The organism is Mesorhizobium sp. M7A.F.Ca.US.011.01.1.1, assembly GCF_003998295.1.
Classification (GTDB): Bacteria; Pseudomonadota; Alphaproteobacteria; order Rhizobiales; family Rhizobiaceae; genus Mesorhizobium.
This window is the reverse complement of the sequence record NZ_RZRT01000025.1, coordinates 1-57,671: the sequence shown is the minus strand read 5'-3', so window position 1 is coordinate 57,671 and position 57,671 is coordinate 1. Positions and strand designations below refer to the sequence as shown.

The 57,671-nt window shown below is 61.0% G+C and carries 46 protein-coding genes (1 of these 46 running past the window's edge); 30 read left to right on the top strand and 16 right to left on the bottom strand.

Annotation, left to right across the window (positions count from 1 at the left end):
- Together EOA13_RS21495 and EOA13_RS21490 are read left to right on the top strand one after the other, a co-directional pair.
- Nucleotides 1-215, top strand: partial view of a hypothetical protein gene (locus tag EOA13_RS21495; RefSeq protein WP_127295695.1) — the final stretch only. It extends 883 nt beyond the left edge of the window; 215 of the gene's 1,098 nt are visible here — the last part of the coding sequence; its start codon lies off the left edge, out of view; its stop codon occupies nucleotides 213-215.
- 171 nt (nucleotides 216-386) lie between these two features.
- Entirely contained in the window at nucleotides 387-2,189 is a 1,803-nt protein-coding gene (locus EOA13_RS21490) for a rhamnan synthesis F family protein (RefSeq protein ID WP_164780239.1), read from the top strand.
- A 32-nt stretch (nucleotides 2,190-2,221) separates the two neighbouring features.
- On the opposite strand, the gene EOA13_RS21485 is transcribed toward EOA13_RS21490, so the two are convergent.
- Nucleotides 2,222-2,923 carry an ATP-binding cassette domain-containing protein gene (locus EOA13_RS21485; protein ID WP_127295691.1) on the bottom strand — a complete coding sequence of 234 codons (702 nt, stop codon included), beginning with the start codon at nucleotides 2,921-2,923 and terminating at the stop codon, nucleotides 2,222-2,224.
- 5 nt (nucleotides 2,924-2,928) lie between these two features.
- Nucleotides 2,929-3,816 carry an ABC transporter permease gene (locus EOA13_RS21480; protein WP_245490442.1) on the bottom strand — a complete coding sequence of 296 codons (888 nt, stop codon included), beginning with the start codon at nucleotides 3,814-3,816 and terminating at the stop codon, nucleotides 2,929-2,931.
- Nucleotides 3,817-4,133: 317 nt separating this feature from the next.
- Here EOA13_RS21480 and EOA13_RS21475 point away from each other — a divergent pair, with 317 nt between their 5' ends.
- From EOA13_RS21475 to EOA13_RS21465, 3 genes are all read left to right on the top strand, one after another.
- Entirely contained in the window at nucleotides 4,134-6,122 is a 1,989-nt protein-coding gene (locus EOA13_RS21475) for a nucleoside-diphosphate sugar epimerase/dehydratase (protein ID WP_164780237.1), read from the top strand.
- Between the two features lie 28 nt (nucleotides 6,123-6,150).
- Nucleotides 6,151-7,086, top strand: a complete 936-nt coding sequence (locus EOA13_RS21470) for a glycosyltransferase family 2 protein (RefSeq protein ID WP_127295689.1) — start codon at nucleotides 6,151-6,153, stop codon at nucleotides 7,084-7,086.
- 121 nt (nucleotides 7,087-7,207) lie between these two features.
- The gene (locus EOA13_RS21465; RefSeq protein WP_127295687.1) at nucleotides 7,208-7,747 is read left to right on the top strand and encodes a sugar transferase; all 540 of its coding nucleotides are present in this window, start codon (nucleotides 7,208-7,210) and stop codon (nucleotides 7,745-7,747) included.
- Between the two features lie 15 nt (nucleotides 7,748-7,762).
- Here EOA13_RS21465 and EOA13_RS21460 read toward each other — a convergent pair whose 3' ends face one another.
- Both EOA13_RS21460 and EOA13_RS21455 read right to left on the bottom strand, forming a co-directional pair.
- The gene (locus EOA13_RS21460) at nucleotides 7,763-8,698 is read right to left on the bottom strand and encodes an NAD-dependent epimerase/dehydratase family protein (RefSeq protein ID WP_127295685.1); all 936 of its coding nucleotides are present in this window, start codon (nucleotides 8,696-8,698) and stop codon (nucleotides 7,763-7,765) included.
- Nucleotides 8,695-10,011 carry an O-antigen ligase gene (locus tag EOA13_RS21455; RefSeq protein ID WP_127295683.1) on the bottom strand — a complete coding sequence of 439 codons (1,317 nt, stop codon included), beginning with the start codon at nucleotides 10,009-10,011 and terminating at the stop codon, nucleotides 8,695-8,697. Before EOA13_RS21455 ends, EOA13_RS21460 begins: the two co-directional genes overlap by 4 nt.
- Before the next feature lie 488 nt (nucleotides 10,012-10,499).
- On the opposite strand from EOA13_RS21455, the gene cysD reads away from it, so the two are divergent.
- From cysD to cysQ, 3 genes are read left to right on the top strand one after another with little or no spacing between them, the layout of a single operon-like run.
- Nucleotides 10,500-11,405 carry a sulfate adenylyltransferase subunit CysD gene (gene cysD, locus EOA13_RS21450; protein ID WP_027035869.1) on the top strand — a complete coding sequence of 302 codons (906 nt, stop codon included), beginning with the start codon at nucleotides 10,500-10,502 and terminating at the stop codon, nucleotides 11,403-11,405.
- A gap of 2 nt (nucleotides 11,406-11,407) precedes the next feature.
- The gene (gene cysN, locus EOA13_RS21445; RefSeq protein ID WP_164780235.1) at nucleotides 11,408-13,345 is read left to right on the top strand and encodes a sulfate adenylyltransferase subunit CysN; all 1,938 of its coding nucleotides are present in this window, start codon (nucleotides 11,408-11,410) and stop codon (nucleotides 13,343-13,345) included.
- 10 nt (nucleotides 13,346-13,355) lie between these two features.
- Entirely contained in the window at nucleotides 13,356-14,144 is a 789-nt protein-coding gene (gene cysQ / locus EOA13_RS21440) for a 3'(2'),5'-bisphosphate nucleotidase CysQ (protein WP_164780246.1), read from the top strand.
- A 14-nt stretch (nucleotides 14,145-14,158) separates the two neighbouring features.
- Here cysQ and EOA13_RS21435 read toward each other — a convergent pair whose 3' ends face one another.
- From EOA13_RS21435 to EOA13_RS21420, 4 genes are all read right to left on the bottom strand, one after another.
- Nucleotides 14,159-15,301 (bottom strand): DegT/DnrJ/EryC1/StrS aminotransferase family protein, encoded by a 1,143-nt coding sequence (locus EOA13_RS21435; RefSeq protein ID WP_127295677.1) that lies wholly within the window; start codon nucleotides 15,299-15,301, stop codon nucleotides 14,159-14,161.
- 228 nt (nucleotides 15,302-15,529) lie between these two features.
- Entirely contained in the window at nucleotides 15,530-16,474 is a 945-nt protein-coding gene (locus EOA13_RS21430) for a carbohydrate kinase (protein ID WP_127295675.1), read from the bottom strand.
- The gene (locus EOA13_RS21425) at nucleotides 16,471-16,917 is read right to left on the bottom strand and encodes an RbsD/FucU domain-containing protein (RefSeq protein WP_127295673.1); all 447 of its coding nucleotides are present in this window, start codon (nucleotides 16,915-16,917) and stop codon (nucleotides 16,471-16,473) included. The genes EOA13_RS21430 and EOA13_RS21425 overlap by 4 nt, the downstream gene beginning before the upstream one ends.
- On the bottom strand, nucleotides 16,917-18,143 hold the full coding sequence (locus EOA13_RS21420) for an ROK family protein (protein WP_127295671.1): 1,227 nt from the start codon (nucleotides 18,141-18,143) through the stop codon (nucleotides 16,917-16,919). The genes EOA13_RS21425 and EOA13_RS21420 overlap by 1 nt, the downstream gene beginning before the upstream one ends.
- A gap of 227 nt (nucleotides 18,144-18,370) precedes the next feature.
- Here EOA13_RS21420 and EOA13_RS21415 point away from each other — a divergent pair, with 227 nt between their 5' ends.
- The 10 genes from EOA13_RS21415 to EOA13_RS21370 all read left to right on the top strand — a co-directional run bounded on the left by EOA13_RS21415 (nucleotide 18,371) and on the right by EOA13_RS21370 (nucleotide 34,351).
- Entirely contained in the window at nucleotides 18,371-19,387 is a 1,017-nt protein-coding gene (locus tag EOA13_RS21415) for a sugar ABC transporter substrate-binding protein (protein WP_023808511.1), read from the top strand.
- A 159-nt stretch (nucleotides 19,388-19,546) separates the two neighbouring features.
- Nucleotides 19,547-20,608, top strand: a complete 1,062-nt coding sequence (locus EOA13_RS21410; protein WP_127295669.1) for an ABC transporter permease — start codon at nucleotides 19,547-19,549, stop codon at nucleotides 20,606-20,608.
- Entirely contained in the window at nucleotides 20,584-21,393 is an 810-nt protein-coding gene (locus EOA13_RS21405) for an ATP-binding cassette domain-containing protein (protein ID WP_023808509.1), read from the top strand. The genes EOA13_RS21410 and EOA13_RS21405 overlap by 25 nt, the downstream gene beginning before the upstream one ends.
- A 142-nt stretch (nucleotides 21,394-21,535) precedes the next feature.
- A complete protein-coding gene (locus EOA13_RS21400) occupies nucleotides 21,536-23,998 on the top strand; it encodes a glycogen/starch/alpha-glucan phosphorylase (RefSeq protein WP_127295667.1) in 2,463 nt (820 codons plus the stop codon).
- Between the two features lie 107 nt (nucleotides 23,999-24,105).
- Nucleotides 24,106-26,319: a 1,4-alpha-glucan branching protein GlgB gene (gene glgB, locus EOA13_RS21395; protein WP_127295665.1), complete on the top strand. Its 2,214-nt coding sequence runs from the start codon at nucleotides 24,106-24,108 to the stop codon at nucleotides 26,317-26,319.
- 46 nt (nucleotides 26,320-26,365) lie between these two features.
- Entirely contained in the window at nucleotides 26,366-27,631 is a 1,266-nt protein-coding gene (glgC, locus tag EOA13_RS21390; protein WP_127295663.1) for a glucose-1-phosphate adenylyltransferase, read from the top strand.
- A 3-nt stretch (nucleotides 27,632-27,634) separates the two neighbouring features.
- Complete coding sequence (gene glgA / locus EOA13_RS21385) at nucleotides 27,635-29,080, top strand: glycogen synthase GlgA (RefSeq protein ID WP_127295661.1); 1,446 nt, start codon at nucleotides 27,635-27,637, stop codon at nucleotides 29,078-29,080.
- Between the two features lie 3 nt (nucleotides 29,081-29,083).
- The gene (locus EOA13_RS21380) at nucleotides 29,084-30,712 is read left to right on the top strand and encodes an alpha-D-glucose phosphate-specific phosphoglucomutase (protein WP_127295659.1); all 1,629 of its coding nucleotides are present in this window, start codon (nucleotides 29,084-29,086) and stop codon (nucleotides 30,710-30,712) included.
- An 11-nt stretch (nucleotides 30,713-30,723) separates the two neighbouring features.
- Nucleotides 30,724-32,742: a glycogen debranching protein GlgX gene (gene glgX, locus EOA13_RS21375; protein ID WP_127295657.1), complete on the top strand. Its 2,019-nt coding sequence runs from the start codon at nucleotides 30,724-30,726 to the stop codon at nucleotides 32,740-32,742.
- Nucleotides 32,729-34,351, top strand: coding sequence for an alpha-glucosidase family protein (locus tag EOA13_RS21370; RefSeq protein WP_127295655.1), 1,623 nt, complete (start codon nucleotides 32,729-32,731; stop codon nucleotides 34,349-34,351). The genes glgX and EOA13_RS21370 overlap by 14 nt, the downstream gene beginning before the upstream one ends.
- A gap of 11 nt (nucleotides 34,352-34,362) precedes the next feature.
- Here the strand turns inward: EOA13_RS21370 and EOA13_RS21365 are convergent, their stop codons facing one another.
- On the bottom strand, nucleotides 34,363-36,144 hold the full coding sequence (locus EOA13_RS21365; protein WP_127295653.1) for a TadG family pilus assembly protein: 1,782 nt from the start codon (nucleotides 36,142-36,144) through the stop codon (nucleotides 34,363-34,365).
- The gene (locus EOA13_RS21360; protein WP_164780233.1) at nucleotides 36,145-36,600 is read right to left on the bottom strand and encodes a TadE/TadG family type IV pilus assembly protein; all 456 of its coding nucleotides are present in this window, start codon (nucleotides 36,598-36,600) and stop codon (nucleotides 36,145-36,147) included.
- 367 nt (nucleotides 36,601-36,967) lie between these two features.
- On the opposite strand from EOA13_RS21360, the gene EOA13_RS21355 reads away from it, so the two are divergent.
- The 4 genes from EOA13_RS21355 to EOA13_RS21340 all read left to right on the top strand — a co-directional run bounded on the left by EOA13_RS21355 (nucleotide 36,968) and on the right by EOA13_RS21340 (nucleotide 42,401).
- Nucleotides 36,968-38,560 carry a peptide ABC transporter substrate-binding protein gene (locus EOA13_RS21355; RefSeq protein WP_127295649.1) on the top strand — a complete coding sequence of 531 codons (1,593 nt, stop codon included), beginning with the start codon at nucleotides 36,968-36,970 and terminating at the stop codon, nucleotides 38,558-38,560.
- A 164-nt stretch (nucleotides 38,561-38,724) separates the two neighbouring features.
- Nucleotides 38,725-39,648, top strand: a complete 924-nt coding sequence (locus tag EOA13_RS21350; RefSeq protein ID WP_027035849.1) for an ABC transporter permease subunit — start codon at nucleotides 38,725-38,727, stop codon at nucleotides 39,646-39,648.
- A complete protein-coding gene (locus EOA13_RS21345) occupies nucleotides 39,641-40,765 on the top strand; it encodes an ABC transporter permease subunit (RefSeq protein ID WP_127295647.1) in 1,125 nt (374 codons plus the stop codon). Before EOA13_RS21350 ends, EOA13_RS21345 begins: the two co-directional genes overlap by 8 nt.
- A 16-nt stretch (nucleotides 40,766-40,781) precedes the next feature.
- A complete protein-coding gene (locus EOA13_RS21340; protein ID WP_127295645.1) occupies nucleotides 40,782-42,401 on the top strand; it encodes an ABC transporter ATP-binding protein in 1,620 nt (539 codons plus the stop codon).
- A gap of 33 nt (nucleotides 42,402-42,434) precedes the next feature.
- On the opposite strand, the gene EOA13_RS21335 is transcribed toward EOA13_RS21340, so the two are convergent.
- The 3 genes from EOA13_RS21335 to EOA13_RS21325 all read right to left on the bottom strand — a co-directional run bounded on the left by EOA13_RS21335 (nucleotide 42,435) and on the right by EOA13_RS21325 (nucleotide 43,665).
- Nucleotides 42,435-42,779 carry a hypothetical protein gene (locus EOA13_RS21335; protein WP_127295643.1) on the bottom strand — a complete coding sequence of 115 codons (345 nt, stop codon included), beginning with the start codon at nucleotides 42,777-42,779 and terminating at the stop codon, nucleotides 42,435-42,437.
- Between the two features lie 223 nt (nucleotides 42,780-43,002).
- The gene (locus tag EOA13_RS38835; protein WP_023808494.1) at nucleotides 43,003-43,443 is read right to left on the bottom strand and encodes a hypothetical protein; all 441 of its coding nucleotides are present in this window, start codon (nucleotides 43,441-43,443) and stop codon (nucleotides 43,003-43,005) included.
- A 6-nt stretch (nucleotides 43,444-43,449) separates the two neighbouring features.
- Nucleotides 43,450-43,665 (bottom strand): hypothetical protein, encoded by a 216-nt coding sequence (locus tag EOA13_RS21325; RefSeq protein ID WP_127295641.1) that lies wholly within the window; start codon nucleotides 43,663-43,665, stop codon nucleotides 43,450-43,452.
- Nucleotides 43,666-43,843: 178 nt separating this feature from the next.
- Here EOA13_RS21325 and EOA13_RS37965 point away from each other — a divergent pair, with 178 nt between their 5' ends.
- Entirely contained in the window at nucleotides 43,844-44,305 is a 462-nt protein-coding gene (locus EOA13_RS37965) for a hypothetical protein (RefSeq protein ID WP_164780232.1), read from the top strand.
- Between the two features lie 536 nt (nucleotides 44,306-44,841).
- Here EOA13_RS37965 and EOA13_RS21315 read toward each other — a convergent pair.
- The 3 genes from EOA13_RS21315 to EOA13_RS21305 form a co-directional block, all read right to left on the bottom strand.
- A complete protein-coding gene (locus EOA13_RS21315) occupies nucleotides 44,842-46,179 on the bottom strand; it encodes a site-specific integrase (RefSeq protein WP_127295637.1) in 1,338 nt (445 codons plus the stop codon).
- A 757-nt stretch (nucleotides 46,180-46,936) separates the two neighbouring features.
- Entirely contained in the window at nucleotides 46,937-47,626 is a 690-nt protein-coding gene (locus tag EOA13_RS21310; RefSeq protein WP_127295635.1) for a hypothetical protein, read from the bottom strand.
- A 62-nt stretch (nucleotides 47,627-47,688) separates the two neighbouring features.
- Nucleotides 47,689-47,907 (bottom strand): hypothetical protein, encoded by a 219-nt coding sequence (locus EOA13_RS21305; protein ID WP_127295633.1) that lies wholly within the window; start codon nucleotides 47,905-47,907, stop codon nucleotides 47,689-47,691.
- Nucleotides 47,908-48,040: 133 nt separating this feature from the next.
- Here EOA13_RS21305 and EOA13_RS21300 point away from each other — a divergent pair, with 133 nt between their 5' ends.
- The 7 genes from EOA13_RS21300 to EOA13_RS21270 all read left to right on the top strand — a co-directional run.
- Entirely contained in the window at nucleotides 48,041-48,262 is a 222-nt protein-coding gene (locus tag EOA13_RS21300; RefSeq protein WP_127295631.1) for a DUF6471 domain-containing protein, read from the top strand.
- 246 nt (nucleotides 48,263-48,508) lie between these two features.
- On the top strand, nucleotides 48,509-49,009 hold the full coding sequence (locus EOA13_RS21295) for a helix-turn-helix domain-containing protein (protein WP_127295629.1): 501 nt from the start codon (nucleotides 48,509-48,511) through the stop codon (nucleotides 49,007-49,009).
- A gap of 432 nt (nucleotides 49,010-49,441) precedes the next feature.
- Nucleotides 49,442-49,801 (top strand): hypothetical protein, encoded by a 360-nt coding sequence (locus tag EOA13_RS21290; RefSeq protein WP_127295627.1) that lies wholly within the window; start codon nucleotides 49,442-49,444, stop codon nucleotides 49,799-49,801.
- A gap of 6 nt (nucleotides 49,802-49,807) precedes the next feature.
- Nucleotides 49,808-52,201, top strand: coding sequence for a primase-helicase family protein (locus EOA13_RS21285; protein ID WP_127295625.1), 2,394 nt, complete (start codon nucleotides 49,808-49,810; stop codon nucleotides 52,199-52,201).
- Between the two features lie 23 nt (nucleotides 52,202-52,224).
- Nucleotides 52,225-52,710, top strand: a complete 486-nt coding sequence (locus EOA13_RS21280; protein ID WP_127295623.1) for a hypothetical protein — start codon at nucleotides 52,225-52,227, stop codon at nucleotides 52,708-52,710.
- A gap of 247 nt (nucleotides 52,711-52,957) precedes the next feature.
- Nucleotides 52,958-53,602, top strand: a complete 645-nt coding sequence (locus EOA13_RS21275; protein ID WP_127295621.1) for a hypothetical protein — start codon at nucleotides 52,958-52,960, stop codon at nucleotides 53,600-53,602.
- 1,185 nt (nucleotides 53,603-54,787) lie between these two features.
- Nucleotides 54,788-57,671: hypothetical protein (locus tag EOA13_RS21270; RefSeq protein WP_245490441.1), on the top strand; the 2,884-nt coding region annotated here is incomplete at its 3' end.

Sequence of the window (57,671 nt, the reverse complement as noted above, 5' to 3'; positions counted from 1 at the left end):
ACCGACTTGGAAAATATTTGAAGACGCAGGTGCCGGAAGGCGGGATTTTCCCTAAAGATCCCCTTACGCTGCATTACTATGATCGAAGGGACGTTTGGGCCAACGCCACCGTTAGCAATCAGTTGAGGTGCCTCGCCGATCGCCTCAAGCCCTACCTGCAAAGTGCCGCCGTAGCCCCAGGGGGTTGGCTGGCGCCGCTTAAGGAAACCTCCTGACATTGCGGATCGCGGCGAACCGCCCGAAACCGGCTTGACGGACGATGACAAAATGTTGCATCGCCCCGTCTTTCCAAAAGAAAGGTCGAAGGTGAGCTTATGCGATGCTGTGCGATTTATGTCTTCCATGATGATGTCAGCGAGACTTCGGCGGCACTTGCAGGGGAAGCCTTGCGCCGCATCAAGGGCGCCGCGGACTATCTATTGGTGGTGGCGTTGGCTCCTTTCAACAGTACAGTCAGTGTCCTTCTGGCCGATCTCGCCGACGCGGTCGTGGGACCGCACGCTCGCCTGACGTTCAAGGAAGGGATTCGCCTGGGCCTGAAACACATCTATGAAACGGCGCCTGACCTGGCGGACTGCGTCTTCGTCACCGGATCGCACATGGCCGGGCCGATCGGGGCCTTCGAGCCGTACCTGGAGCGGGCGCTCGCTTCGGACGCCGATCTTGTGGCGCCCTATTTCCACGCCCCGAGAATCGATCCGAGACTCTCGACGCGGGATCTTCCGGCCAGAATTCCCTATTTCGACTTCACTTTTTTCAAGCGCAGCCTGCTTGTGCGGGAGAGTTTCCGTCGATTTTGGGACCGTGCCGAGCCCAGTTCGGACTACTGGTCGGATTTCCTCGGGATAGTGATCGCGTTCGGCCAGTTGGTCGAAAGTTGCGGCTTCAAGGTCGACTATTTACTGGACGCGGAGCAGCTCGAATCATTCGATCCCCGCATGTTCGAGGTCCACAAGATCGTCGAGCTCGGCGGTCCGGCCGTTCTAAAGGATGTGTTCCTGCTCGATCCGCTGATCCACGACTTACAAGCGATCTATGCCCGCCGGGCGCTTGATGCGCTTGCACTGCGCGACCCGGAACTATGCGACCTGCTGTGGAACGTGCTTTTGACGGAGGCGGAATTGCGTACGCTTCACACCAACCTCGAGGAGCACGCCGTTCTGGATGACCGCTACGTCGGGGCACCTAAAGACGAATGGAAATTCGGCACGGTGGCGGTGTTCATTCATGCCTTCTATATTGATGTTCTGAAAGACATCTGGGCCAGCCTCAAGCAACTCCCAGGCAAGGCGGACCTTTATATTTCAACAGCGTCCGAGGAGAACAAGGGGCACATCGAAGCCTTCATCGCGGATCAAGGCTGGCCGATAGGGGCGGTGGAGGTTCGGGTGGTCGCCGCGAATCGCGGCCGCGACATGTCCTCGCTATTCATAACGTTTCAAGACGTCGTCATTGCCGGAAATTACGAGGTGGCGCTGCGCCTCCATTCGAAACGGACGCCCCAAGTGGGCCGGCAGATCGGTAACTCCTTCCGCGACCATCTACTCGACAATTTGATCTTCAACAGCGACTACGTGCGCAATCTTTATGATGTCCTAGACCAGAATCCCAAGATCGGCCTTGTCATACCGCCTACGGTGCATATCGGTTTCGGCACGCTCGGTCATGCTTGGTACACGAACAAGGCTCCCATGCTGAAGCTAGCGGCTCAGATTGGGATCAAGGTTCCCGTCGATCGCGACACGCCCGTGGCCGCTTACGGCACAATGTTCTGGTTCCGCACCGAGGCGTTGCGGCCCCTGTTCGAGCATCCGTGGAAATGGACGGACTTCAACCCCGAACCACATCATGTCGACGGCGGCCTGGCCCACCTTCTGGAAAGACTGATGGGCTATTGCGCCCAAAGCCGCCATTTCCGCACGCTTACAATCTGCAATCGTTACGCGGCCGCGCGCAATTATGTGAAGCTTGAATACAAACTGCAGCTTCTCGCAGCGCAGCTTCCCAGCCACAACATCTCGATGCAGTATGAATATCTGTTGCAAAAGCGGTCAGAGGCCCCGATTCGCAGATGGATCTACAGGAAACTCGAACTCCTATATGCGGATCACGTTGTGCGGCGGCCGAGGCTTCTCAACCTGGTCCGGCCGTTCGCGCATTTCGTGAGGAATTTGATCGTTCTTCGCTGAGGCGCCCGGGCTTCCCGCGTTTGAGAGGCGCTTTAAGTCAGCGATTCCACCCGGCCGGCTCGAAGTATCATCTTCTTCGTGCAAACGCGCTCGATGAGCGCATCGTCGTGGCTGGCCAATACGATGATGCCGGCCTTTTCCGCCAATTCGTCCATCCGCCGTTTGGCTTTTTCCTGGAACGATGCGTCGCCGGCGCCAATCCATTCATCCATCAGCAGAATTTCTGGTTCAAGCGCAGTCGCCGCCGCAAATGCCAAGCGTGCCGCCATACCTTGGCTATACGCCTTGAATGGCAGGTCGATGAAGTCCCCCAATTCGCTGAAGTCGATTATTTCTTCCATCTTCTCTTCGATCTCGGGCGCCGTCCAGCCGCTGATTAACCCCCTCAGCACGATGTTTCTGCGCCCGGTGGCCTCGGGGCGAAACCCTATGTGGATGTTGAACAGGGCATCGACCTTGCCCGCGATTGATATCGTCCCGCCCGACGGCTGGTAGATTCCATATAGAACCTTAAGCAAGGTGGTCTTGCCTGCGCCATTCGGGCCGACAAGCCCCAATCGGTCACCAGCCTTCAGCTCGAAGCTGACATCGTCAAGCGCCTGCACGACCTGCTTGGTTCCCGACTTCGCTATGTTGCCGCCGAGAGCGCTCCGACGCCGGCCAGGCGCCGAAAGTGTCAACTTTTCGAACAGGCGATAAACGAGGCTCACGTTGTTTAGTTTGATGGAGGTCATGGAACTCAGATCAGGAAAACGATGTGCTTGCGATAACGGCCTAGCAGCATCAGGGCAAGAACCCAGACGCTGAGACAGATGTAACCTGTCACCACCAACGCATGCGTCGGAAATATGCCTGCCGTGATCGGCTCACGCACACCCTCCAGGAAATAGGTGAACGGGTTCCAATGATAGGCATATTTTTGAACGCCTTCTTGCCCGCCATATACCCAGAAGACCGGCGTGAGGAACATGCCCACCCGCATCAGGTTCCCGACGATGAACTCACTGTCGGGAAAGAAAGCGCCCAGAAACGCAAAAACCGTTACGAATGCAGGCGTTGCCAAGGTGATGAGCAGCAGACCCAGCAGCGATAACAGCCAATTCGCGTTGATCCCGTAACCGCCCAGCAGCAGAACAAGAACGCAACCCGCCAACGAATAAGCAGCCCTGATGATGCATTGCATCGTCAATCGCATCACATAGACGAACAACGGCAGCGTCGTGCCTTGAATGAAGCTCGCTTCTCGCTGGAAGAGTGACACGCTCGTGGTGATGGTTTCGGTGAGATAGAACCAGACCAGCATGCCGATGGCTACATAGGCTATATAGCTTGGATTGCTGGCGTCGGTGGTCACGAAAACAAAGGCAAAAGTGCCGACGAAAGCGAAATAATTGACCAGCATCCAAAGCGGGCCGAGCGTCGTGCGTCTGTGCTGGTCGCCGATGTCCTCATGGGCAAGCGCAATCCAAACCCGGTGTAATCTCATGGCCTTTGAGATGTCGTCAAAAGCGCCGTTTAGTGCCGCAATCATAACTGGGAGTATCGCAATCCGTTGTTCTGGCGCATTATTCTTCGCTGGCCATAGCGAACCACCAAGCCCGTCTCTAATAGCCATTTCGATGGGCATATGGCAACGCATTGCGTCGTAACGCGGCGGGGAACAGAGTCAACTGCGGCAAAACTGAACGCATGCTGATGCTGTATGGCCTATCTATTAGCGTTTGATAATGTTGACTTTGCGGCAATCGCCCGAGCATGATCCATGTTCTCCACTGACGCCTCTTGTCCGAAAAAAACTCTGGCTATGCCCTCGCCCCCGCAGTATGCGATACAGCACGGCGGGGGCCGGGGATGGCACTTGAGTAAGGTGATCGGTCGCGAAGTATCTTCGTGTCGCACCTCGCTGGTGTTGATGCCCCTGAGCCTGGAGTCTAGTGCCGTCCAATGAATTCCCACCTCGAAGCTGTGTTCGGGCTCAGGCCACAGATGCGGCGCGCCTTCATCATGGTCCAGGACGTGGTCATGGTCCTGGTCGCCGTGGCACTCAGCCTCGTGCTTTCGCGGTCTAATCTTTCGTTCGACGCGCTCTCCAAGGAGGGTCTGGCGACATGGGCGGGCATCGTCGTCATCAGCCATTTGCTGTTCCGCTACAGTGGCCTCTACACCACCGTCTGGCGCTTCGCTTCGACGCCGGACTTTTTCAACATCCTGAAGAGCTGCGCGATCTTGACGTTCACTCTTTATGTGGCGTCGCTGCTGCTGCGGTTTTACCGGCCGGTCGCGGGGCTCAACGAGCGTCAGTTCATCGTCTTCTTCCTTGTCTCCTTCACCATCATCTCGGCACCCCGGCTGTTCTACCGCTTCCTGCGTGACGGCGCGAGCTGGGGGATTCTGAGCCGCAAGACCGACATCAGGCAGGCCAAGCGCGCCCTGTTCGTCGGCCGGCTCGGCGAGGCCGACCTGATCATTCGCTTCACACGCACGGCGCAACCGGCGGACTATTCCATCGCAGGCATCATGGCGACCGAGCGCGGCGCACCGTTGGGCACACGGATTCAAGGTGTTCCCGTGGTGGCGGCCATGCCGCGCCTGATCGATGTCCTGGAGGACTATGCGACCGGCACCAAAAGCCTGGACCTACTGATTTTCGGCAGCGGCGCCGAGCACGAAATCGAGGACTATTCGGAACTCGTGCGCATTGCCCGGCACGGCGACATAAATGTGGTGCAGTTCTCAGGCCTTTCGGAGTTGGAACAGCACGGAAAGCTGGTTCTCGACACCGTTGAGATGGAAACGATCCTGCGCCGTCCGGCGGTCGCGTCCGACATCCAGCGCATCGGCGCCTTTGTCAGCGGCAAACGCGTTCTGGTGACCGGCGGCGCCGGTTCTATCGGCCAGACGCTGGTCAAGCGGTCGCTGGAACTGGGAGCCGAGGCGGTGCTGGTCGCCGACAACTCCGAGTTCGGCATTTTCCAGTTGAGCCAGTATGTTGACGAGAAGGACCATGACCGGCTCAAGGTCCGCATCGTCGATGTCTCGGACCGGCGCCAGATAACGCGTGTCGTCACGGAATTCCGGCCGGACATCATCTTTCACGCCGCGGCGCTCAAGCATGTTCCGCTGCTCGAGGAGAACTGGGATTCAGCCATTCAAACCAACATTTTCGGAACGCTCGTCTGCGCCGAAGTTGCCGCCAAGTGCGGGGTTGCGCAATTTGTCCTGATATCGAGCGACAAGGCGGTGGATCCCTCATCAGTGCTCGGCATGACGAAGCGGGCCGCCGAACAGATCATCAGCGCCTTGCATGGCACGCCGGCAGGCGAGACAAGCGGGCGTCGCCCGGCCACCAAGTTCATTGCAGTACGGTTCGGCAATGTCTTCGGCAGCAATGGTTCGGTGGCGACCATATTCCAGGCGCAAATCGAGGCTGGGGGGCCCGTCACCATCACCGACCGGCGCATGACGCGCTATTTCATGACCGTGGCGGAAGCCGTCGATCTCGTCATCATGTCGGCGGCCGATGCCGCGTCGCGGCAGAGCGGACACGATTATGCCGTCTATATGCTCGACATGGGCAAGCCGGTGCCGATCCTTGAAGTGGCCGAAACGATGATCCGCTTGTCCGGAAAGAGCCCATACAAGGACATCGCGATCCGGTTCACCGGCATCAGGCCGGGCGAAAAACTTCACGAAACGCTGCATGGCGAAGACGAGGAACTCGTCGAACTCGGCATCTCGAAGGTTTTCGGCCTCAGCACGGACGTCGTGGAATGGTCGGATGTCCAGGTCGCGCTCTCGGCGCTGCAGCAGTCGGCGAAAAACCAGGATAAGGCTGCCGCGCTCGCCGCATTGGCAAGCCTTGACCGCGCCAAGAAGGCCCGGGAAAGCCCTCATCAGGGCGCGATCCCGAAAACGGCGGGGCAGGCGAGCTAGGTTCAGAATTCAGAAAGCGATCTTGGTCGTGAGCAAAGCAGATCTGCGCGTCGCGGTCCTGATGGGCGCGAAGGATGGCGCGGCCTTCATCGATGAACAGCTGCAGTCCCTGCTCGCGCAGTCGCACCCTCTGGTCGACCTGTGGATTTCAGACGATGGCTCCGTCGACGGCACGACCGCCATCATCGAGGCATGGAAATCCCGCTGGCGGCCCAAGGGTCGGATGACGCTCGTAGAGGGGCCGCGGCAAGGCTTCGCCGCGAATTTCCGCTCTATGATCGTCGATCGACGCATCGAGGCGGACTGCTATGCCTTCTGCGACCAGGACGATATCTGGGAGCCCGACAGGCTGGAGAGCGCTATCAGCTGGATGCGGACCCAGGATGCGAAAACCCCGCTGATGTTTTGTTCGCGAACCGCGACCATGACGGAAGCAGGAAGCCTTGTCGGCCATTCGCCGCTGTTTGCCCGGCCGCCAACCTTTCGCAACGCGCTTGTGCAAAGCATCGCCGGCGGCAACACAATCCTGCTCAACGCGGCGGCACGCGACCTGCTGGCCAGGGCCTCCACGCGGACCGGGTTCGTCAGCCATGACTGGTGGGCCTATCTCATCGTGACCGCCGCCGGCGGCATCGTCCGCTACGATCCGCGGCCGCTGGTGCGCTACCGGCAGCACGCGGCGAACCTGGTCGGCGCCAACGTGTCCTGGAAAGCAAGGTTCTCCCGGCTTGGCCGCCTGTTCAAGGGGGAATTCGCCGGCTGGACAGACCTCAACCTCGACGGTCTCGCCGTCAATCGCGACCTCCTGACCGAGGACGCGACGGCATGCCTCGACCTTTTCACCCGCGGGCGCAACGGCGGTCTTTTCCGGCGCTTGGCGGGCTTGCGCCAAAGCGGCGTCTATAGGCAGACCGTTTCCGGAAACCTGGGGCTCTATCTCGCTTTCGTGCTGGGGCGCATCTGAACATTGGCACGAGTGCGTGGCACGCTTGGTCAAAAGATCGGCTCATGCTACTTCGACCGGATTGACGCATTTGCCTGCGGCGTTGCCCCGGGACTTCGGCAGGGAGCACTATCGGCCGTTCATGAAGGCAGCCAAGCAAATCTTCGATATTGCCGGTGCGGCTCTGCTGCTGGTGGCCACATCTCCTGTCTTGGCGCTCACCGTCATTGCCGTTCGGGCATCGTCGCCGGGCCCGGCTATTTTTTCACAGGTGCGGGTCGGCCGTGACGGTCGGCTTTTTCGCTGCCACAAGTTGCGCACGATGTATGTCGGGACGCCGTCGCTGCCCTCGCATGAGGCGCCGGTGGATTCCGTGACATCGGTCGGGAAGGTCTTGCGGAAGTTCAAGCTCGACGAGCTGCCACAATTCTGGAACGTCCTGAAGGGCGAAATGAGCCTGGTCGGGCCGCGCCCCTGCCTGCCGACCCAAACGGAGTTGATCGAGTGTCGCAGGCGGCTGGGGGTTTTGGCGGCGCTGCCGGGCATAACCGGCCTGGCCCAGATCAGGGGCATCGACATGTCTAACCCGGAGCTTTTGGCCGAAACGGATGCTGCCTACCTCCGCACCGCGTCGTTCTGGCTCGATTTTCGGATCCTGTTTGGAACGCTCTACCGAAGCTGATAGGTCACCAGGGAGTCAGGATCTACCGAGCCGCGCCAGCTCGGCCAGTCGCTCGACCGTGCGAGCTTCAGGCGTCCACCCCTGCGATGCCAGCAGGGCAGGGTCGCATATCTGTGTCGCAGTCAGGCTGTCCCAGAACGCCCGCCTGCCGAGCGCGGCCACGACCGGCCGTATCAGGCCGGCCGGCACAGCCATCAGGCGCACAGGCCGCCCCAAACCTCTGCGAAAGGCGGCGATGATGGCCTCGACGGCGACCGGCGGCACATCGGCGCCGACATAGATCGGGCGAAGCGGTCCGGAATGGCTGAGCAGGTGCGACACTGCTCGCACCGCGGCCTCGGAAGACATCAGCGAGCGGATTCCGGTCAAGGCACCCGTCGGCAGCGGCAGCGGCGTATCGGCAAGGCGCATCAGCGTTGCCAGATTTCCCCTCATGCCGCTTCCATAAACCGGAGGCAGGCGCAACACGGCGGCGTCCGAGCGGCCGTGTAGCGCGTAGGCGTCCAAAACCTTGATCTCGCCTTCGCGCTTCGAGCGTCCATAGGCGCATTGTGGGGCAGGAAGCGTGTCCTCGTCGATCGTTGCGCTGACGTGCGCGCCGATCACCGCTCGGATCGAGGAGAGATGGATGAAGCGTCCGCTGGCCTGTGCCGCCGCTGCATGCGCCAGCCGCGCGCTCAATTCCACATTGACCGCCCTGTAATCGGCTTCGGTTGCATTTCCCTGATCATTGTTGAGGCCGGCGCAATGGACCACGTCAGTCATATGCCGGGTCAGTTCCAGGAAGGCGGCGGCCGGCGCGTCGAAACCGGGCATCGGCACAGCCTCGTTTTCCGAACCCAGCCTCTCGGGATGGCGGGAGGCGAGGCGAAGCTCGGCACCGGCTTCGCGAAGGTGGCGCACGACAAGACGCCCGATGAAACCTGTCGCTCCGGTGACCAGAACCTTCATGGTCTTGCCCGAAACAGCTCTTTGCTGACTACTCGCTCTTCCATCACTGGCGCAGGTGCATGCTCTTCCAACAACGGAATCTGGCGGCCGGAGGCGAGATATGTTCCGCTCACCAGGAAGACCATCAGCACCGAGTCCAGAATATCATGGCCGATCAGGATGCCTGTCATTCCGGCCGTCAGATAGGTGATCACCACGACGACAATCATGGTCGCGCCGAACCGCTCGCTCGGATCGCTGCTGTTTCGCAACACCCGGACGGCATTTCCAGCGGCAACGATAAAGATCGCCGCCAGCGTTACGGCGCCCAGAATTCCCGCTTGCACCAAGGCGGTCAGGAAGCCGTTGTGAAAATGGTTGAAGCCTGTGTCCATCGCGAACTGCTCATGAAAGCCCTGCTTGATCAGAACCTGGGTTGCACCCACACCGTGCCCGAACAGTGGCATGTCATGGAATGCTTTGAGGCCGATCTCCCAAAGCGCAACACGTATTCCCAGCGAGGTGTCGTAGTTGCCGCTGGCTCCAAGCGCACCCCAATCGGAGCGCAAAAAGTCGACCCGCCCGGATATCGCCTGGAAGCTGGAAGCGGCGATCACGACGCCGACCGCCGCCAGCAGCAGCAGCAGGCGAACGGCATTCCTGCCTCTGAGCCTGTGCCGGTTGATCAGCATGACGGCGATACCGGTGATCAGCAGTGCCAGCCAGACGATACGCGAGCCGGAATAGATGACGGCGATCGTCCCGGCCAGTGCCGCGTAGAAGAGGGGTGTCCGGGCTTGCTCAATACCGGACAAGGCGCCAGCCACACACATGACCACGGCAAGGCAGGCGACGGTTGCGAAGACGATCGGATTTCCAGCTCCCCCCTCGGCCCTGACGCCAATCCAATATTGCTGGATGACGGCCATGAGCAGCGCGACAAAGCAGGCGGCCATGCTGGAAAGCACGATGATGCGGGCAAGCGTGGTTTTCTGCGTGATGCTCCAGGTCGAATAGGACACGGGGAAAAACAGGAAGGTCACCAGCGGGATAAGATGCGGCGCATCCCGGGCGAACGAATTGTTGACGATGGAAGCCAGGAGATTGGAGGCGCAGTAGGCATAGATCGCGACCGTCATCCAGATCATGGGCCGGTCGGCGTTGAAGCGCCTTTTCCGTAAAGCAATCAGCAGGACTGACGAAAGGCCTCCGCCATTGAATACAAAGCTGACCACCGATCCCAGAACCGGTGGAAAAAAGAAGCAAAGGATGGAGAAGTAGTTGTTGATCCGCGAAGGCGTGAATTGCTGTCTCAGGGATGAAAGCCGGGTCAATTTTCGGGCTCGCTGTCTTCGGCAAGTTTCATGCGGCGGATCTGTTTAGCGAAGTTGAATACGCTCGCCTCGAAATTGCCCCATGCCTCATGATGCACTTGCCCGCTTCCCGAGGCTGGTATAGCGGCTGCCCCCCATTTTCGATAGTGTATAGGGCAAATTGCCACCGAAAATCGGCGGCAGGCGCGGGCCGACCAGAGGAAGTCCCTTGAAAGCCGCAACTGGTCCATTCAAGCAATATTTTCCCCGCGTTTTCTCGGCCGTTGAGCTTGCGGGCAGGAATTTCCGGGTTTGCCGGCATCTGTGGAAAATTCATTCTCGAACCATGTGCGGCCGGGTCAGTCTTGCATTGTTCTTCACAATGGCGATCTGCTAGAACGCCGGCACGAGAAAGATTGTCCAAAAACAAGGCTCGAACCGGGCGCGAAGAGCTCGATGATTTGAGGCAAGGTCTTCTGTTGGAAGATACGAAAGAACGTCCACGGCCCATGACAACAGCGCTTACGCATCTTCAGCGGCTTGAAGCCGAGTCCATCCATATATTCCGTGAGGTTGCGGCCGCTTTTGCCAAGCCGGTCATGCTCTATTCGGTCGGCAAGGATTCATCCGTGTTGATGCATCTGGCGATGAAGGCGTTTTATCCCGCCAAGCCGCCGTTCCCCTTTCTTCACGTCGACACGACGTGGAAGTTCCGCGAGATGATCGCCTTTCGCGATCAGATGGCGCAGAAACTCGGCTTCGATCTCCTGGTTCATGTCAACGAAGACGGCGTGCGCGACAACATCAATCCGTTCGACCATGGTTCGAACACCCACACCCATGTCATGAAGACCGTGGCGCTGCGCCAGGCGCTCGACAAATACGGTTTCGATGCGGCCTTTGGCGGCGCTCGTCGCGACGAGGAGAAATCGCGCGCCAAGGAGCGCATCTTTTCGTTCCGCAACGCCCAGCATGTGTGGGATCCGAAGAACCAGCGCCCCGAAATGTGGAAGATATTCAACACCCGCATCGCATCGGGTGAATCGATCCGCGTCTTTCCGCTGTCGAACTGGACCGAACTCGATATCTGGCAGTACATCCTGCAGGAAAGTATCCCGATCGTGCCGCTCTATTTCGCCAAGGAACGGCCGGTGGTGGAACGCGACGGCATGCTGATCCTGCGGGACGACGAGCGCATGAAACTGCGCCCCGGCGAGACAGTGGAGAACAGGCTGGTGCGGTTCCGCACGCTGGGTTGCTATCCGCTGACCGGCGCCATCGAATCGGATGCCGACACGCTGGAAGCCATCGTCGGCGAAATGCTGACGGCACGCACGTCCGAACGGCAGGGCCGCCTGATCGACCGCGATGAAGCCGGCTCGATGGAAAAGAAGAAGCGCGAGGGGTACTTTTGACCATGCGCCACATCATGGCAAAGAGCCTCGCTCCCACCGACGGCGTTCGCGACTATCTGGCTGCGCAGGAGAAGAAGTCGCTGCTGCGCTTCCTGACCTGCGGCTCGGTCGATGACGGCAAGTCGACGCTGATCGGGCGCCTGCTGTCCGACACCAAGCAGATTTTCGAGGATCAACTCGCCGCGCTCGAACGCGATTCGCGCAAGCATGGCACGACGGGCGACGACATCGATTTCGCGCTGCTGGTCGACGGTCTGGAGGCCGAGCGCGAGCAAGGCATCACCATTGACGTCGCTTACCGCTTCTTCGCCACACCGAAACGCAAATTCATCGTTGCCGACACACCTGGCCACGAGCAATACACCCGCAACATGGCCACCGGCGCTTCGACCGCCGACCTGGCGATCGTGCTGATCGATGCCCGGCAGGGGGTGCTTCGCCAGACAAGGCGGCATTCGATCATCGCCTCGCTGCTCGGCATCCGCCACGTCGTGCTGGCTGTCAACAAGATCGATCTTGTCGATTTCGATCAGGCGGTTTTCGACCGGATCGTCGAAGACTACGGGCAATTCTCGCGCGATCTCGGCTTCCAGACCATTGTGCCGATCCCAATGTCGGCCCGTTATGGCGACAATGTCAGCCGCCGGTCGGAAAGCATGGAATGGTATTCCGGCCCGACGCTGATCGAGCATCTCGAAACCGTGTCGGTCAACGAAGCGATGGTCGAACTGCCGTTCCGTTTCCCGGTCCAGTATGTCAATCGTCCCAATCTCGACTTTCGCGGCTTTGCCGGCACGGTCGGCTCCGGCTCGGTTGCGCCCGGCGACGAGGTCGTTGTCGCCAAGTCCGGCAAATCCTCGCGCGTCAAGCGGATCGTCTCGTATGGCGGCGATCTCGCCCAGGCGGCCGCCGGCCAGGCCGTCACGCTCGTCCTCGATGACGAAGTCGAAATCTCGCGCGGCAACATGCTGGTTTCGCCTGCCGCACGGCCGCAAGTCGCCGACCAGTTCGCCGCCAACATCGTCTGGTTCGACGAGCATGCGTTGCTACCAGGCCGCTCTTACATCCTGCGCACCGAGACCGACCAGACCAGCGCCACCGTCACCGACCTAAAATATCGGATCAACGTCAATGACTTTGCCCATGAAGCGGCCAAGTCGCTCGAAATGAACGAAGTCGGCATCTGCAACATCTCGACGCGGACGCCGATCGCCTTCGATCCCTTCGCCGAAAACCGCACCACCGGCGCCTTCATCCTGATCGACCGCATCTCCAACGCCACGGTCGGCGCCGGCATGATCTTGCACTCGTTGCGCCGTGCCGAAAACATTCATTGGCAGTCGCTCGATGTCGGCAAGCGCGTGCGCGCCGACATGAAGAACCAGCGGCCCGCCGTGTTCTGGTTCACTGGGCTGTCGGGATCCGGCAAGTCGACCATCGCCAACCTGTTCGAAAAGAAGCTGTTCGCCACCGGCCGTCATACCTATATCCTGGACGGCGACAACGTCCGTCACGGTCTCAATCGCGATCTTGGCTTCACCGACGCGGATCGTGTTGAGAACATCCGCCGCGTTGCCGAAGTGGCGCGTTTGATGGCCGATGCCGGGTTGATCGTCATTGTTTCGTTCATTTCGCCGTTCAGCGCCGAGCGGCGCATGGCACGTGAATTGATGGCCGACGGAGAATTCGTCGAGGTGTTCGTCGATACGCCCTTCGAGGAATGCGCCAGGCGTGATCCGAAGGGCCTCTATGCGCGCGCGCTGAATGGCGAGATCAAGAATTTCACCGGCGTCGATTCCCCTTATGAAGCGCCGGAAACCCCGGAGATCCATCTGCGGACACTCGGCAAGTCGGCCGAAGAGATGGTCGACGCCCTGGAACACTGGCTGAACGAGCGCGACATTGCCGAAGACCAATACGATAGCGGCGGCGGCATCTGACGACAGGCTGATGCTCGAAATCTTCGAGCGCCTGGCCTTGTCGGCCGGGCGCGAGGTGATGCGCGTGTTCCACGCCGGCTGTGCGGTTGACCGCAAGTCCGACGCCTCGCCGGTGACCGAGGCGGACCGCGAGAGCGAAAAGATCATTCTCGCCGGACTGCGTGCCGCATTTCCCGATATCCCTTGTGTGGCCGAGGAAGAAGCTTCCGCCGGGATCGTGCCGCCCGACCTGAACGGGGCCTTTTTTCTGATCGATCCGCTGGATGGGACCAAGGAGTTCGTTAACCGCCGCACCGATTTCACCGTCAACATCGCGCTGGTTCGCAATGGCGTGCCGGAAGTCGGCGTCGTCTTTGCGCCCTGTACGGGGCGCTTCTTTTCCGGCCTGCCGGGCAGCGCGGAATCACTCGAAATCGATGGCGGCTACCAGATCGTCGGCCGCCGGCCGATCTCGGTGAGAACGGCCGTGGCGCCGCTGGCCGTCGTCGCCAGCCGTTCCCACAACACGCCGGAAACCGAGGCCTATATTCGCGACCTGGGTGCCGCCGAAATCGTCTCGGTCGGTTCGTCCTTGAAATTCTGCCTTCTCGCCAGTGCCGAGGCTGATGTCTATCCGCGCTTCGGCCGCACCATGGAATGGGACACGGCGGCAGGCGACGCCGTCCTGCGCGCCGCCGGCGGCATGACGCGCACGCTCGACGGCCAACCTCTGGTTTATGGCAAGCGCAGGCAAAGCGACGACGAGGATTTCGCCAATCCGCATTTTATTGCCAGTGGGGCAGGGGCCAGTCCCGTCTGAGACCGGTCGACAGCTTACTCGGCTGCGGCCTGCGCCGAATTCGAGCCGATATAGTTGCGGATCGTTTCGATGATGCGGTCCTGATCGGCTTCATTGAGATAAGGATGCATCGGCAGGCACAGGATCCGATTCGGCAGGTCTTCCGAAACGGCAAGGCCGCTCGGCGTGCGTGGGTAGTCGCGATAAGCGACCTGAGCATGCAGCGGCTTCACGTAGTAAATGACAGACGGAATGCCTTTCTCGCCGAGATGCGCCCTCAGCCCGTCGCGCTTGGGCGTCTCGATGGCGTATTGCGCCCAGGCCGAACGGGTGCCGTCCAGATTGCGGGCGGCGGTGACGATGTCGCCAAGCCCTTCGGCATAGCGTTTTGCCACCACCTGCCGGGCGATCATCTCGTCTTCCAGGATGGCCAGCTTCTCGATCAGGATCGCCGCCTGCAGCGTGTCGAGTCGCGAATTGATGCCAACGCGGACATTGTCGTATTGCGTCTCGCCCTTGCCATGGAAGGCGAAGGAGCGAAGCTGCTCGGCCAAAGCATCGTCATTGGTGAACATCGCGCCGCCGTCGCCGTAGCAGCCAAGCGGCTTGGCCGGATAGAAGCTGGTCGATCCGACATGGCCGAAAGCACCGCACATCTTGCCGTCGAGCGAACCGCCCATCGACTGGGCGGCATCCTCGATCACCATCAGCCCTTCGCGGTTGGCGATCGCCATGATCGCCTCGTAGTCGGCGGCAAGGCCGAACAGATCGACGGGAATGATTGCCTTCGGCTTCAGCCGGCCTTGCTTCTTGATCATGGCGATGGCCGCTTCGAGGCTGGCAATGTCGATGTTGTAGCTATGCGGGTCGACATCGACGAACACCGGCTCGGCCTTGGCCAGTGCCACCACTTCGGCGGTGGCGGCGAAAGTGAAGCTCGGCACGAACACCGCGTCACCCGGGCCGACGCCGGCCGCAAACAGCGGCAACAGCAGCGCGTCGGTGCCGTTGGCGCAGGCCACGACATGCTTGGTGCCGATATAGGCGGCAAGCTTGTTCTCGAATTCGGTGACTTGCGGGCCAAGAATATAACGGCCTTCGTCGACGACACGGTCGATCGCGGCCTTCAGCCGGTCGCGGATACGTTCGCGCTGCGCGCCAAGATCGATGAACTGCATGTCGGCCTCAAAAACGGGTTAGCCAGATAATCGGCCGCTGGTATCAGAGTTGCGCTTGCCGAGAAAGCCGGGCAGGCGGAGCCCTAAATTGCCCAAGTGTCGCAGTCCGTTACCAGTATTTCCCCGCGAATGTCAGTCAGATGCCGGAAATCCGGGCTTCGTCGGGCGCCATCCCGCCCTCATAGCCCTGGAAAGAGCCCCTGCGAAACATAAAGTGATCGATTGGGCTCAGCTTATGTTGAGCGTTGCTGAGGCGATTTCATGTCGCCAGGGTGGATTGGCGCCGGCCCGCGACACGGTCACTGCCGCCGCCGTCGCGCCGAGCGCCAGCGCCTTGTGGATGGCGTCTTTCGACAAGCCGGAAATCGCCGCCTTGGTCAGCAGGCCCTGCTCATGCAAGGAGGCGAGGATGCCGGCGTTGAAGGTATCGCCGGCACCGACCGTGTCGACCACCTCGACCTTTTCCGGCATGACGGTGACGGCATGTTCCCTGGTATAGCCGACGGCGCCTTCGCTGCCATGGGTGACGACGATCAGCTTCGGGCCTCGATCCAGCCAGTTGCGGATGACATCCTCGTGCGAGCCGGCTTCGCCGAACCAGTTCAGGTCTTCGTCCGACAATTTCACGATGTCGGCCATCGCCATCATCGCGCGAATGCGCCTGAGGTGCTTGGCCTTGTCCGGTATGAAGTTCGGCCGGATGTTGGGATCGAGCATCATGACTCGACTTTCATGCTCGCGCCGCATGAATTCCTCATAGGCACTGCCGGCGGGCTCCGAAATCAGGCTGATGGCACCGAACAGCATGGCTTCGATCTCGCTGCCAAGCTGCGGCAGGTCGTCGACGGTCAGCATGCGGCCGGCGGTGTTCTCGTCATAGAAAGTGTAGGTCGCCTGGCCGTTGGTGAGCTTGACGAAGGCCAGCGTCGTTGGCCGTGGTGAGGTGTGCGCATAGGTGGAGCTGACCTTGCTTGCCCCCAGCGCATCCCGGAACTGGCCGCCGAACAGATCCGACGACAGGCCCGAAAAGAAGCCTGCCGGCGCGCCGAGCCGGCCAAGCGCGATCGCCGTGTTGAACACCGCGCCGCCGACATAAGGCGCGAAGGCCGGCTCACCCGCTGTCGTCGTGCGCGGCAGCATGTCGATCAGGGCTTCGCCGCAGCAGAGGATCATGGCTTCCTGGTCTCCGGCGGATGGATCACGCCCTTGCGGATGATGATGTTGGCGTAGAGCCGCGGCTCGCTTGTCGCGACGATGGCGTGCGCCGATTTGACCCGTGCATAGAAGTCGGCGCCGGCCAGCGCAACCACCTTGCGGCCTGGCGCCCGTTTGGCGCAGATCGCCTCGATCTCATGATGGACGGGATCGGCAAGCGAGGGATCGCCCTTGACCGAGGCGCGAAACAGCGCCTCCGGCAAGGCGTCATCGACAGGCAGGACACTCAATATCGCGTCGAGTACGGGGATAAGAGGGTGACCGTCGGCGCGCACCAGCCGGGTCGCCTGCTGTTCCGCCGGATAGTTTCCGTCGACAAGGGCGATTTCGTCGCCATGCCCCATGCCGCGCAGGATCGCCAGAAGCTCCGGACCGAGCAGCGCCGGAATTCCGATCAGCATCAGGCGCTCCTGGAAATCGTCGTCGAGCCGATCAGGAAGCGTTCGGAAAGTGGCAGGCTAGCGCCGCCGAGCGCCCGGGCATGGATGCCGACGGTTCCCTCGCGAATCGCGGGCAGCTTCAAGCCTTCGCCATCGATCGTGGCGATTGCCGCGATGATGGCGTCGACCAACCGGCGACGCACCGCCTTCGGCATCCAGCCGTCGATCACCGCCGCTTCGAAATCGATGATCGAGGACGCGGCGACGATGGCGTAAGCGAGCGCCCTTGAGGCGCTGGCGATCCAGTCGTCGAGTTCGGATCCGATCTCGCCCCAGTCTTCCGGCGAGGTCCACAGATGCGAGGCCTCGATGCCGCGCGCATTGAGCGCCTTTTCGAGCATGGCGATGGAAGCGACATCGATCAGTTGGGTCGGCTTGCCGTCCGGCCCGGGCACGGGCATGGAGCCGAGCGCTCCGGCATTGCCGGTCGGGCCGCCAAAAAGCCGGCCGTTCAGCACGATGCCGCCACCGGCAAAGGCACCGATATAAAAATAGACGAAGTCACGCGCGGCGCCCGCCTGGCCGAAGACGAGCTCGGCGCCGCAGGCCGACGTGGCATCGTTCTGCAAATAGACCGGAAAATCGCATTGCGCCTGGATGTCGGCCCTGATGTCGCGGTGACGCCATTCGTCCATGACATCGCGCGGGGCGCCGGCGGTATCGGCCCAGTTCCACAATTCGAACGGCATGGCGATGCCGAGCCCGGCGATGCGCTTGTCTTGCGCGGGCGTCAGCTCGCCGCGCATCTGCCGCATGCCGTTGGTGACGAAGTCCACCGTCTCGCGCGGCGCCGGGTAGCGATAGGAATGCTGCAGCATCGAACGGACATGGCCAAGGAAATCTATCAATACCAGTTCAGCGCTGCGGCGGCCGATCTTCAGGCCAATGAAGAAAGCGCCTTCGGGGTTGAGCGCCATCGGGATGGAAGGCTGGCCGATCTTGCCGCGCAACGGCGCCTGGCGCAGCAGGAGGCTTTCTTCCTCCAACTCGCGCATGATGACCGAAACCGTCTGCGCCGAAAGGCCGGTCATGCGGGCGATGTCGGATTTTGCCAGGCTGCCGTGCTGGCGCACCAGCGACAGCACCAACCGCTCGTTGTGGTCGCGCATGCCGCTCTGGTTGGTGCCGCGGTGAATGAGACTGTCATTCACCTCGGGCGAACCGTGCCTCGCAATGGCCGTTTCCACCCTGTTCCTCCCGTCGTTCCCCTCAATGCTTTTGGGCCAGAATGGGTGAACGAAGCAAGGCTGTCAATAATAAATAAGAGTGATTTAATTATTGACAGGGGCTTTGTGCTGGTGTCTGTTGAAGCAGCGTCCACGCTGGGAGAATTTCGTTGGACGCGCTGCAGGTGCCGGTTGGCCGGCATCCGGAATGGTTCTACTGGGAGGAAATCGTGACCAATACAAAACTGTTGAAATCGACCGTGTTTGCCGCCGCGGCTCTGGGGCTGATGGCGTTCGCATCGTCCGCATCCGCGGCCGGTGTCGGTGCCTGCCTGATCACCAAGACCGACACCAATCCCTTCTTCGTCAAGATGAAGGAAGGCGCCACCGCGAAGGCCAAGGAACTCGGCGTCGACCTCAAGACCTATGCCGGCAAGATCGACGGCGACAGCGAGAGCCAGGTCGCGGCGATCGAGAGTTGCATCGCCGACGGCGCCAAGGGTATCCTGATCACCGCATCCGACACCAAGGGCATCGTGCCTACCGTGAAGAAGGCGCGCGATGCGGGCCTGCTGGTGATCGCGCTCGACACGCCGCTCGATCCGATCGACGCCGCCGACGCGACCTTTGCAACGGACAATCTCGAAGCCGGCAAGCTGATCGGTGCCTGGGCAGCCGCCACGCTCGGCGACAAGGCCAAGGACGCCAAGATCGGCTTCCTCGACCTGACGCCTTCGCAGCCGACCGTCGACGTGCTTCGCGACCAGGGCTTCATGATGGGCTACGGCATCGACGTGAAGGATCCCAACAAGATCGGCGATGAGGACGATGCGCGCATCGTCGGCCACGACGTCACCAACGGCAACGAAGAGGGCGGCCGCAAGGCGATGGAGAACCTCCTGCAGAAGGACAACACCATCAACGTCATCCACACCATCAACGAGCCCGCCGCTGTCGGCGCCTACCAGGCGCTCAAGGCTGTCGGCCTCGAAAGCCAGGTGCTGATCGTCTCCGTCGACGGCGGCTGCCCCGGAGTGAAGTCGGTGGCCGAAGGCGTCATTGGTGCCACTTCGCAGCAATACCCGCTGCAGATGGCAGCGCTCGGCATCGAGGCGATCGCCGCTTTTGCCAAGGACGGAACCAAGCCGAAGCCGACCGAAGGCAAGAATTTCTTCGACACCGGCGTCAACCTGGTGACCGACAAGCCGGCTACCGGCGTGAAGTCCATCGACACCAAGGAAGGCCTCGCCAAGTGCTGGGGCTGATCCCGGTCTGACAGGCATCCAGGGAACCTGAGCGGCCGGGGCTTGATCCCCGGCCGCTTCGGGTGGACGATGGCTCGCGTGACCGCGAACAATCCCGGCAGCAGACCGGAAAGGCGTGGACTGGCGTCGGCGTTTGGCTGAAGCCTACGGGGAGTAAACATGGCTCAAGCTCAGGAATTCGAGAAGGTTCTCTCGAGCAGCGACACCAGCGTTGCTGCTTTTGACGAGCACAAATCGGCCGTCAAGCGCATCCAGCATTTCTTGCATTCGACGCCGGCCGCGGTGCCGCTGATCGTCCTGGTTCTGGCGATCATCGTCTTCGGCATCACCATCGGAGGGCGGTTCTTTTCGTCCTATACGCTGACGCTTATCCTGCAGCAGATCGCCATCATCGGCATTCTGGGTGCCGCACAGACGCTGGTCATCCTGACCGCCGGCATCGACCTGTCGATCGGCGTGATCATGGTAATTTCAGCGGTGATCATGGGCAATTGCGCTGTCAGCTACGGTATGCCGAGCGCGCTCGCCGTGGCGATCGGGCTTGCCGCCGGCGCGGCCTGCGGGCTGCTCAACGGGGTGCTTGTCGCCTACATGAAGCTGCCGCCCTTCATCGTGACGCTTGGCACCTGGAACATCGTCATGGCCACGAACTTCATCTATTCGGCCAACGAGACGATCCGCGACACCGATGTCGACACCCAGGCGCCGCTGCTGCATCTGTTTGCATTGAGCTTCAAGGTCGGCACGGCGGTGCTGACGCTCGGCGTCATTGCCACGGTCGTGCTCGTGATGATCCTCTGGTACGTGCTCAATCACACGGCATGGGGCCGCCATGTCTACGCCGTTGGCGATGATCAGGAGGCGGCGAAGCTGTCGGGCATCCAGACCAAGAAGGTGCTGATGACGGTCTACACCCTTGCCGGGCTGATCGCCGCTTTCGCTGCCTGGGTCTCCATCGGCCGCAACGGCTCGATCTCGCCGTCGGCCGCCGTCACCGACTACAATCTCCAGGCGATCACCGCGACGGTGATCGGCGGTATTTCCCTGTTCGGCGGACGCGGCTCGATCCTGGGCACGCTGTTCGGCGCGATGATCGTCGGCGTCGTTTCCATGGGCCTCAACATGCTGGGCGCCGATCCGCAATGGAAGGTGCTGCTCACCGGTGTGCTGATAATCGGCGCCGTGGCAGTCGACCAATGGATCAGAAAGGTTTCGGCATGACCACGACCCAGGAACCCATTCTCACCGCGCGTGGCCTGGTCAAGCGCTATGGCCGCGTCACGGCCCTCGACAACGCCGACTTCGACCTCTACCCCGGCGAAATCCTTGCCGTCATCGGCGACAATGGAGCCGGCAAGTCGTCGCTCATCAAGGCGATTTCCGGCGCGGCCGTACCCGACGAAGGCGAGATCCGGCTTGAAGGCAAGCCCGTCGCCTTCAAATCGCCGATGGAGGCCCGCGAAGCCGGCATCGAGACCGTCTATCAGAATCTGGCGCTGTCGCCGGCGCTCTCGATCGCCGACAACATGTTCCTTGGTCGCGAAATCCGCAAACCGGGTTTTCTGGGCGACTGGCTTCGTATGCTCGACCGTCCGGCAATGGAAAAGCGCGCTCGCGACAAGCTTACCGAACTTGGCCTGATGACCATCCAGAACATCAGCCAGGCTGTGGAGACGCTCTCGGGCGGCCAAAGGCAGGGCGTTGCCGTGGCGCGTGCGGCCGCCTTTGGCAGTCGTGTGGTGATCATGGATGAGCCGACGGCCGCGCTTGGCGTCAAGGAAAGCCGCCGCGTGCTCGAGTTGATCCTCGACGTCAAGAAACGGGGCCTGCCGATCGTGCTGATCTCGCACAACATGCCGCATGTCTTCGAAGTGGCCGACCGCATTCACATCCACCGGCTGGGCCGTCGTCTCTGCGTCATCGATCCCAAGCAATATACGATGTCCGATGCCGTGGCCTTCATGACCGGAGCAAAGGTTCCGCCCGAGGCAGCGTTGGCGGCTTGAGGCTCCGATGGCCCAAATTGCCGCAGGGTCAGCCGGCCTCGCGGCAGTTTAAATCGATTGAAGATATGCCGAGATCAGCTAGCATGGGCTGGGAGGAATGGTGAAAGCCGGTATGATCATGGCAAATGCACGAGAAGGCGACATGGCAAACGCGATGACATCCAAAGCTCCCGTTCTCGAAACCCCCGATCCCAAGACGCTCGCCGACGAAGTCTTGAAGGCCCTCAAATACCGGGTAGGCAAGGGCACCAACGTCGCCACGCAACATGATTGGCTGACGGCCTCGATCAAGGTCGTGCGCGACCGCATCGTCGATCACTGGATGCAGGCGACGCAGGAGGCCTACGCCCAGCAGGAAAAGCGCGTCTATTACCTGTCGCTCGAATTCCTCATCGGCCGGCTGATGCGTGATGCCTTCTCCAATCTCGGCCTGATGGACAATATGCGCGAAGCGCTGAAATCCCTTGGCGTCGACCTCGACCTTATCGCCGGGCTCGAACCGGATGCGGCGCTCGGCAATGGCGGCCTCGGCCGGCTCGCCGCCTGCTTCATGGAAAGCATGGCGACCGTCGACATTCCCGCGCATGGCTACGGCATCCGCTATGCCAACGGTATGTTCCGCCAGGAGATCCACGACGGCTGGCAGGTGGAACTGCCCGAGACTTGGCTTGATCACGGTAACCCGTGGGAATTCGAACGTCGCGAACGCTCCTTCGAGGTTGGTTTCGGCGGTTCGGTGGAATCGATCACCTCCAAGGACGGGCGCCTCGAACGCCATGTCTGGAAACCGACCGAGCATGTGCTGGCCGTCGCCTATGACACGCCCGTCGTCGGCTGGCGGGCCAACCGCGTCAACACGCTGCGGCTCTGGTCGGGGATGCCGGTCGATCCGATCCTGCTCGACAAATTCAATGCCGGCGACCACATTGGCGCGCTAGCCGAAAGCAACAAGGCCGATGCCTTGTCGCGCGTGCTCTATCCCGCCGATTCCCACAAGGCCGGGCAGGAACTGCGGCTTCGGCAGGAGTATTTCTTCTCCACCGCCTCGCTGCAGGACATCGTGCAGCGCCATCTGAGCCAATATGGCGACCTGAAGTCGCTGCCCGACAAGGCTGCGATCCACTTGAACGACACCCATCCCGCCATCGCCGTGCCGGAGTTGATGCGCCTGTTGATGGACGTCCACGGCATGGACTTCGACCAGGCTTGGGATATCACCAAGCGCACCTTCGGCTACACCAACCACACGCTGCTGCCCGAGGCGCTGGAAAGCTGGCCGGTGCCGCTGTTCGAGCGGCTTTTGCCGCGTCACATGCAGATCGTCTATGCCATCAATGCCGAAGTGCTGCTTGAGGCGCGCGCGTCCAACCAGTTCTCGGACGAGCAGATTGGCCGCATCTCGCTGATCCAGGAAAATGGCGACCGCCGGGTGCGCATGGGCAATCTGGCCTTTGTCGGCTCGCATTCCATCAACGGCGTTTCGGCTCTTCATACCGACCTGATGAAGGAGACGGTGTTCGCCGACCTGCACAAGCTCTATCCCGATCGTATCAACAACAAGACCAACGGCATCACGCCGCGGCGCTGGCTGATCCAATGCAATCCCGGACTGACGTCGCTCGCCCGCGAGGCGATCGGCGACCGTTTTCTCGATGACATCGACGCCATTAAGGATCTCGACGGTTTCGCCGGCGATGCCGTCTTTCGCGACAAGTTCGCCGCCGTCAAGCGCGCCAACAAGGCGCGATTGGCCAACCTCGTCGCCGACCGGCTCGGCATCAAGGTCGATCCTTCGGCGCTTTTCGACATCCAGATCAAACGCATCCACGAATACAAGCGCCAGCTTCTGAACATCCTCGAGGCGGTCGCCCTCTATGACCAGATCCGCTCGCACCCCGAGCGCGACTGGATGCCGCGCGTGAAATTCTTCGGCGGCAAAGCGGCGCCCAGCTATCACAACGCCAAGCTGATCATCAAACTCGCCAACGACGTCGCCAAGGTCATCAACCGCGACCCGGCCGTGCGCGGTCTGCTGAAGGTAGTGTTCGTGCCGAATTACAATGTTAGCCTTGCCGAGATCATGATGCCGGCCGCCGACTTGTCCGAGCAGATCTCGACCGCCGGCATGGAAGCGTCGGGCACCGGCAACATGAAGTTCGCGCTGAACGGCGCGCTGACCATCGGCACGCTCGACGGTGCCAATGTCGAGATCAAGGGATGCGTCGGCGACGACAACATCTTCATCTTCGGCCTGACCACCGCCGAGGTCGCCGAGCGGCGCAACAACGGCTACGATCCGCGCGCCGTCATCGAAGGATCGCCCGAGCTGGCGCAAGCGGTCGCGGCTGTTTCGTCAGGCGTCTTCTCGCCGGATGATCCGGAGCGTTACCGCGACCTCGTCAACGGTCTCTACAACAGCGACTGGTTCATGGTCGCCGCCGATTTCGATGCCTATGCCACCGCCCAGCGCGAGGTCGATGCGGTCTGGCGCAACAGTCCCGACTGGTACGCCAGGGCAATCCGCAATGTGGCGCGTGTCGGCTGGTTCTCCTCCGATCGCACGATCCGCCAATATGCGAAAGAAATCTGGAACGTGCCTGCCTGATGTGATTGCATGAGGCCGCAAACAATGTGGTCCCGGTGGTGTGAACTTAAAAGTCGGATCACACCACTAGAAACAAACACTCGGTGCCTGGGGAGGGACACTGCCTGATGAAGAAGCCGCGCGCGACCGCTGCGACAAGCGGGCCGGACGGACTGGCGGCAGCCAGCGATGTTGCGGCGATTGTTGCGGGCACGCATGGCGATCCGTTTGCCGTTCTCGGTGTTCAGGAGGCTGGGAAGGGTTTTGTGGCCCGCTGCTTTGTTCCGAATGCCGAATTCGTCACCGCTTATACGCTGACCGGCACCATCGCGGGTGAATTGTCCAGGCGCGACGATGGCGGCTTTTTCGAAGGCAAGCTCTCGATCAAGAAGCGGCAACCGCTTCGCTATCACGCGCGCAATGCCGGCGGCGACTGGTGGCTGACCGATCCCTATTCGTTCGGTCCGGTGCTCGGGCCGATGGACGACTACTACATCGCCGAGGGATCGCATCTCAGGCTATTCGACAAGCTCGGCGCCCATGTCATCGAGCACGAAGGCGCCACGGGCGTGCATTTCGCCGTCTGGGCTCCCAATGCGCGGCGTGTCTCTGTGGTCGGCGATTTCAACGAATGGGACGGCCGCCGGCACTCGATGCGCGACCGCCGCGACACCGGCATCTGGGAGGTGTTCATTCCCGATATCGGTGCTGGCCGGCCCTACAAATACGAGATCATCGGCCCCGACGGCGTCAGGCTGCCGCTGAAGGCCGATCCGTTCGCCTTCAAATCCGAACTGCGTCCGGCCACCGCTTCGGTCGTTGCTGTGCCGCCGGCGCATGAGTGGGGCGATGAGGCGCATCGCAATTTCTGGCGCAATGCCGATCACCGGCGCGAAGCCATTTCGATCTACGAGGTCCATGCCGGCTCCTGGCAGCTTCGCGACGACGGTACGTTCCTGTCATGGGACGAACTGGCCGACCGGCTCATCCCCTATGTGGTCGAGACCGGCTTCACCCATATCGAATTCATGCCGATCTCTGAACATCCCTATGACCCGTCCTGGGGCTACCAGACGACCGGGCTCTACGCGCCATCGGCCCGCTTTGGCGATCCGGACGGCTTTGCCCGCTTCGTCGACGGCGCCCACCGTGCCGGCGTCGGCGTTATTCTCGACTGGGTGCCGGCGCATTTCCCGGTCGATGAGCACGGCCTGGCCAATTTCGATGGCACCGCGCTCTATGAACATGCCGATCCGCGCAAGGGGTTTCATCCCGACTGGAACACCGCGATCTACAATTTCGGCCGCCGCGAGGTGGTGTCGTTCCTGGTCAACAATGCGTTGTTCTGGGCCGAGAAATACCATGTCGACGGACTTCGCGTCGATGCGGTCGCCTCGATGCTGTACCTCGACTATTCGCGCAAGGCCGGCGAATGGATCCCCAACGAGAAAGGCGGCCGCGAGAACCTTGAGGCGGTCAGCTTCCTGCAGAAGATGAACAAGGAGGTCTACGGCCACCATCCGGGCGTGATGACCATCGCCGAGGAATCGACCTCTTGGCCGAAGGTCTCGGCACCGGTGCATGAAGGCGGGCTGGGCTTCGGCTTCAAGTGGAATATGGGCTTCATGCACGACACGCTGGAGTATTTCTCCAAGGAACCGATCTTCCGAAAGCACCACCACAACGACCTCACCTTCGGCCTGACCTACGCCTTCTCCGAGAATTTCGTGCTGCCGCTCTCGCATGACGAGGTCGTGCACGGCAAAGGCACGCTGCTTGGCAAGATGGCTGGCGACGACTGGCAGAAATTCGCGACGCTACGCGCCTACTATGCCTTCATGTGGGGTTACCCCGGCAAGAAGTTGCTGTTCATGGGGCAGGAGTTCGCGCAGCGCCGCGAATGGAGCGAGGCGCGCGCGCTCGACTGGAACCTGCTGGAGTTCCGGCCGCATCGCGGCGTCTGGCAGACGGTGCGCGATCTCAACTATCTCTACCGTTCGCGCCCGGCGTTGCATGGCCGCGACTGCGAACCGGAAGGGTTTACCTGGCTGATCGTCGACGACAGCCAGAATTCGGTTTTTGCCTGGCTGCGCAGCGCGCCGGGCGGTAGCCCGGTGGCCGTCATCTCCAACTTTACGCCGGTGCCGCGCGACAATTATCGGGTACCGTTGCCGACGGCCGGAAAATGGCGTGAGATCATCAACACCGACGCTTCTGAATATGGCGGTTCCGGCAAGGGCAATGGCGGCATGGTCGAGGCCCGGGCGGAGGGAGGAAGCATCTCTGCAACGATGCTTTTGCCGCCGCTGTCGACGATCATGCTCGAGCTCGTCGTGGACTGAGTGTCGAGGTCGAGTAGTCGAGACTGAGTAACTTGGGAGGGTAGAAATGGCAGACTTGAAACGGACCCAGCCACTGGCGCGCGATGCCATGGCCTATGTATTGGCCGGCGGCCGTGGCAGCCGCCTCAAGGAACTGACCGACCGGCGCGCCAAGCCGGCCGTCTATTTCGGCGGCAAGACGCGCATCATCGACTTCGCGCTCTCCAACGCGCTCAACTCCGGCATTCGCCGCCTTGGTGTCGCCACCCAGTACAAGGCGCATTCGCTGATCCGCCATCTGCAACGTGGCTGGAACTTCCTGCGGCCCGAGCGAAACGAGAGTTTCGACATCCTGCCGGCCAGCCAGCGCGTCTCGGAAACGCAGTGGTACGAGGGCACGGCCGACGCCGTCTATCAGAACATCGACATCATCGAGGCCTACGGCCCCGAATACATGGTGATCCTCGCCGGCGACCACATCTACAAGATGGACTACGAACTGATGCTTCGCCAGCACGTCGACGCCAATGCCGACGTCACCGTCGGCTGCCTCGAAGTGCCGCGCATGGAAGCCACCGGCTTCGGCGTCATGCATGTCGATGGCAAGGACAACATCATCGCCTTCGTCGAAAAGCCCGCCGATCCGCCCGGCATTCCCGACAAGCCGGAGTTCGCTTTGGCTTCGATGGGCATCTACGTGTTCAAGACCAAATTCCTGATGGAGCAGTTGCGCCGCGATGCGGCCGAGCCGGGCTCAAGTCGCGACTTCGGCAAGGACATCATCCCCTATATCGTCCAGCACGGTAAGGCGATCGCGCATCGCTTCGCCAAGTCCTGCGTCCGCTCGACCGCCGAGAACGAGGCCTACTGGCGCGACGTCGGAACGGTCGACGCCTATTGGGAAGCCAATATCGACCTGACCGACATCACGCCTGAACTCGACCTCTACGATCGCGACTGGCCGATCTGGACCTATGCCGAATTGAAGCCGCCGGCAAAGTTCGTGCATGATGAGGATGGCCGCCGCGGTTCGGCCGTGTCTTCGCTTGTCTCGGGCGACTGCATCGTCTCGGGTGCGTCGCTCAAAAGAAGCCTGATCTTCACCGGCGCGCGCATCAATTCCTTTTCGACGCTGGAAGAAGTCGTCATGCTGCCCGACGTTCATGTCGGCCGGAACGCAAAGTTGAAGCGCGTGGTCATCGACCATGGTGTTAGGATACCGGAAGGCCTGGTGGTCGGCGAAGATCCCGTCCTCGATGCCAAGCGCTTTCGGGTCTCGGAGAAAGGCATCTGCCTGGTCACCCAGGACATGATCGACAAGTTAGGGCTCTAACGCATGCAGGTTCTGTCGGTCACGCCCGAGATCTTTCCGCTGATCAAGACCGGAGGGCTTGCCGACGTGACCGGCGCGCTGCCCATTGCCTTGGCGGCTAAGGGCGTGACCGTGCGCACGCTCATCCCAGGGTTTCCGACCGTCATGGCCGCCTTCAAGAAGAAGCGGGCGGTTCTGCAATATCCCTTGCTGCAGGGAGGCAAGGCCTCCGTCCATTCAGTCCAACTCGCCGGGCTCGAACTGTTCGTGCTCGATGCGCCGCATCTGTTCGACCGTCCCGGCGGTCCCTACGGCAACGCCACCGGCGTGGACTGGCCAGACAATTGGCGGCGTTTCGCGGCGTTGAGCCAGGTCGGCGGCGACATCGCCGGTGGCGCCATCTCTGGCTACCAACCCGACATCGTCCATGCCCATGACTGGCAGTCGGCGATGACCCTGGCCTATATGCGCTACGGCAAGGCGGTCGGCGTGCCATCGATGATGACTGTCCACAACCTCGCTTTCCAGGGCCAGTTCGGCGCCGCCATCTTTGGCGAACTCGGCCTGCCGGCGGCGGCAATGGCGCTCGACGGCGTCGAATATTACGGCGGCGTCGGCTTCCTCAAGGCCGGCCTGCAGGCCGCCTGGGCAATCACCACGGTCAGTCCGACCTACGCGCAGGAGATCCGCTTGCCGGAATTCGGCATGGGCCTCGACGGCCTCATCAACATGCGCTCCAGCGATCTCTATGGCATAGTCAACGGCATCGACACCGACATCTGGGATCCGGAAACCGACAAGCATCTGGTGTCCACCTATACGGCGAGCACGCTGAAGGCGCGCGCTCCCAACAGGGTTGCCGTGGAAGACCGCTTCAGCCTTGAGCGCGACGACAGCCCGATCGTCTGCGTCGTCAGCCGCCTGACCTGGCAAAAGGGCATGGATACCTTGGCGACAGCGGTCGATGGCATTGTTGCGACCGGCGCGCGCCTGGCCATCCTGGGCTCGGGCGATGCCGGCCTCGAAGGCGCGCTGCTCGCCGCCGCCGCCAGGCATCGCGGCCGCATCGGGGTCGTTGTCGGCTACGACGAGGGGCTGTCGCACATCATGCAAGGCGGCTGCGACGCCATCGTCATTCCCTCGCGCTTCGAACCGTGCGGGCTGACGCAGCTTTACGGCCTGCGCTATGGCTGCGTACCCGTGGTTGCCCGCACCGGCGGCCTTGCCGACACGGTCATCGACGCCAATGAGGCTGCCGTTTCGGCCGGCGTCGCCACCGGCTTCCAGTTCGCGCCCAACAATGGCGGTGCCTTGCTGCACGCCATCCGCCGCCTCGTCGACGCACATGCCAGTCCGGCGGTCTGGGAATCGTTGCAGCGCCAGGGCATGAAGGCCGATGTGTCGTGGGACAAGAGCGCCGAAAAATATGTCGAACTCTATCGCTCGCTGCTTTCGAAAAGGGTTGCCTGAAGCATGATACGAACCGTCCCCACCAAGCCTTATTCCGACCAGAAGCCCGGCACGTCGGGCCTGCGCAAGAAGGTGCCTGTCTTTCAGCAGGAGCACTATGCCGAGAATTTCATCCAGTCGATCTTCGACGCGCTCGACGGTTTCAAGGGCAAGACCCTGGTGATTGGCGGCGATGGCCGCTTCTACAACCGCGAGGTCATCCAGAAGGCCATCGCCATGGCGGCCGCCAACGGCTTCGGCAAGGTGATGGTCGGGCAGGGCGGTATCCTGTCGACGCCGGCCGCCTCGCATGTCATCCGCAAATACAAGACCTTTGGCGGCATCATCCTGTCGGCCAGCCACAATCCGGGCGGCCCGCATGAGGATTTCGGCATCAAGTACAATGCCGGCAATGGCGGCCCGGCGCCGGAAAAGCTGACCGACGCGATGTTCGAGAAAACCAAGACGATCTCAAGCTTCAAGATCGCCGATATCGATCCGATCGACATCGACACAACAGGCACGGTCAAGGCCGCCGGCATGACGGTCGAGATCATCGACCCGGTCGCCGACTATGCCGAACTGATGGAAAGCCTGTTCGATTTCGATGCCCTGCGCAAACTGTTCAAATCCGGCTTCCGCATGCGCTTCGACGCCATGCACGCGGTGACCGGCCCCTACGCCAAGGAGATCCTGGAAAACCGGCTCGGCGCGCCCAACGGCACCTGCCGCAATTTCAAGCCGCTGCCGGATTTCGGCGGCCATCACCCGGACCCGAACCTCGTCCATGCCAAGCACCTCTATGACGAGATGATGGGACCAGACGCGCCGGATTTCGGCGCTGCCTCGGATGGCGACGGTGACCGCAATCTGATCATCGGCAAGGGCATTTTCGTCACCCCGTCGGATTCGGTTGCCATGCTTGCCGCCAACGCCCGCCTGGCGCCCGGCTACAAGGCCGGTCTGAAAGGAATTGCCCGCTCGATGCCGACCAGTGGCGCTGCCGACCGCGTCGCCGAAAAACTCGGCATCGCCCTCTATGAGACGCCGACCGGCTGGAAGTTCTTCGGCAATCTGCTCGACGCCGACATGGCGACGATCTGCGGCGAGGAAAGTGCCGGCACCGGTTCCAACCACGTCCGCGAAAAGGACGGCCTTTGGGCGGTGCTTTTGTGGCTCAACATCCTTGCCGCGCGGGGCGAAAGCTGCAAGCAGATCGTCGCCGAGCACTGGGCGACCTACGGTCGCAACTACTATTCGCGGCACGATTATGAAGAGGTTGAGAGCGACCGCGCCAACGCATTGGTCAACGAGTTGCGTGCCAAGCTCGCTTCGCTGCCTGGCACCAGCGTGCGCGGCATGAAAATCGCCAGCGCCGACGATTTTGCCTATCACGATCCGGTCGACGGTTCGATCAGCGAGCATCAGGGCATCAGGGTGCTTTTCGAAGGTGGTTCGCGGGTCGTCTTCCGCCTCTCCGGCACCGGCACGTCGGGCGCGACGCTGCGCGTCTACATCGAACGCTACGAGCCGGACAAATCGAGACACGATCTCGACACCCAGGCCGCCCTTGCCGATCTGATTGCCGCAGCCGATGATATTGCCGGGATTCACAGCCATACCGGCCGCCCCAAGCCAAGCGTAATTACTTGATGAAATCTGCGATGCCGGCCGCTGATCGGTCGCGATTTGGCGGACTTGTCTCGGAGGGCGGCATCCGCTTTGCCGCCTGGTCGCAGGCCGCCCGCCGGCTTTGGGTCTCGATTTTCGACGAGCAGGGCAAGCGGGAAATCGAACGCCTCGAGCTGCAGCCGGAAGGCGAGGGCGTCCATGCGCTGTTCGTCGCGGGCCTTGGCCAGGGCATCCGCTACGGCTTTCGCGCCGATGGCGACTACGCGCCGGAGCGCGGGTTGGGGTTCGATCCCGCCAAGCTCCTGACCGATCCTTATGCCGTCGAGATCGACAGGTCCTACACCTATGACTGGCGGCTGGCCCAGCGCCGGGGCGAGGGCGCCGATACCGCGCCGCTGATGCCGAAGGCGATTGCCGCTGCGCTGCCGAAGCCGGTGCAGGCTGCGCCGCCGCTATTCCAGCCGGGCGGCCTTATTTACGAAGTGCCGGTGCGCGCTTTCACCATGCTGCATCCGGATGTTCCGGAAAAATTGCGTGGTACCATTGCCGCTCTCGCTCATCCCGTGATTATCGAGCACCTGAAAAAACTCGGCGTTGGCGCGGTGGAACTGATGCCGGTGACCGCGTCGATCGACGAGCGACATTTGCCGCCGCTCGGGCTGCGCAATGCCTGGGGCTACAATCCCGTGACTTTCATGGCCCTCGATCCGCGTTTGGCGCCGGGCGGCATCATGGAGTTGCGAAACACGGTCGCCGTGCTGCGCGAGGCTGGCATCGGCGTCATCCTCGACCTCGTCTTCAACCACACCGGCGAGAGCGACTGGCTTGGCCCGACGTTGTCACTGCGCGGTCTGGACAACCAGGCCTACTACCGGCACTCATCAGACGGCGGGCTAGCCAACGATACCGGCACCGGCAACACGGTCGCTTGCGACCATCCTGTCGTCCAGGAGATGGTCCTCGACACGCTTCGTCATTTCGTCAGGGATGCCGGCGTCGACGGCTTCCGCTTCGACCTGGCGCCCATTCTGGGCAGGGTTGAAGGAACATTCGATGCCGAGGCGCCGTTGCTGAGAGCGATGCGCGACGACCCGCTGCTGGCCGATCGGGTGTTGATCGCCGAGCCGTGGGACATCGGTTCCGACGGCTATCAGCTCGGTAATTTCCCGCCGCCCTTCCTCGAATGGAACGACAAGTATCGCGACGATGTCAGACGCTTCTGGCGCGGCGACGCCGGCATGGTCGGTGCGCTGGCGACCCGGCTTGCCGGTTCGTCCGATGTGTTCGCAACGAACTGGCAAAACGCCAGTCGGACCGTCAATTTCATCGCCGCCCATGACGGCATGACGCTCGCCGATATCGTGCGCTACGAGCGCAAGCACAACGAAGCCAATGGCGAGCAGAACCGTGACGGCCACAATGAAAACCTGTCCTGGAACAACGGCGTCGAAGGGGATGCGGACGATCCGACCATACCAACTGCTCGCCTGAACGATCAGCGCGCGCTGCTCGCCACGCTGTTTGCTTCACGCGGCACCATCATGCTGACCGCGGGCGACGAATTCGGCCGCACCCAGCAAGGCAACAACAACGCCTATGCGCAGGATAACGAGATCACCTGGCTCGTCTGGGCCGGCCGTGACCAGGCGCTGGAGCGCTACACGGCGGAACTCTCGAGGCTGCGCCGGTCGATGCCGGCGCTCTTCGATACAAGCTTCCTAACTGGCCAGCCGCAGGCAGGTTCGGGGATGCCGGACGTCGCATGGCTGACCGAGACAGGCGCGCCGCTCAATGAACAGTGCTGGCAGGACCCGCAGCGGTACCGCCTCGTCATGATCCTGGGTGGCGTCAGCCGCCTTGCCGTCATCATCAACGGCGATCGCCGAGCCTGCATGTTCACCTTGCCTGAGCGAGACGGATTCTTCTGGACTCCAGCCATCAAAGCGCCGGATGCGGCGGACAGCTCGCGACCGATATCGGGACGGGCGGTGATCTTCATGATCGAACGAGCGCAAGCCGGCACAGGGGAGAAGCGCAATGGCGGCAGGTGACAGGACCGGATGGTGGCGCGGCTGCGTCATCTACCAGGTCTATCCGCGCTCCTTTCAGGACACGACCGGCAACGGCAGCGGCGATCTCGCCGGTATCACGTCGAGGCTCGCTCATGTCGCCTCGCTTGGTGTCGACGCCGTCTGGCTGTCGCCTTTCTTCAAGTCGCCGATGGCCGATATGGGCTACGACGTGTCGGATTACTGTGATGTCGATCCGATGTTCGGCACGCTTGAGGACTTCGATGCGCTGGTCGCCGAGGCGCATCGTCTCGGCCTGAAGATCGTCATCGACCAGGTGCTGTCGCATTCGTCCGACAAGCACGACTGGTTTGTCGAAAGCCGCGCCAGCCGCGATAATCCCAAGGCCGACTGGTACATTTGGGCCGATACCAAGCCCGATGGCGGCGCGCCCAACAACTGGCTCTCTGTCTTCGGTGGCCCGGCCTGGGAATGGGATTCGACCCGCCGGCAGTATTACATGCACAATTTCCTTGCCTCGCAGCCCGACCTGAATTTCCACAACCCGGAGGTCCAGGACGCGCTTCTCGACACGGTGCGGTTCTGGCTGGAGCGCGGCGTCGACGGCTTCCGGCTCGATACGGTCAATTACTATGTCCACGACCGCTGGCTGCGCAGCAATCCGCCGCTGGCGTCGAGCGTCGCCGGCACCAACGGCGAGACCAACACCTACCTCTACCAGGAGCACCTGTTCGACAAGACGCGGCCGGAAAACCTGACGTTCCTGCGCCGCTTCAGGGCGCTGCTCGATGAATATGACGACCGCGCCGCGGTTGGCGAAATCGGCGATGAAGGCCGCTCGCTGCAGACGCTCGCCGCTTACACCTCAGGCGGCGACAAGCTGCATATGTGTTACACTTTCGACCTGCTCGGTCCGCAGTTCTCGGCCGCGCATGTGCGCGGCTGCGTCGAAGCCTTCGAAGCGGCCGTCTCCGACGGCTGGGTCTGCTGGGCGTTCTCCAACCATGACGTGGTGCGCCATGTCAGCCGCTGGACAAGGCCGGGCAGCGATCCCGACGCGGTCGCAAGATTCTCGATCATGCTGCTCGCCTGCCTGCGCGGCTCGATCTGCCTCTATGAGGGCGAGGAACTCGGCCTGGAGGAGGCGGAGCTGGCCTATGAGGATCTGCGCGATCCCGTCGGCATCCGCTTCTGGCCAGGCGTCAAGGGCAGGGATGGGTGTCGCACGCCAATGGTCTGGGAGGCCGGCGCCGACAATGCAGGCTTCTCCACGGCCAAGCCCTGGCTGCCGATACCGGCCAGCCATCGCACCCGCGCGGTCGACGCCCAGAATGCCGACACGGCCTCGGTGCTGAAGTCCTATCGGACCACGCTGGCCTTGCGCGGGGAGCATGAGGCGCTGGTATCAGGCTCGATCCGCTTTCTCGACGCCGAGGGTGACGTGCTGGCTTTCATCCGCGAGGGCGGCGGCGAAAGACTGCTCTGTGTCTTCAATTTCGCCGAGGGACCGGCCAGTTGGCCGTTGCCGGGGGATATCGGAGCGGTTGTACAGCTGGATGGCAATGCCGCGGTCGTCGAGACCGAGCTTTTGCTGCCAGCGCTCGGAGCCTTTGTTGGCAGGCTCGACTGATACCCGGACCGTTACTGCACCAGCACCGCACGTCCGCATGTCGCGCCGGTGACCCGGACATCGGCTTCGCCGAGATGCACGCCGAGCGTATCGAGCAGATTGTAAAGCAATGTGTCGACTGGTGCGGTCACGGTTTTCAAGAGCGTCGTCACCGCAGGTTTCACTGCGCCGAGCAGGGCGGTTACGTCAAGCCCGAGGATACCCAGCGCGTTGACGGAGAGTGACAACTTGTCGACCAGTGATGTTGTCAGCGTCTGAGTCAGGTCCCGTGTCGGCGTCGTCTTGATGGTTTTGGCGGCGATCTCGGTTTTGTTGAAGACCAGGTTGGTCGGGCTGACGTTGGTGATATCGGCACCCGCCGACCCCTTCACCAGTATTAGCGGGATTTTTAGCAGCAACAGATTGAGGCTGACATTCGCTATGTTGGCGTCGGAGAACGACTGCGGGTTGCTGAAATCGGCGAAAGCGGTGGGGCTGTTATCGGCGTCGCTGGCGGCAAGGTTCACCGCGGCGACGCCGGGCTTCGCGGCAATGGTAACCTTCAGGCTGTCGGGGCCGGTCGGGCAGCTGATGTCGGTCAGCTTGGCCTCGGCGTAGGCCACTTCGACATTCAGCGGCAGCTTGACCGACAGCAGGCTGATGCCGCCGCCCAGGTTTGGATTGCCGACGCCGACCGTGACCAGCAGCTTGATGCGCGTTTGCGCGGTGCGCACCACGGTGCCGGCTTCTCCAACGGCCAGCCATGGCGAGGATTGCGGCGGTTCGCCGATGGCGATGGCGAGCGTGGTCGACAGCACCCCGGGAATGGTGGCGCCGAGGGCGACGTCGACCTGCTTCGAACCGTTTGCCAGTCCGGCGGCGGCCGTCAGCATTCCCAAGGCGCTGGCATCGACGCCGAGGCCGGCGGGCCTTTGCCCGAGGCCCAATTTGCCGACGGAGCCGAGATCGACCAGATGACTGAGCGGGATCTTGACCGTGCTGGTCGACTTCGAAGCGATCGTCTGCAGGGCGACCTTGGCCGTGTTGCCAAGCCCCGGCACATTGGCCATGGCCGTGGCGATCTGGCCGACGGTCGCCTTCGATGCCAGCACATCCGTATACGACACGCCGGTCAGGTTCAACTGTGTGGCAAGGCCGTCGACGAAGGAGAGCACGCTCACATCCGCGGAGAGCAGCGCGTTGTAGTCCATGACGCTGAGCGAGATGTTGCTGCCGAGAAGTCCGCCGAGAAGCGCGTTGAGGATGCCGCCATTGAGGCTGGCGAGCCTCGATCCGACCGAGAACGTCGCCTGCGGCGTCATGCTGGCGGTGGCTTGGGTGCCGATGACGGGAGTGGGGATCAGCGAACTCGCGAAATAGCGGGCCGGGATCTTCTTCAGGGTGACACGGACGGCATTGTAGGGTGTTATGCTGGCCTGGAAACGCTGGCCCACATTGGCGCCGGATACCACATATCGCCCGGGTGTGACCGTCACGACGGTTTTGCCGGCCGCCGGCTCGATCGTCTGTCCCGAGCTTTGAACGACAACCCCTGGCATGCCGTTGTCGGTCAGCGTGGTGACAACCGCGGTGTTGACTTTGGTCATATTCGAGGCGGCGGTGATCGCCGCCAGATCCACCATTGCCTGTGCTTCGCGGCGCTCGGTGTAGATCGAGGCTTCGTCGATGGCCACCGCGGCCAGCGCCAGCGCCACCGGCGCGCTCAATGCCGCCATGACGGTGAAGTTCGCTTTCCTGTCACCCAGCATCAACCGGGCAAGCCGACCGATCCCATTGCACGCATGCAGCAGCATTTAAATGCCCCCGACCCTGATCGTTGACTGGCGCTTGATGGTGGTCCCGGGCATGGCTATCCCCGGGAAAAGGTTCCAGATCGGCAGGTTGCGGGCATCGTACTGGATGGCCACCACGAACTGGCTTCCATCGGCCGCGCTGTCGTTGGCCTGGTAGGTCAACTTGCTGACATCCACGAAGGGATATCCGCCGGCATTGTTGGTGACGAAGCTCGCCACGAGCGTCTGGCGCTCGGTCTGGTTCAGCCCGGCAATGGCCGTGCGGGCCGCATCCGCCGCTATCTGCTGGATCGAGTTGGCGGCGCCGAAATATATACCGTATGCAACCATTCCGAGTAGGAGAAGAATGAAGATCGGCGAGAGTAAGGCAAATTCAACCGCAGAAGTTCCACGTTCCTCTTGAAATTTTCGCACCAATTGAAAGACCTTGGGCAATTTACTTGCTCCGTTGCTCATAGCCGCCACGCGTCTGAGATCGAACTGTATAGAAGGCAATCATAATGTAACCTGTGGTTGCTTAAGAACGCATTAAGACATTCCGGCAAACTGGCGTGGCTCCGATTCGCGGTGAAAAATGGCGTCGAGGTGAAGAAACCAAGTCAAGCTTCTGGTTTCGGCTGGTGTTTCAGCGGCCACGCCATAGCCTTCGTCCGCCTTACTTTGGGTGACCCAGAGAGTCTGTTGAAATAAAAATTCTCCGCGTTAGTGTCTGGGCACGAGCCGCAGGACGGGAACCAGCGGCGCGCTCAAGGGGTCAGATATCGGCTCCAGGGCGTCAACACTTAATAGGCGCGCCAACGGCAGCGCCGACAGGGAGAACTTCATGCTGAAAAACATGCTGAAGGCGACGGTGCTCGCCACGACCATGGCGCTGGCCGCTGGCACGTTCTACACGCCGGCTTTCGCCGAGACCGTCTATAACAGAGGCAGCGCCGCCGAAGCGGAGACGGTCGATCCGCACAAGACCTCGACAGTCTACGAAGCCGATATCATACGCGACCTGTTCCAGGGCCTGGTCATGCATGACCAGAAGACGAACCTCATTCCGGGCGCGGCCGAAAGCTGGACAGTGTCCGACGACGGCACTGTCTACACCTTCAAGCTGCGCAAGGATGGCCTCTGGTCGGATGGCAGCCCGGTGACGGCGGACGACTTCGTCTATTCGTTTCGTCGGCTGGAAGATCCGGCCACCGCTGCCGAATACGCCTCGATGCTGTACCCGGTGAAGGGTGCGGAGGACGTCAACACCAAGAAGGGCAAGCCGGAGGATATGGGTGTCAAAGCGATTGATGCAAATACCCTCGAAGTCACGCTGAAGGCGCCGACGCCTTACTTCCTGGAGATGCTGACCCATCAGGCCACCTATCCGGTCAACAAGGCTTCGATCGACAAGCTCGGCGCCGACTGGATCAAGGCGGGTAATCTCGTTTCGAACGGCGCCTATACGCTGGCCGAGTGGATTCCCAACGACCACATGAAGCTGGTCAAGAATCCGAAATTCTGGGACGCCGCGACCGTCAAGATGGACGTCGTCAACTATATCCCGACCGAAGACCGCTCATCGGCGATGAAGCGCTTCGAGGCCGGCGAACTCGACAGCTACGGCGACCTGCCGACCGAACAGCTCGCTGACCTCAAGACCAAGTTCGGCGACCAGGTCCGCGTCGGACCTTATCTCGGCACCTATTATTATGCGATCAAGACCGACAAGGCGCCGTGGGACAATGTCGAACTGCGCAACGCCATCTCGATGGCGATCGACCGCGACTTCCTCGCCGAGAAGGTCTGGCAGAACTCGATGCTGCCTGGCTATTCGATGGTGCCTCCGGGCATCGCGGGCTACACGCCGGCAACGGCCAAATACGCCGACATATCGCAGATCGACCGCGAGGACGCTGCCAAGAAGACCCTCGAGAAACTCGGCTATACGCCCGAGCATCCATTGAAGATGGAGATCCGCTACAACACTTCGGAAAACCACAAGAACACGGCCGTCGCCATCCAGGAACAGTTGAAGCCGCTCGGCGTCGACGTCTCGCTCGTCAACACCGACACCAAGACCCACTACTCCTTCCTCGAGCAGAAGGGCGACTACGACGTGGCGCGTGCCGCCTGGATCGCCGACTACAAGGATCCGGAGACCTTCCTCGGCATCACCCGCAAGGCCAGCGGCAACAACTATTCGAGCTATGTCAGCCCGGCATATGAAGCGGCCATGGACAAAGCGGCGGCTGCCGGCGGCAAGCCGGAAGAGCGCATGAAGGACCTCGCTGAAGCCGAGCGCATCCTTGTCGATGACGTCGGTAACATTCCGCTTCTCTACTACAGCTTCCACGACATCGTTTCCTCGAAGCTGCATGGCTTCGACGACAATGTGATGGACATCCATCCGTCCCGCTTCATCAGCAAGGATTGATCCTTAGCCGGGCCGCCGCGCAACTCAATGCGCGGCGGTGCTGGTTTGCCATCGCATCGGTCCGGAAACCGGAATCGATTTTCGGCATGTCGGTGCGAAGATTTGAAGGCTAGAGCGCAACCGTCCGGCTGGACGCGCGTTGCTCTGGATCAAGCGGGGCACCGATGCTGCGATACGTATTACGGCGGCTTCTGACCGCCATCCCGACGCTGTTCGTCATCGTGACCATGGCGTTTTTCCTGATGCGCGTCGCGCCGGGCGGCCCATTCAACCAAGAGCGGGGACTGAGCCCCGAGATCAAGGCCAATCTCGAAGCCCAGTTCGGCCTCAACGACCCGCTCTGGCTGCAATTCGTCCATTATCTCGGCAATCTGCTGCGCGGCAATTTCGGCCCGAGCTACAACATGCCGGACTTCACCGTCACCGAACTCTTCGCCAAGGGCCTGCCTATATCGGTTCAACTCGGCGCCTCGGCGCTCGTCCTGGCGCTGCTGCTCGGTTGTGTGCTCGGCACCATTGCGGCGCTTAACCAGAACAAGCTTGGCGACTATACGGTGATCGCGCTGGCGACGGCCGGCAGCACCATCCCAACCTTCGTCATCGCGCCGGTGATCCAACTCCTGTTCGGGCTGACCTGGAGGCTGCTGCCGATCGGTGGGTGGGGCGATGGCGCTTTCATCAACAAGGTCGGTCCGGTGTTGACGCTCGCTCTGCCGCAGATCGCCATCGTCGCCCGGCTGATGCGTGGCTCGATGATCGAATCCTTGCGGTCCCATCACATCCGCACGGCGCGCGCGCTCGGCCTGTCCGATTGGTCGGTGGTGGTCAAGCACGCGCTGCGCGGCGCCATCCTGCCGATCGTCTCCTTCACCGGTCCGGCGGCGGCGGCATTGCTGACCGGCTCGGTCATTGTCGAGACGATCTTCTCCATTCCAGGCGTTGGCCGCTATTTCGTCGATGCCGCGCTCAATCGTGACTACACGCTGGTGATGGGAACGGTGGTGGTGATCGCCATCTTTACCATTGTCTTCAACCTGATCGTCGACGTCATGTACGCGGTCGTCGATCCGAGGGTGCGCTATGACTGACATCGCAGCCACAGCCGCCCCCGCCGTCATCGGCCGTTCACTCTGGGGGGATGCCTGGGCGCGTCTCAAGGCCAATCGCGCCGCCATGTTCAGCCTGTACTACCTTGCCCTGATCGGTGTCGTCAGCGTGTTCGGGCCGTGGTTTGTGCCACATCAATACACTACCATCTATGCCGACTATGTGCGCATGCCGCCAAGCCTGTCAGCCTATCCGAAGGCCGACATGGTCGAGACGGCGCTTACCGAAGCGATCAAGCGCATGCGGGTCGACATCAAGGAGTGGCGGCAGGAAGGCAACCAGGTCTTCGTCACCGTCAAGTCGACCAGGCCGATCGACGATCGCAACATCCGTTATCTCGACCGTTCCGATGCCTTTGACGGCACCAAGATCGAGAGCAAGTCGCCCGACGGTCTCGAAGTGACGATGAGCGCCTCGATCAAGCAGCAATATTTCCTGTTCGGCACCGACAACACCGGCCGGGACCTGTTGTCGCGCACGCTGATGGCCGGGCGCATATCGCTGGCCATCGGCCTGCTCGCGGGTGTCGTGGCGGTGGTCATCGGCGTGGTCTACGGGGCCGCTGCCGGCTTTGCCGGCGGCAAAATCGACGAGGTGATGATGCGCATCGTCGACGTGCTCTATTCCTTGCCTTTCATCTTCTTCGTCATCATGCTGGTGGTGTTCTTCGGCCGCAACTTCGTGCTGATGTTCCTGGCGGTCGGCGCCGTGCTGTGGCTCGACATGGCGCGCATCGTGCGCGGCCAGGCGCTGTCGATCCGCCGGCAGGAATATGTCCAGGCGGCGGAAGCCATGGGTGTCGGCCAGCGCGGTATCCTGCTGCGCCACGTCATTCCCAATCTGCTCGGCCCGGTGGTCATCTACATGACGCTGCTGGTGCCGCAGGTCATCATCCTGGAGAGTTTCCTGTCATTCCTGGGGCTCGGCGTGCAGGAGCCGATGACCAGCTGGGGCGTGCTGATCTCGGTCGGCGCCAAGAACATCGGCACCGCCAACTGGCTGCTCCTGTTCCCCGCCTTCTTCCTCGTCTCGACGCTGTTCGCGCTGAATTTCGTCGGCGACGGCCTGCGCGACGCACTCGACCCAAGGGATCGCTAAGATGGGGATCGCCGAGATGGCTGCTTCCGAAACGATCCTCAGCGTCAAGGATTTGCGTGTCCGCTTCCGCACGCTGGACGGCGCCGTCGAGGCGGTCAAGGGCATCAACATCCATGTCAAATCTGGCGAGACCGTTGCCGTGGTTGGCGAATCCGGGTCCGGCAAAAGCCAGACGATGATGGCGGCAATGAGCCTGCTGGCATCGAATGGCGAAGCGACAGGCAGCGTCGATTATCGCGGCCGCAATCTTCTGACGCTCAGCAAATCCGAGCTCAACCAGGTTCGTGGCCGCAAGATCAGCATGATCTTTCAGGAGCCGATGACTTCACTCGATCCGCTCTATTCGATTGGCAATCAGTTGATCGAGCCGATCCGCCGGCACCGGGGCCTGAATGCCCCCGACGCGCGGGAAGAGGCGCTCAAGCTGCTGCGGCTGGTGCATATTCCCGATCCCGAGCGGCGGATGAAATCCTATCCGCACGAAATGTCGGGTGGCCAGCGCCAGCGTGTGATGATCGCGATGGCGCTCGCCAACGACCCTGACATATTGATCGCCGACGAGCCGACGACGGCGCTCGACGTGACCATCCAGGCGCAGATCCTGATGCTTCTGGCCGAATTGCAGCGCAAGCTCGGCATGGCGATCGTCTTCATCACCCACGATCTTGGCATCGTCCGCCGCTTTGCCGATCGGGTCTATGTCATGCGCCAGGGCCAGGTTGTCGAGGAGGGGGAGGCGGAGGCCATCTTCGTCAATCCCCAGCATGCCTATACGAAAATGCTGCTGGCGGCCGAGCCGACCGGCAGCAAGGCGCCGCCGCCCGCCAATGCTCCGGTGCTGCTCGAAGGCAGAAATGTCGAAGTGACGTTCAGGATTGGCGGCGGGTTTCTTGCTGGTGAACCGCTGATGCTGCGTGCCGTCGATCACATCTCGATCCGTCTGCAGCGCAACCAGACCATCGGCATCGTTGGTGAATCCGGCTCGGGCAAGTCGACGCTCGGCCGCGCCTTGCTGCGGCTGTTGCCGAGCGACGGGATTATCCGTTTCGGCGATCGCGACATTTCCCAGGCCGACCGGCAGGCGATGCGGCCGCTGCGGCGTCAAATGCAGCTCGTCTTCCAGGACCCGTTCGGCTCGCTGTCACCGCGCATGACCGTCGGCCAGGTCATCACCGAAGGGCTTCTGGTGCATGAGCCCAATCTTTCCGGCAAGCAACGCGACCAGCGCGCGGTCGAGGCTTTGCGCGAGGTCGGCCTCGATCCTAACGCCCGCAACCGCTACCCGCACGAATTCTCAGGCGGCCAGCGGCAGCGCATCGCGATTGCGCGGGCCATGATCCTGAAGCCCAAGCTGGTGGTGCTGGATGAGCCGACCTCGGCACTCGACCGCTCGGTGCAGAAGCAGATCGTCGAACTGCTGCGCAAGCTGCAGGCCGACCACGAACTGTCCTACCTCTTCATCAGCCACGATCTGTCGGTCGTGCGCGCCATGGCCGACTACATCATCGTCATGAAACAGGGCAAGATCGTCGAGGAGGGGCCGACCGAGGCGATCTTCAGCGATCCGCGGCACGCTTACACACAGACGCTGATGGCCGCCGCGATCGACGTGACGCGATTTCGCCTGAGCGCCTGAACCAGGCTTCGCACCGATACACTGGCTGTCCGCTCAATTTGTGGAGCTCGGGCACTTGCGTGCTCGCACAGCGGCAATGGCATCCTGTTGCTGCTTGAGCCGGTCGATCCTGGCTGTTTCACGGTTGGCCACCGCGGTCTTCACGCGTGAGCCGCCGAGCAGCCAGCGTGGAACATTGGTGTTGGCGACCTTGCCGCGCGTGATTGCCGTTTGCGAGATGTCACGGGCGACGTCTCCCATCGCCCTGTTGAGGTCGGTGCACGTCATCGAATCGTATTTCGCTGGATCGACGGTTCTGCCGAGCGATGAACAGCCAGCGACGAGAACCAGCGTCATCACGAGAATCAAGAGCGAGGCTGTGGTTGAATTCAAATTCATGTCGCACTCGGCCCGCCGTTCACTGACTCCATCAAGTTCACGACCCTAAGACCGACAGACCTTTTCGTCAAAATATGCGGCCTCGAAGAAACCTCCCACTGGGCCCGGCCTTTGCGGCCGACGCAGGAACATCTCAGTCACTGGAATTGCTATCTGCCGAGTGTTGGGCTCAATCGCTGGCAAACGGAGAGTACCGGTTCCGGCGACGTCGGGGCGGCCTTTCCTACGCTGCCTCGGCCACGAACCTCGACGGGGGGCAACCGCCGAGCACTGTCTGAGCGATGTCGGCGTCATTTTCATCGACATGCGCCGTCACCAGAACGACCCCTTCGGCAACCTCCTGATCATCCGCCTTTATGGCGGCCGTGGCGAATGTTCCAAACAGACCGGCAACGCCGCCACAGACCGCGCCAGCCACCGCTGTTGGCAATACGCCCGCAGCAACAGGATTGATGCCATAGGCCGCAACGGCACTCAGGCAGACCAACCCGCCGGCGGCAGCGCCAAATAACGATCCCAAAGCGGAAACCCGAAGGGATCCCGCCTCGTCATTGTAAGGCCCGATGATCGCGATCTGTACGCGAGGAATTCCGGCTGCCACCAAGTCGCTGGCGACCCGCGCCGCATCGACGGGGGAATCAAAAAGTCTGCAAATCGTCGGCATGGTCGCTTAACGCTTCTGGCTGTTCAGCGTCGTCTCGGTGAGGAATGACGCGGCAATCAGATCGTCAACCTCGATTGGGCCCTCGCCGCCCTCCATGATGGCTGCGACCTTCTGGAAGGTCTTCATCTCGTCTTCGGTAATCTGGGCTTCCTGCATCCTGGCTTTGATCTCTGTCATGCGCATGCTCAGGGCATAGGATTTCTTGGTCTCACGGTTCGACATGCTGCTGCTCATAGTTCATTGATCATTTTTTGCCCGCCACTCGAATTTGGGGCAAGGGCAAACGTTTCCAACCCTGGACTTCGGTCGGGGAGGGGTCGGACCTAAGTCTGTGGGGCGCAATGGTCTTGCCGACGGCGCCGCCAAAGCATGACCCAGGATGCGTGCCAAAAGGCCTTTCGTGGCCCGACTCATCAAGAATCGGGCCGGAGATCTGCGATCAGTACCCGTCGTTTTCGATCACAACGGGATGGTGCCGATGGTGTTGACGATGGGTGGAGACGGAACCTGTCACGACAACAGTATCGCGGTGATGATGCCGGCGCCCATGGTCATAGAACGCTACGGTACCATGGCGGCGGTGGTGCAAGCGCTGACCGTCTTCGTTGATGATCTTGACGCTTTCGTGATGTCGATGATGGGTTCTAACAACCACATCGGCTTCGGCTGCCGAAGCCACAACGGGCAGTCCAAGGGAAAGCGCCAACGCGCACATGATCATTGTTTTCATTGCAGTTTCTCCATTTTCTTAATTAGCCCTTCATTGGATAAACTGCCTCTGATCGCTTTGGTTCCGGTCGTCCGGCATCGACCCGAACGTTCACTGGTCATCGCTGGATCTCGTCAAACGGCGGAACATTAGGCGTGCCTGATGGTTTATTTCCCGCAGCCGGGATCACGATTTGGTGTCTGCTGCGGATCAGTCGGCAAAGGCTGGTCGGCCCGCGTTCTCTGCCAGAGGCGCGGGCTTCCCAGGCAACAGGAGAGAGATCATGAACAATATCATTTGGCTCGTTGGAGCTGTGGTCATCGTGATAGCGATTTTGAGCTTTTTTGGCCTCCGCTGAGGGGGACGCGCGTACCAGTCGGGATGTTACCGGAAACTGTCCGCGAGCGCACGCACGAAAGCATCAAGCGGCCGGTTGAGACCGTCTGGTTACTGTCCAGCGCAACAGGCATCGCTGTCGGCCGGGTCACAGATGCACGGCGAATAGAAATTCGCCCATCCGACGGGCGGGGGACGCGAGTAATCTCGCTTGAGGGGCAGGTGGAGCGCCGAAGTCGGGATGCGCTAACTCTTTGTTTTCTCTGGTCGGAGTGGCAGGATTTGAACCTGCGACCCCCTCGTCCCGAACGACGGGCTCTCCCAGCAAAGGCCCGGATTTCCGCCATTCCTCATTACGGTCGGCGACCTTTGTTCACCTTTGCTTCTAGCATACCTGTGGGGTTTCTGTGGGGACCTGTGGGGGCGTTCGTTGTCTGTGCCTGCGGCATGCGGACCACATTTTTTGGAAGATTTCTGTAGCGCGACTTGGAGACAATCGCCTCGGCCGCCTCCGCTTGGAAGTCTGGATGATGGTGGCCATAGGTCTGGATCAGCATCTCGACGGTCATGCCGAGGAAGCCAGCGGCTGCCCAAGGGTCGGAGCCTCGTTGCATTAGCCATGTTGCAGCGGTGTGGCGGAAGATGTGCGGAGTCACGTCGGTACGGAATAGGCGTCTGACGCTTCCATCCGGGCCTTCAACATCGTCGTACCAGCCCAATCCGGCTGCCTCGACCACTGAGCGGAACGCCTTCTTGACTGACTGGACGGGCTTCCCGTTCCACTCAACTACGTAGTCGTGGGCGATCATTCGGCCGACGTTTAAGCTCTTGCCGCGACCCTTGGTCTTGATCTCCAGCGGAGTGACCGCCCATCGCCGTACATGGGCAAGCAGACGATCGGGCAGACGCACCGGCGGCTGGCGCTTCTTGGTCTCGAGGCGACCAGCTGCGCGACGATAGAAAACGCCGCGCTCCAGGTCCAAATAGCCCGCCCCTTCGGTAGGTCGGACGGCGGCGCCACAGATCGCCGCCGAGCGCGTGCCGGTGTAGAGCGCGACAAGGATAAAGCGTGCGACGTGGCGCCCTGTGCGACGGTCGCTAGCCCAACCTTTCCACGACTGACGCATGCGCCACGCAGCGCGGATCAAAGCCGCCGCTTCGTTTCGTGTCAGCCAGCGATCTCTGGGCACGGACTTAGCTGGCAGCACGATGGCCGGCGCCGAGGTTATGTAGCCTTCTCGATGATAGTTGTTCAGCGCTGCCCGCAAGTCCTCAAGCTGTCGCCTCGCTGCGGCACCGTTGCCGTGCGCTTTGGCGTAGTCACGACAGATTTTGCCGTTGATCTCGCCAATCATCATGTCACCGAACCAGTTCAGCACCGCTACCATACGGCCAGCGGTTTCCTTCGGTTTCGCGTGGCCGGGCGCGAGGTCTGTTAGATAGACACTAACGGCGTCCGCTATCGCGACGGTAGTGGGATCACGACCGCGTTCGCGGACCGGCTGGTACTTTTCGGTGATGTAGCTGGCGAGCCGTTTTTCAGCGCGTTCGCGGTTGCCAGTGCCGCCGCAAGCGCTGACGAAGGTGCCGCCGTCACGGATGAACCAGCCGGCCCGGCTCCGCAAGGATCCGTCCTGCTTCCTGCTTTCGTCCCGCCAGACGAGGCGTGCCCCTTTCGAAGTCCTCGACATCTTTCCCTCATCTCGACGATCGCGGCCAAGGTGACATACTCCTTCCCCGCGATCATCTCTGTTACTAGGCGGCCAGCATCCCGCTCCTTGCGCAGCCCTGGTGCCCCCATCGTACCGTCTGGGAACGCTATGCGAGCGGCAATGTCCAGCCGGAGCGGCGCGCTTTGGTCAGGGCGATTGCTTTTCTCAAAAATTCGGTTGGTCACAGATCAGAAGACACGCTGGTTTGTGGAGGCCATTGATGGCGGAGCCAGGCTGATCTAGTTCGTCGGACAATGCGGTTCTATGGCCCTTGGGCGTGGTACTATAGGGGGAGCGGCTTTTCTTCTGTCGGGCGGCGAGTGCTATTACCAGAAAAAGCAAAAATTTTTGCGGGCCGTAGATAGGACCATTCCCGCGCAAACCCAGCCGATCAGCACAGAATATCGTGTACACCTTCCCTCGTCCGCCACCAGGCGCACACGTGATCGAAAGATCCGCGACCGAGCCGGTTCCAAAACTTTTCAGCCGGCGGTTGAGCTGCAGGACGGAAATGTCGGCCGAAAATCCAGCTGGCCGCGCCGCTGCTCCTCGCGCCTGCAGCTGGACAGCTTTGCCGAGAAGGTGTCGCCCGCGAAACCCCGCTGGGACCGCTGGGAGTACCATTGCCAAGCGCAATCCGAAGAAACGCTGCGAGAGTCGTGGGCGAACGTCGAGGCCGATGGGACTATCGAACGACCATGGGCTGCTTGAGGAAAGAGGGGTAGAGCGCCGGGGATCATTCGGGTTCGTCAGGATCAAGCGTTGCCATGCGCTCGACCGCCTCCCGAAGTCTCGCCGTCGTCCGGCGGCCCCGCTCCGTGACCATCTCCTGCAGCTGGTCGTGTGGAATGGTCGGCAGGAAGTCAGCTGAGGTCACTTCGCCGTCTTTATAGGTGAAGCTGAGCGCCATCGCCCCGACCAGGGTCACGTGCTGGTCAAGGTATGACGTGAGCTCGTTGAGGCTGGCGGCGTGCGCACACAACAGAGCCGTGGCCACAGGAGATTTGTGAATGGTGACATTGCTGGCCAGCAGTTCGTACCCCCTCCACCACATCAGTTCCCCAAGTCCCCGCCACGGGACCGAGTCGGCGGACCGGGCCGAGTCGACATATCTCTTCAGGAAGTCCTCGTCGTAGAGGATGCCCAATTCCCCGCGCGCCCAGTTGATCTCCGCGTTGCCCTTCTGATTGACCCGGGCATGAAGAAAGACCCGCGGTTTTCTGTTCTCATCGCATACGGCGGCGCTCCAGTTGGCCGGGTAGACCAGGATGTCGACGTGCTCCTTGTTGAGGCCGCAGTCGTAGGCCTCGTCGTCCAGCATCCACGCCAACTCCTTGTTCAGTCTGGATGTCCCGGCACGGTGGCGCTCACGAGCCAGGGCCAGATAGTCGGAGCTCGATATGGAGGGGTCGAATGGTTCGGTCATCCTGAAGGTCCTGTGGACGAGGGTGGCTGGGCGCCGTGAAATTCGGCTGTCGGATCGCTATGTTAGGAGCGAGTCGTCCGCTCGAAGCGGCCCATGACGTGATGGTAAACTTCAGGGGCCTCGTGGCCGGCGTCCGTCGTCAGGTTAGCGGCGCGTCGCAATGTTTCGATCGTCGACTTAAGGGCGTGGAAATCGTGATCGTCGTAGTGAAGATCGAGTTCCGAAGAGAGTTCGCGCAGGAGGTCCGTCAGCACTTTTGCCGTTGTCTGGTCGAGGGTCATATCGTGAATTCCTATGAGCTGGTTTGAGAGAAAGATATCGATTTCAGTATAAATCTACTGTTTTTGATAGATAGCTATGAAAATTGGGAACGCAACGGGCCGGCCCAAATTTTTTTGCGCGGAGAATTTTCAGATGACCGAGACCGAGTGGGAGCGGCTGATGAGCGGCCTGCTAAAAGCCGAGCTCAAGCTTAAGGGCTTGAGCTATGCCGATCTCGTCGAAAAGCTGGCCGCCATCGGGGTCGAAGAAAAAGAGGCGAATATCAGCAACAAGCTGTCACGCGGACGTTTCAGCGCCGTTTTCTTCGCTCAGTGCCTCAAGGCGATAGGGTCGCAGAGGCTGAAGCTCGACTGACCTTCTGGGAATGGCGCGCGTGCGCCTCGCTTGCTCAGTGCTCAGCAGCGGTCGCAGGTTGGTTTGCGTAGACTGAGTTTGGACCCCGGACTTGGCTCAGGTTCTGGCGCAGGCGAGATTGGACCTCTAGAAGGCGATCGCGGTGGGAGCAATTCTCTTCCCCTATAGTATTGCGAATTACGTGCCTAGCGGATCGAGCGCGGCGGGACCAGATGCGGGTCGGACCAATCCATTGAAAGGAAACCAATGTCCGACAAATATTTGACAGTCTCAGAAGTTGCCGACCTGCTCGGCATGCTCAAAGAAAACGTGTTGCGAATGGCGCAACACGGGGCGCTCCCACATCCGGTCACGATAAACGGTGAACCACACTTTCCTGAGGAGCCGATCTTGCGTCGATGTGAGGAGGAGGACGACGCTATCCCTTCTGCCGGCGTGTACCTCTCAACGGGTGAGGATTTTTTCTACTATAAGGTGGTGAAGGCCAGCCACATGCTTTTCTACAAAAACTGGCCATTCGCAGTTTTCAGTCTCTGGGACGAAAGCCTTCATATTCGCCCTTGGCTCACACACCTGGTCGATGATCTTCCCGATCACGAGACCATCCTGCTTTCCTGTGAGGACGCGAATATCCCAGAGGTCAGTTTGAAGGATCTTCCCCAGCCCACTTCAATCGTCTGGGGATATCGCTCGGTCGGGCAATACGATTTGGATGTGACGGTCGCGGCTTCAAATGTGAGCCACTGAACCTAGCAAATGCTGAGCGGATTGGGTTTTCCCGTGTCTCTGCCGTGCGGTCTTTTCCCCTGTGCCTCAACGCGGGACGCTCACGGAGGCTGGAGCACAACTGTCCCCTTGCGAGAAGATTCCGCCTGCGCCTGGTCATGCATGATCTTAACGCAGCAATCACAGCTCTGAGCAGTCCGGCCTTGGGCCTTGGACCCCGCTCAGGTTTTGGCGCAGGCGGGGTCGGGTCGACTGGCGCGCTTGGATCTGTGGTGCGCAGCACCCCATTCTCATACGAACGCGTCAAAATATTAATATTGCAACCCAGAATAAAATAAAAGTGCTGCATAGCGCACCACCATGATGCACTGGATGATCTGTCGATCATTGTAAGTAATATACGCGATCAACAATTAAGGAACATCACCACAACATTGAAAAGGATGTGTCCTAATGGAACCTGAAAGATCGATTGATCTCTATCAGTATCTGGCCAAAAGCCGTGACCTGCTTGTCGACATCAAAGTTGCACAACGGCTTCATATCCCCAGGGATGCGCTTGTCGAAATGGTGAAGGAAGGGCTGTGCCCGGAGCCACGTCCCGGCTTAGCTTCCAACCGCTATTGGTTTTACCAGTGGCAGGCTACGAACTATAAGTCCTGGGCTCGTACCGCCAGCGACGACGATGTGAGGCGAGCGGCCGATATCATTTTGAAGGACGACCGCACTCGGCGCATTCGTGAGTTCGAACACTATGACAACGCAGACCCGCGGAAGTTTCTGACTACCTTGTTTTCTCGGAAGGCATGGTAGGTCCTCATGCAGTCCGATAGGAAACAAATTAAAAACTACATCGAGCGGATGTTCGGACGGGACAGCGGGGGAAACCTCGTTGTCTTCGAACGCGATCTGTCGGGGGAACGTCGACGGCATGCGGTCTTCCCATACGCCGATCGGGAAATCGTCTTCGACTTCCTGGCAGCGCAGCCCGATAACGTTCATCGGTATCTCGCGGTGGCCCTCCACGACGGCCAAGCCTTTGACAAACAGACGCGCCGACGGGACACGGCCTGTGCCGTGGCCTTCTTGGCGCTCGACATCGACCTCGCCACTGGGGTGCATGCCGCCCACAACCTCCCCGAAAACGAGGAGCAGGCGCTCAAGCTGCTTGAGGAGGCCGGGCTGCCCGAGCCCACTCTGATCATCCACTCAGGTGGAGGGCTCTACCCGATCTGGCAGTTTCAGCAGCCGTTGCTTCTGAGGACGACGGAGGATCGGAGCCGCATTCAGCGGCTCTGGTCAGCCTGGAACGAGCAGGCTCGGGTGGTCTGGGAACGACATGGGCTCAAGCTCGACACGATCGCAGAGCTCGCACGCGTCCTCAGGGTGCCGGGAACGTTCAACCCCAAGACCAAGCCGGCCAAACCCGTCCACATCTTGGACGGGGCAAGTGGTCGGACCTGGACCCTTGAGCAGATGGAAGGCGTCGTCGCAGCCCGAATAGCCGAGAGCTCTGACAGTTCCTCGCGTTCTGGCGAGCACGCGCTGGCCGACGCGCTTCGCCAGGAAATGATGTCGGGCGACGAAGATGCCTGCAAGAGTGCCGCTGGAGCTCTGGCGATGATCGCCGGATGTGGTTTTCTTCGTGCGTGTGACGAAGGCAGCGAACGCTTGACAGAACCGCAATGGAAGGATGCCGCGGATCTTCTGGCGCACATTCCGGAAGGCAAGCGGTATTTTCACCAGCTGTCCGCTCGTGACCCGCGATACTCATATCCCGAGGCGGAGGCCAAGCTTGTTCACGCCAGCGAATACGGCCCAAAGTTGTGCGAGACCATCGCAGGGGCTAACCCCGAGTGTGCAGGCTGTCTCTTCCGTGAAGGAAAGGTCATCCGTACCCCGGTGCAGCTGGCAAAGTCCGAGCCGGGGCTTGTGCCACTGCAGGGGCGATATGTGCTCGACTCCAAAACTGGTCTGTTCTTTGACATCTCGACGGGACGGGACAAGACGAAGGAGGATTTCGATCGGTCCTTCACGCGTAATATGCAGAAGAAGCGGTTGGCCAGCACCACCTTCCGCAATTCGCCACTCTCGTGCTTCGCCGATGAACACGACTTCCTGGTCGGGAATGACAAGCTCATAGTCGAGGAAAATGGCATGCGGACTTTGAACACGTGGAAGGACGGAGGCGTCGCCGCCGCGGAAGGCGACACCTCGCTATGGGATGACCATCTTCGCTATCTGTTGCCTGGCGAAGGGGAAAGGAGGTGGGTCCTTAGATACCTTGCCCATCTCGTCCAGCGACCGGCTGCTAAGATCAAGTCGGCGATCTTGCTGCAATCAAGACAAGGCGTCGGCAAGAACCTTCTGGTGCGAGCCGTCAAGCGCATGTTTCATCAGAACGATGTCCGCGAGGTTTACGGTGGTATCCTAGGCGAGCGTTGGCAGGCCGAGCTGGGAAATACTCGCCTGCTGGCGCTGGACGAGCTGCAGATCGACGAGCTGAAGACCGCGTACAATCGGCTCAAGAGATGGGCCACAGAGGAGACCCAATCCGTCGAGCGTAAGGGTATCGATGCGTTCAACGTTAGGACGCCTCGCGGCATCATCATCATGACCAACAGCGACAAGCCTATGGCCATCGAACATGATGACCGGCGGCTCTTCGTGTGCAAGGTGGAAGCCGACAAGCGGGTAGACGCATATTATCGTCGGCTCGTGGAGGTCGGTCTGTCGGACGAAAGCGTCGCCGCCTTCAAGCATTATCTGCTCAACCTCGATCTCTCCGATTTCGACGCTAACGCCGAACCACCACGAACCGGTGCGAAGGACGAGTTGATCCGGGCTTCCGCATCCCTGCCGGAACAGATCATTGTGGAGCTTCGGGACAATGGTTCAGCGCCGTTCGATCGCCCGGTATACTTGGCGGAGGATGTTGCCACTGCCGTTGAAGAGCGCATGAAGAAGACGATTACTGTGCAGCAGATCACCCCGATCCTTCGGAAGCTTGGGGATCGCAAGCGGGGCACGAAGTCATCCGTTCCGCGCCCTGTGTGGAGGACGCCCCGTGGCTACGTCTGGGCATGGCAGGACCTCGACAAGTGGATGAACGCTTCGGGCGACGAAGTCCGGGCTGCTCTGCTGGGGAAAGACCCGGATGTGACAGCGGGATTGATGCCTGTTGTCGCTGCCGCTATCCAGGTGGCCAACTAACCAGGTGCGCGGAGCGAAGGACCATGCAGACTTATATCTCTTCCAACTATCACTTTGAAGAAAAAGAGGTTGGACAGTTGGACAGCTGGACACCTAAGGGGATCGCCAGGCACGTCGACGCAAAGCACTTCTTCTCGGTTGCCATGACGACAAATCTTCCTCCATGGCGCCCGATACCCTCTCGCCTTGCGGCCCGGTTTCTGGGAACGTCCCTTCAGTCCTTGGCCAATTGGAGGATGCGAGATCTTGGGCCGGCAACCGAACCGATGCGGCGGGGGCAGGGCAACCGCATATACTACCGCCCGGATAAGATCGCCGAGTGGCTCTCGGGCGGGAAATGTTCCGATTGGCAGTTTTCGGCGTTATGGCTCCAGCGGATGGGCATGCCGCTCGATGTGATCAGTGAGGATGCCGTTCGCGAACGTATCGCCCAGCTGGAGGGCGTGAATAACCTGTTCCCCGCGGTGAACCGGCTGTGGCGAAATTTCCGTGAGGTCGAGGCGGCCTAGCCTAGTGAAATAATTGTGTGAGATCCCGTCCGGTACTTAGATGCCGGTTCACCCGACGGTCCTCAATGGCGCCTTGCAAGCTGGTAGCACCCAACGCCTAAGCTGATCGACCGGCTTTCTGACCAATACTATAGGGCAAGTGAATTCCGCCCATCGCAAGTCCGAGCAGGCCGTCCCAAATCACGTTGCGATCCCGGCGCGAAGGGCGTGCCGGACACGTAATGCGAAGTAACGGATGCGTCGAAAAATGGATGTTTTTGAACGGGTTGAGAAGGTCGCTAACGACCTTGCGGACGATTGGAATGCCGATTTCCTGTACATCAATTCTGATATTGATGATGAAGCTTTTGAGTGCGTGTTTTATGAAACAGAGCCTCGCCGGGGCAAGGGTGAGTATCTGTTTATTCTGCTGACCACCGAAGGCGGCTCGGCAGCGTCGGCACACAAGATCATGAGCTACTTCAAGTATAAGTATTTTGGGGTTTGCGTCGTCGCGTTGGGCCAGTGCAAGCATGCCGGCAAGATCATGTGCGAAGAAGCCTTGGAGACGTGGGTCGGGAGGGCCAGCGGATTGGGGCCGCTCGACCTCCGAGATCTTTGTGACAGCACCTGCGGGGACGAAGAAGCCCCCATGGGGAACCTGGAAACATTCCATCGACTCCCGAAAGGAACTGATTTCTTCGCTCTTCACAAGGCGATCAACGCGCCTGAAATTTGCGAATTTGTGACTTTCAGGGAAGGGGGCGTGAGTGTTTTCAGCAGGGCGATCGATCCTCAGGCTAAAGAAAACAAGGGGCTGACAACCATAGCCGATATGCTTCCTAAGAAGTCGAAGAAATATGGCCCAGGGTCGGAACGCAACATTTTCTATCTGAATGGCTATTACTGCTAAGGAGCAACCGCCTCCGTACCAAAGGTTCGACGCGCTGACCTACCGTCTGGCGTGTTGGCGCGATAGGTCGAATCATGCTGTCGCGCCTGAATACTGGCGCTGGCTGTTGATTAATGCCCAGCGCGCAGGACTTCGCCAATTCCGTAACTGATCACCCTGGCGCCGGTTGCTGACACATCAATCTTGAAAGAACCTTGAATGCTAGGTTTCGCGTCCTGGACGCTGTGCAAGATGTGTCGAGGGGCGAGATGTCGTGCTTCACGGCACGCCCAGAGACAGATAATGGCTTCCGGAACCAGTGACCGCTTCCGATTGACCGCAGGAACCTGGCCCACCCTTTCGGGGTCGACCGGCGTCCGACCTTGGAAGCGAGTAGTTTATACTCTTCATAGCCGCGGGAGATGTGGCCGGCACAGCGTCTTCTGCAGCAGAGAGAATTCGAGAACTTTCTGGGGCGCACTTCTGCCAATTTGCGGAGGGAATCTTAGACGTAGCTAATAAAACGATTGACATTAGTAGGCCGCAGCGGCAACCTAAAAGGGAGGGAAGAAGCGAGCAGGAGAATAATAAAGACGCGGGCGTCGGGCACTTACAAGCCTGGCCTTAGATTGGCAGTTTTCCGTGCTCGAGTAGCTATGACTCGGCAATTGATAGTATTGCTGAGCGGCTGGGGGTTGTCGACGTGGCGAAGTTCACGTTCACGGATTTATTGCCGCTGCCCTTGTCTGGCAACACGGGTGAAAGCTTCAACGGCATTTCGTCTGCCATTTCCATATACCCATCCTCCGCTACCTTTGCTTTTCGAGGCTGCGTCGAGCGACGGCAGCCTCGAGCTTCAATTATTCGTGCATCGGTGGCAGATGAGGAGCGGGACCCAAGCCAGACTACGTCCTGGTTTGTCCCAATATGGACCCGCGGGAGGAGACCGATTCCTGCTCGCCATGGAAAGCAGCGGTTAGCGCCCAATCCTATCGCTCAAATGCACTCCGGGGGTGCAGGGGCATGACATTCCGCTATCGGAACGCGAACTTTCGAAACAGTTGCTCGGCGTCTGCGCTTTCAGCAGCGATCGGATATGTCACTAAGTCCAAGAAAGAAAAGCGGCAGGGAAAACGGCGCGAATACGAAACGCGAGCCGTTCATTTCGAAGCGCTTGAACCACGACTGCTCTTGTCAGCTGACTTCATGCCGGTTCACGGGTCGATAGATGTACCCGGAGAAACAGATCAGTTCACCTTTAACATCTCTGAAGACACGAGGATCTACTTCGACGCGCTGACGAGTGATGGACAATTAGCCTGGAGTCTCACTGGCCCGCATGGATCCGAAGTCTCAGGGATCGCCTTCAGCAATTCGGATGGTCCAAGCGGGTCGGCAACTTCGGCTCTCGATCTGGTTGCCGGCGATTACACGCTTAGTGTCACCGGTGCGGCGGACGCGACCGGCTCCTACAGCTTCCGTCTGCTTGATGTCGCGACGGCGACGCCGATCGCCTCTGGCACGCCGGTGTCGGGCACGCTGCCGACCGGCACGGAGACGGCGCTCTACCGCTTCGATGCGCAGGCCGGCGAGAAGTTCTTCTTCGACCAACAGAGCAACAGCGGCGGCACCGCCTACTGGCGCCTCATCGATCCGTTCGACCGAACGGTCTGGTCGAACTGGTTCCAGAATGGAGACGTCGACGTCCAGGCGCTTGCGTTCACAGGCAGCTACACGCTGGCGATCGAGGGCTATGTGTCCAACGCGAGCCCGGTGGACTTCAGCTTTGCGGTTCAGAAGGTCGAGGACACGACGGCTGCGCTGACGGTCGGCGCGACGGTTGACGGAGCGATCGCGCATGCCGGCCAGCAGAACCGCTATACGTTCGATCTGGCGGGTGCGGCACGGCTCTGTTTCGACAGCCTGACCAACGATCCGAACCTCTCGTGGCGGCTGATCGGGCCGCGCGGCGAGGTGAACAGCACCCCCTTCAGTTTCTCGAATTCGGACGGACCGTCGGGCACTCCGCTTCTGGACCTGGTGGCAGGATCCTACACGTTGATCGTCGATGGCTATCTCGACGCGACCGGCCCCTACAGCTTCCGGCTGCTCGATCTGTCGGCTGCCACACCGATCACGCTCGGTGACCCGGTGTCGGGGACGTTGCCCTCCGGAAACGAGACGGCGCTTTACCGCTTCGATGCCGCGGCCGGAGATCAGATTCTCCTCAATCGACAGGCGCTCAGTGCCGGCAGCCCGTATTGGCGTTTGATCGACCCGTATGGCGGTCAGGTTTACGCAAACTACTTCACTGACAGCTCGACCCTGACGCTGCCGCTGACGGGTATCTACACGCTGCTCATGGAAGGGCAGATTGGGGAGAACGGAGCGCTCCAATATACGTTCAATGTTACGTCCGAGGGTCATGTCGACCTGCCAACTCCGACCGGAACAGCCCTTGTGCTGGGTGCCACCACGACAGGTGCGATCGACACGGCGGGCGAAGAGGACAACTACGTCTTCGACATCACGCAGCCAACGCAGTTCCTCTTCGATGCCCTGACTAATTCAAGCCTGACCTGGAGCCTCATCGGGCCACAGGGTGAGGTAGTTCCCGCCCGCGCCTTCACGAATTCAGACTCAGCCAATGTTGGAAGTGATCCGGTTATCACGCTCAAGATTCCCGGCACCTATCAGTTGCGGGTGCAAGGCAGCGGATCAACGGGCTCCTACAGCTTCCGTCTGCTGGACCTTGCCGCGGCGACGCCGATCGCCTCTGGCACGCCGGTGTCGGGCACGCTGCCGACCGGCACCGAGACGGCGCTCTACCGCTTCGATGCGCAGGCCGGCGAGAAGTTCTTCTTCGACCAACAGAGCAACAGCGGCGGCAACGTCTACTGGCGCCTCATCGATCCGTTCGGCCGGCAGGTCTGGGTCAATGGTTTTGGGGACCAGGATGTCCAGGCGCTGGCGTTCACGGGCAGCTACACGCTGGCGATCGAGGGTTATGTATCCAACGCGAGCCCGGTGGGCTTAAGCTTTGCGGTCCAGAAGGTCGAGGACACGACGGCCGCGCTGACGGTCGGCACGACGGTCGATGGAACGATCGCGCATGCCGGCCAGCAAAACCGCTATACGTTCGACCTGGCGGGTGCGGCACGGCTCTATTTCGACAGCCTGACCAACGATCCGAACCTCTCGTGGCAGCTGATCGGACCGCACGGCGAGGAGGTCAGCAGTCGATACTTCACCAGTTCGGATGCGATCAATTTCTCCGGCGACCCGCTCGATCTGTCTGCTGGCAGTTATACGCTCATTGTTGACGGCTCTGGAGATGCGACCGGCTCCTACAGCTTCCGGCTGCTGGACCTTGCCGCGGCGACGCCGATCGCCTCGGGCACGCCGGTGTCGGGCACGCTGCCGACCGGCACCGAGACGGCGCTCTACCGCTTCGATGCGCAGGCCGGCGAGAAGTTCTTCTTCGACCAACAGAGCAACAGCGGCGGCAACGTCTACTGGCGCCTCATCGATCCGTTCGGCCGGCAGGTCTGGGTCAATGGTTTTGGCGACCAGGATGTCCAGGCGCTGGCGTTCACGGGCAGCTACACGCTTGCGATCGAGGGCTACGTCTACAACACGGCTCCGGCCAGCTTCGGTTTTGCGGTCCAGAAGGTGACAGATACGACGGCGGCGCTAGCGGTCGGCACGACGGTCGACAGAGCGATCGCGCACGCCGGCCAGCAGAACCGCTACACGTTCGACCTGGCGAATGCGGCACGGCTCTATTTCGACAGCCTGACCAACGATCCGAACCTCTCGTGGCAGCTGATCGGGCCGCGCGGCGAGGTGAACAGCACGCCTGTCGGCTTCTCGAATTCGGACGGATTATCGGGCACTCCGCTTCTGAACCTGGTGGCCGGGTCCTACACGTTGATCGTGGATGGTAGTCTCGATGCGACCGGCTCCTACAGCTTCCGTCTGCTTGATGTCGCGACGGCGACGCCGATCGCCTCTGGCACGCCGGTGTCGGGCACGCTGCCGACCGGCACCGAGACGGCGCTCTACCGCTTCGATGCGCCGGCCGGCGAGA

Excerpts from the sequence above, each read along its gene's own strand:
- EOA13_RS21310 (WP_127295635.1), bottom strand. The coding sequence starts at position 47,626 with ATGACCGAACCATTCGACCCCTCCATATCGAGCTCCGACTATCTGGCC.
- EOA13_RS21400 (WP_127295667.1), top strand. The coding sequence starts at position 21,536 with ATGGCAAACGCGATGACATCCAAAGCTCCCGTTCTCGAAACCCCCGAT.
- glgX (WP_127295657.1), top strand. The coding sequence starts at position 30,724 with ATGCCGGCCGCTGATCGGTCGCGATTTGGCGGACTTGTCTCGGAGGGC.
- glgC (WP_127295663.1), top strand. The coding sequence starts at position 26,366 with ATGGCAGACTTGAAACGGACCCAGCCACTGGCGCGCGATGCCATGGCC.
- EOA13_RS21280 (WP_127295623.1), top strand. The coding sequence starts at position 52,225 with ATGCAGACTTATATCTCTTCCAACTATCACTTTGAAGAAAAAGAGGTT.
- glgA (WP_127295661.1), top strand. The coding sequence starts at position 27,635 with ATGCAGGTTCTGTCGGTCACGCCCGAGATCTTTCCGCTGATCAAGACC.
- EOA13_RS21365 (WP_127295653.1), bottom strand. The coding sequence starts at position 36,144 with ATGCTGCTGCATGCGTGCAATGGGATCGGTCGGCTTGCCCGGTTGATG.
- EOA13_RS21465 (WP_127295687.1), top strand. The coding sequence starts at position 7,208 with ATGAAGGCAGCCAAGCAAATCTTCGATATTGCCGGTGCGGCTCTGCTG.
- EOA13_RS21285 (WP_127295625.1), top strand. The coding sequence starts at position 49,808 with ATGCAGTCCGATAGGAAACAAATTAAAAACTACATCGAGCGGATGTTC.
- EOA13_RS21325 (WP_127295641.1), bottom strand. The coding sequence starts at position 43,665 with ATGTCGAACCGTGAGACCAAGAAATCCTATGCCCTGAGCATGCGCATG.
- EOA13_RS21275 (WP_127295621.1), top strand. The coding sequence starts at position 52,958 with ATGGATGTTTTTGAACGGGTTGAGAAGGTCGCTAACGACCTTGCGGAC.
- EOA13_RS21315 (WP_127295637.1), bottom strand. The coding sequence starts at position 46,179 with ATGTCGAGGACTTCGAAAGGGGCACGCCTCGTCTGGCGGGACGAAAGC.
- EOA13_RS21435 (WP_127295677.1), bottom strand. The coding sequence starts at position 15,301 with ATGCAGTTCATCGATCTTGGCGCGCAGCGCGAACGTATCCGCGACCGG.
- EOA13_RS21355 (WP_127295649.1), top strand. The coding sequence starts at position 36,968 with ATGCTGAAAAACATGCTGAAGGCGACGGTGCTCGCCACGACCATGGCG.
- EOA13_RS21485 (WP_127295691.1), bottom strand. The coding sequence starts at position 2,923 with ATGACCTCCATCAAACTAAACAACGTGAGCCTCGTTTATCGCCTGTTC.
- EOA13_RS21410 (WP_127295669.1), top strand. The coding sequence starts at position 19,547 with ATGGCTCAAGCTCAGGAATTCGAGAAGGTTCTCTCGAGCAGCGACACC.
- glgB (WP_127295665.1), top strand. The coding sequence starts at position 24,106 with ATGAAGAAGCCGCGCGCGACCGCTGCGACAAGCGGGCCGGACGGACTG.
- EOA13_RS21405 (WP_023808509.1), top strand. The coding sequence starts at position 20,584 with ATGGATCAGAAAGGTTTCGGCATGACCACGACCCAGGAACCCATTCTC.
- EOA13_RS21460 (WP_127295685.1), bottom strand. The coding sequence starts at position 8,698 with ATGAAGGTTCTGGTCACCGGAGCGACAGGTTTCATCGGGCGTCTTGTC.
- EOA13_RS21305 (WP_127295633.1), bottom strand. The coding sequence starts at position 47,907 with ATGACCCTCGACCAGACAACGGCAAAAGTGCTGACGGACCTCCTGCGC.
- EOA13_RS21380 (WP_127295659.1), top strand. The coding sequence starts at position 29,084 with ATGATACGAACCGTCCCCACCAAGCCTTATTCCGACCAGAAGCCCGGC.
- EOA13_RS21335 (WP_127295643.1), bottom strand. The coding sequence starts at position 42,779 with ATGAATTTGAATTCAACCACAGCCTCGCTCTTGATTCTCGTGATGACG.
- EOA13_RS21300 (WP_127295631.1), top strand. The coding sequence starts at position 48,041 with ATGACCGAGACCGAGTGGGAGCGGCTGATGAGCGGCCTGCTAAAAGCC.
- EOA13_RS21360 (WP_164780233.1), bottom strand. The coding sequence starts at position 36,600 with ATGAGCAACGGAGCAAGTAAATTGCCCAAGGTCTTTCAATTGGTGCGA.
- EOA13_RS21480 (WP_245490442.1), bottom strand. The coding sequence starts at position 3,816 with ATGCCCATCGAAATGGCTATTAGAGACGGGCTTGGTGGTTCGCTATGG.
- EOA13_RS38835 (WP_023808494.1), bottom strand. The coding sequence starts at position 43,443 with ATGCCGACGATTTGCAGACTTTTTGATTCCCCCGTCGATGCGGCGCGG.
- EOA13_RS21425 (WP_127295673.1), bottom strand. The coding sequence starts at position 16,917 with ATGCTGATCGGAATTCCGGCGCTGCTCGGTCCGGAGCTTCTGGCGATC.
- cysD (WP_027035869.1), top strand. The coding sequence starts at position 10,500 with ATGACAACAGCGCTTACGCATCTTCAGCGGCTTGAAGCCGAGTCCATC.
- EOA13_RS21430 (WP_127295675.1), bottom strand. The coding sequence starts at position 16,474 with ATGATCCTCTGCTGCGGCGAAGCCCTGATCGACATGCTGCCGCGCACG.
- cysQ (WP_164780246.1), top strand. The coding sequence starts at position 13,356 with ATGCTCGAAATCTTCGAGCGCCTGGCCTTGTCGGCCGGGCGCGAGGTG.
- EOA13_RS21345 (WP_127295647.1), top strand. The coding sequence starts at position 39,641 with ATGACTGACATCGCAGCCACAGCCGCCCCCGCCGTCATCGGCCGTTCA.
- EOA13_RS21340 (WP_127295645.1), top strand. The coding sequence starts at position 40,782 with ATGGCTGCTTCCGAAACGATCCTCAGCGTCAAGGATTTGCGTGTCCGC.
- EOA13_RS21475 (WP_164780237.1), top strand. The coding sequence starts at position 4,134 with ATGAATTCCCACCTCGAAGCTGTGTTCGGGCTCAGGCCACAGATGCGG.
- cysN (WP_164780235.1), top strand. The coding sequence starts at position 11,408 with ATGCGCCACATCATGGCAAAGAGCCTCGCTCCCACCGACGGCGTTCGC.
- EOA13_RS21295 (WP_127295629.1), top strand. The coding sequence starts at position 48,509 with ATGTCCGACAAATATTTGACAGTCTCAGAAGTTGCCGACCTGCTCGGC.
- EOA13_RS21350 (WP_027035849.1), top strand. The coding sequence starts at position 38,725 with ATGCTGCGATACGTATTACGGCGGCTTCTGACCGCCATCCCGACGCTG.
- EOA13_RS21370 (WP_127295655.1), top strand. The coding sequence starts at position 32,729 with ATGGCGGCAGGTGACAGGACCGGATGGTGGCGCGGCTGCGTCATCTAC.
- EOA13_RS21290 (WP_127295627.1), top strand. The coding sequence starts at position 49,442 with ATGGAACCTGAAAGATCGATTGATCTCTATCAGTATCTGGCCAAAAGC.